This is a genomic window from Blautia sp. 2227st1_G12_2227SCRN_220401 (genome assembly GCF_039062885.1).
In the GTDB taxonomy this organism is placed as follows: Bacteria; Bacillota; Clostridia; order Lachnospirales; family Lachnospiraceae; genus Blautia_A; species Blautia_A fusiformis.
Map to the genome: position 1 here is coordinate 1 of NZ_JBCLNI010000025.1, position 50,762 is coordinate 50,762.

Consider the following 50,762-nt stretch of genomic DNA (forward strand, 5'->3'; position numbering starts at 1 on the left):
GGATATCAAGAGCAAGATCACACCAAGGACCAAGGCGATCGTTATCATCAATCCCAATAACCCTACAGGTGCAGTATATCCGAAGGAGATCCTGGAACAGATTGCAGACATTGCAAGAGAAAATGAGCTGATCATCTTTTCTGATGAGATCTATGACCGTCTTGTTATGGATGGATATAAACATACATCGATTGCATCCCTTGCACCCGATGTGTTCTGTGTAACATTTTCAGGATTGTCCAAGTCTCATATGATCGCAGGTTTCCGCATCGGATGGATGATTTTAAGTGGTGCAAAAAGTAAGGCGAAGGGTTATATAGAGGGAATCAATATGCTCTCTTCCATGCGTCTCTGTTCAAATGTTCCGGCACAGTCCATTGTACAGACTGCACTTGGCGGATATCAGAGTGTCAATGAATATACGCAGCCGGGCGGACGTGTTTATGAGCAGAGAGACTTTATTTACAAGGCACTGAATGATATTCCGGGAATTTCCGTTGTAAAACCACATGCGGCATTTTATATATTCCCGAAGATCGATACTGAGAAATTCAATATTTTCAATGATGAACAGTTTGCTTTGGATTTTCTTCATGAGAAACAGGTGCTTGTTGTTCCGGGCAAGGGATTCAACTGGAACCAGCCGGATCACTTCCGTATTGTTTATCTGCCGGATATCCGCCAGCTTGACAAGGCAATGAAGAAGATGAAAGAGTTCTTTGCTACATATAAGCAGGGCTGATCGCAGATAGACAAGAAGAGATTTGCGATCCGCATTCGCTGCCTGCTCATAACCGATAAACTGTAAAGCAGGTATTCGGTTATATTTTCGGCATAGACCGGAACCGAAAAAAATGTTATAATATATCTGAAATATCCCGGCCAGCTACGCCGGGATATACAAATAAGACCAGAATTGCTTGAGAGGGGAATGAGGAGGGACCGTTATCGAACAGCAATAAAACAGAAATCGAAAGGGGAAATAACTGATGAGCAAATTCAACATGAAAGTGACACCTGAGATTGAGAAACTTACCCAGATCTGTCGTGAGAATGACAAACTGGATCTGTCTTTATATGGTAAATACGATGTCAAGCGAGGCTTGCGTGACCTGAATGGAAAGGGTGTCCTTGCAGGACTGACCCAGATCTCCAATGTCCAGGCAACGAAGATCGTGGACGGAAAAGAGGTTCCCTGCGCAGGTAAGCTTTCTTATCGCGGGTATGACATTAAGGATCTGACAAATGGTTTTATCAATGACCGGCGCTTCGGCTTTGAGGAAGTAACCTATCTGCTTCTTTTCGGAAAGCTTCCGGATCAGGAAGAACTGAATGGATTTTCCGGGATTCTTGCGAACCAGCGTATGCTTCCGCGGAATTTTGTAAGGGATGTCATTATGAAGGCACCATCCAGAGATATTATGAACGCTCTGTCAAGAAGCGTGCTGACACTTTATTCCTACGACAAAGACCCGGATAATATTGAACTGGAGAATGTGCTCCGTCAGTGTATCAACCTGATCAGTGTTTTCCCGCTGTTATCTGTTTATGCATATCAGGTCTATAACCACTATGAGAGAGGCGAGAGTCTTTATATCCATCAGCCTAAAAAGGAGCTTTCCACAGCTGAGAATATCCTGCGTCTGTTAAGACCGGATAAGAAGTATACGGCACTGGAGGCAGAGATCCTTGATATTGCTCTGATCCTTCATATGGAGCATGGCGGTGGTAATAACTCTACTTTTACTACACATGTGGTTTCCTCTTCCGGGACAGATACGTATTCTGCGATCGCGGCAGCACTAGGTTCTCTGAAAGGCCCGAAACACGGCGGTGCCAACATCAAAGTCGTAAAAATGTTTAACGATATGCGTAAACATGTACATGACTACAGTGATGAAGAGGAGATCAGTGCATACCTTAAGAAGCTTCTTCATAAAGAGGCCTTTGATAAACGTGGACTGATCTATGGTATGGGACATGCGATCTATTCTGTTTCAGATCCACGTGCAGAAGTCTTTAAAGGCTATGTGGAACAGCTTGCAAGAGAAAAGGGCAGAATGAAGGATTATCAGCTGTATGCTGCAGTAGAGCGTCTTGCACCAAAGGTTATCGCAGAGGAGCGTAAGATCTATAAGGGTGTCAGTGCCAATGTGGATTTTTACAGCGGATTTGTTTACAGCATGCTGGATCTGCCGCTGGAGCTTTACACACCGATGTTTGCTATTGCACGTATCGTAGGCTGGAGCGCACATCGTATGGAAGAGCTTATCAATGTGGATAAGATCATCCGTCCCGCATATAAGAATGTCCTTCCGGAAGCAGAGTATATTCCTCTTTGCGAGCGATAGGAAAGGACTGAGGTGGAATAGATGTTCAGATGCTTTTTTCCGGATGAATATCTGGATTCTGCGTATGGGATCGATTATGAGAAGCTTTACAGAGAAGGATACAGAGGGCTGCTCTTTGATATCGATAATACCATTGTTCCCCACGGGGCACCGGCAGATGACCGGGCAAAGAAACTGTTTGAAAAGCTGAGGGCTCTCGGGTTTCGATACTGTTTTGTATCCAATAACCAGAAACCTCGTGTGGAGCCCTTTGCCAAAGCAGTAGAGGGGGATTTTATAGAAAATGCCCATAAACCGGCTGTGAAAAATTATAAAAAAGCCTGCCAGGTGATCGGAATCGATCTTGACAGGACGATCTTTATAGGAGATCAGTTGTTTACGGATATTTATGGAGCAAAGAGAGCAGGGATCCGGACGATCCTTGTGAAACCGATTCATCCAAAAGAGGAGATCCAGATCGTACTGAAGCGATATCTGGAAAAAATAGTATTACATTTTTACCAAAAAGAGGAGGGAAAGAATTCATGAACCATATTGTAATCATCGGCTTTATGGGTTCAGGAAAGACACGAGTTGGAAAGAGACTGGCGAAGGACCTGGGGCTTCCGTTTATTGACGTGGACAGACTGATCGTGAAAAAAATGAACATGTCAGTAAAGGAGGTATTTGAACGCTTTGGAGAAGCATTTTACCGTGCGCTGGAGACTATGGCAGTCAAGGAACTGTCCACAGACAGCGAACGGAAGGTAATCTCTGTAAGTGCGGGATTGCCTCTTCAGGAGCAGAACCAGAAATATCTCCAGAGTATGGGAACGATCATCTATCTGAAGGGATCTGCTGCAACGTTGATCAAACGTCTGGAAGGAAGTAACAATCCCACATTGGAAGGAACTGAGAATAAAGAAGAGAAGATCAAGAAACTTCTGAAACAGAGAGATCCGGTTTATGAGAAGTTTGCGGACATTAAAGTTGTCACAGGAGTGAAGCCTTTTGATGAGCTGATCGCAGAAATTGAAGAAAAATTGAAGGCTTAAACAAAAAAACAGTTGAAAAATGGCAAAAGGTATTATAGAATAATCCATAGCGAAAAAGAACCGCATATATTAAGGAGGAAATATTTATGATTTCAGCAGGTGATTTCAAAAATGGTATCACACTTGAAATTGATGGAAACGTATGTCAGATCGTTGAATTCCAGCATGTAAAACCAGGAAAAGGCGCAGCCTTTGTAAGAACAAAATACAAGAACATTATCACAGGCTCTGTAGTAGAGAAATCCTTCCGTCCTACAGAGAAATTCCCGGCAGCACGTATTGAGCGTGTAGATATGCAGTATCTGTATCAGGATGGTGGTTTATACTACTTCATGAATACAGAGACATATGATCAGGTTGGTCTTACAGAGGAGCAGGTTGGCGATTCTCTGAAATTTGTTAAGGATAATGAGATGGTTAAGGTTTGCTCTCATAACGGAGAGGTATTCGCAATCGAGCCACCTCTTTTTGTAGAGCTTGAGGTTATTGAGACAGAGCCAGGATTCGCAGGAAATACAGCACAGGGTGCTACCAAACCGGCAACTGTTGAGACAGGTGCACAGGTTCAGGTTCCTCTGTTCGTAAACCAGGGCGACAAACTGAAGATCGATACAAGAACAGGTGAGTATCTCTCACGTGTATAATGCAGCAAAAAACCCGCGTAAGCGGGTTTTTTTGTGCCATAAAATTAAAAGATCATTTTGACAGTATTTAAAATACCAAAGTTTGAATGCATATTCCAGACTGTACAGGTAAGAAAAAACGGTACAGTCTGGACTTTTTTTGAAATATCCTTGACACGAAAAATCATTCTGGTATAATTAAACCCAGTCAAAAAACTGACTAAGAAGTTCGTCTGTCCACCAGAGATGACCGGAAATGATCCTGTCACAGAAGTCTTTTAAGGGCTTGTACTGGTTTCGACGGGGGCTTTGAAGTTAGGGAAGCCATCCGCAGACTCCTGGACTGCGTACCAACCGGGAACTAAATATAAACGCAGACGAAAAGTTAGCGTTAGCAGCCTAAGCTGCTCGTCAGCCCCGTTGCACTCACACATCGGGAATCTGGCGTCGACCATGTGAGAAACCTTGCCGGGTAAGCTTTGCCCCGGTAGATGTATCATGAAGCTACTGAAGCAGTAAGCCTGTCGGTGGGCGTACTGCTGAGGGAATGTTAAATCAGCGACTGTGATGGGAGATGCCTTAAGGGATAGGCTTTCGGACAGGGGTTCGATTCCCCTCAGGTCCATTTATGGAACGTCCCGGAAAGACAGCATTTATGCGGCTTTCCGGGAATTTTTTTTACTTTCTTTATTACTCGTGGATATCAGGGAATTCTTCGCAGATACAGAAAGCGATGGTGATAGAATGAAAAAAACTCTGCTTAACAGAAAAAAGCAGAATAAGAAATCTGATTATTATGATTATAATCTGGTAGCTGTTATTGTACTGCTGGTGTGCTTTGGACTGGTCATGCTTTACAGTACCAGTTCATATATGGCAGAAGTGAATTATGGCAACGATATGTTTTATTTTAAGAAACAGGTACTGATCAGTGCAGCATGTCTGATCGGAGCGTTATTTATTTCAAAAATACTGGATTATCATATCCTTCTTCCTTTTACAACTGCGTTGTATGTGGCTTCGCTGATCCTTATGGGACTTGTGCGGACTCCGCTGGGACATTCCTCTCATGGTGCTACCAGATGGCTGTATATCGGACCGATCAACTTTCAGCCTGCCGAGCTGGCAAAGATCGCGGTTATTATCATGATGGCTTACATGATCGGAAAAATGGGACGAAAGGTGAAAACTTTAAAGAGCTGTATGATCCTGGGACTTCCGGGGGCAGGACTTGCGCTTGCGGCTTATATACTTACAGATAACCTGAGTACAGCCATGATCATTTTGGGAATAACAGTTGGAATGGTGTTTGTGGCACATCCGGATATGCGTCCGTTTATTGCTGTGGCAGCGGCAGGAGTGATCCTTATTGTGATCGGAGTACTTTTTCTGGTTGCGACGACCAAGAATAGTGACAGCTTCCGTGTTATGCGAGTACTTGTATGGCTTCAGCCTGAGAAATATTCCGATGAAGGCGGTTATCAGACGCTGCAGGCATTGTATGCCATTGGCTCCGGAGGGCTTTTTGGCCGCGGGCTTGGAAATAGTATCCAGAAGCTTGGAAGTGTTCCGGAAGCACAAAATGATATGATCTTTTCAATTATCTGTGAGGAGCTTGGAATTTTCGGAGGGATTTTTGTACTGATCCTGTTCGGATATCTTTTGTACAGGTTGTTTTTTATTGCGCAGAATGCACCGGATCTGTTTGGCTCACTGATCGTTACCGGGATTTTTATACATATTGCGCTGCAGGTGATCCTTAACATTGCCGTTGTACTGAATCTGATGCCCAATACAGGTGTCACCTTGCCCTTTATCAGTTACGGAGGAACGTCCATTGTGTTCCTGATGCTGGAGATGGCAATAGCTCTCAGCGTGGCCCGTCAGATAAAATTTCAAGAGTAAAATAGTTTTAAAATCAAAATATTTTTGCTCTGGAGCCATTTTTTGGGAAAATCCTCTTGACAACTGTTTTTGCAGACTATATACTTTGCTCAAAAAGAGGAAACAGATTCGATCTGTAACGATTAAAGGAGAGAATAAGACATGTTAGAAAAAATGAAAGAAATGCTTGCAGAGCAGTTAAATTGTGAGGCATCTACAATCACACCGGAGACATCTTTCAAGGATGATCTTGGTGCAGATTCTCTTGACCTGTTTGAACTGGTCATGGCTCTTGAGGATGAGTACAATGTTGAGATCCCGGCAGAGGAGCTTACAGATCTGAACACAGTTGGAGATGTGATCGATTATCTTAAGAACAAAGGCGTAGAAGCATAAGCAGAAATCTAGGATCCTCTGGGACGACAGTGTCTCAGAGGATTTTTTTTGTATATGCGAAGATACATGAGAGGGATGGCAGGGTATTCCGCCGGAAAACCTATGGACATTTTGAAGGATTTGGGTATATAATAGCACCTATAAAGAGAAACAACAAAAATGAGGAGAAAAGAAATGACAAAGATCAGAACAAGATTTGCACCGAGCCCTACAGGAAGAATGCATGTGGGTAATTTAAGAACAGCTCTTTATGCTTATTTGATCACAAAACATGAAGGCGGAGATTTTATCCTCCGTATTGAAGATACAGACCAGGAACGTTATGTGGAGGGAGCTGTAGATATCATCTACCGTACTCTTGAGAAAACAGGACTTCTCCATGATGAGGGACCGGACAAGGATGGCGGATTTGGCCCGTATGTACAGAGCGAGCGTCAGGCAACAGGCATGTATCTGAAATATGCCAAACAGCTTATTGAGCAGGGAGATGCATATTACTGCTTCTGCGGCAAGGAAGAACTGGAAAGCATGAAACGTACTGTTGCAGGTAAGGAGATCTCTATTTATGACAAGAGATGTCTCCATCTTTCCAAGGAAGAGGTTCAGCGCCGTCTGGATGCAGGTGAGCCGCATGTTATCCGCTTTAATATGCCAACAGAGGGAACCACTACATTCCATGATGTTATTTACGGAGATATCACCGTTAACAATGAGGAGATGGAGGATTTGATCCTGATCAAATCTGACGGTTATCCGACCTACAACTTCGCAAATGTAATTGATGATCACCTTATGGGAATCACACATGTTGTAAGAGGTAACGAATACCTTTCCTCTTCACCGAAGTATAATCGTATTTATGAGGCATTCGGATGGGAAATCCCGACCTATGTTCACTGTCCGCTGATCACAGACGAGACACATCAGAAGCTTTCCAAGAGATGTGGACATTCTTCCTATGAAGATCTGATCGATCAGGGATTTGTGACAGAGGCAGTGATTAACTATGTTGCACTCCTTGGATGGAGCCCGGCAGACAACCGTGAGATCTTTTCTCTTCCGGAGCTTGTGGAGGCATTTGATTATCATCATATCAACAAATCACCGGCAGTTTTTGACATTGCCAAGCTGAAATGGATGAATGGTGAGTATATCAAGAAGATGGATCCGGAGGCATTCTATGAGAGAGCACTTCCGTATCTGAAAGAAGTTCTGAAAAAAGACTTTGATCTTAAGAAGATCGCAGGAATGGTTCAGACCAGAATTGAAGTATTCCCGGATATTCCGGAGCTTGTAGATTTCTTTGAGGCAGTTCCGGAGTATGACAGTGCGATGTACCGTCACAAAAAGATGAAAACAACAGAGGAGACTTCTCTTGCAGTTCTCAAGGAAGTGCTTCCGGTACTGGAAGCGCAGGAGGATTATACCAATGATCCGCTGTATGCATCTTTAAGCGCTTTTGTAAAGGAGCACGGATATAAGAATGGTTATGTTATGTGGCCGCTTCGTACAGCAGTATCCGGCAAGCAGATGACACCGGCCGGTGCAACAGAGATCATGGAGATCATTGGCAAGGAAGAGACACTGAAACGTGTACATGCAGCAATCGAAAAGCTTGAAAATAAATAAGAGTGTGATCGATAATCCAGTTATGAAACGAAATCCATCTCAGAAAAGGGCGATCGCCCACCTGTCAGGACCTATGATGGTTCTGGCAGGCCCCGGTTCGGGGAAAACTTCCGTCATAGTAGAAAGAACAGCACATATGATCCAGGAAGGGAAGATACCGGCTTCCTCTGTTCTTGTTGTGACTTTTTCCAGGGCAGCAGCAGTGGAAATGAAAGAACGGTTTCTGAAATTTACCGGTGTTCAGCGAACCGGCGTTACTTTCGGGACTTTTCACGGAGTGTTTTACGGGATCCTCAAACAGGCTTATGGTCTGAATGGAGGAAATATCCTGTCAGAAGAAGAAAAATATGCGATCTTAAGAGAACTGGTGGTAAACTGTGCTGCAGAACAGTCCCAGGAAGGGGATTTTGTGGAAGATATTGCCAAGGAGATCAGTGTTGTAAAAGGTGGAAGGATCTCTCTGGAACATTATTATTCTTCCTGCTGCCCGGATGAAGTATTCCGACAGATTTTTCAGGGATATCGAAAAGTCCTGAATGAAAGAAGAAAACTTGACTTTGATGATATGCTGTTAAGCTGTTATGAACTTCTGAAAAAGCGAAAAGATATCCTGTCTGCATGGCAGAAGAAGTTTCACTATATTCTGGTGGATGAGTTTCAGGATATCAATCATCTTCAGTATGATATCGTGAAGATGCTGGCAGCACCGGAGAACAATCTGTTTGTGGTGGGAGACGATGATCAGTCTATCTATCATTTCCGTGGCGCTCACCCGGAGATCATGCTGAATTTCCCGGAAGATTTTAAAAATGCGGAGACGGTGATCCTGAATATCAATTACCGGTGCAGTGGAAATATCTTGGATACAGCCATGAAGGTGATCGATCATAATGAAAACCGTTATGTGAAAAAACTTTCCACACCAAATGAACCGGGAGAGCCGGTGCAGATAAAAGAATTTCGAAATCCCAGAGACGAATATATGGCAGTTGCAGGCCTGCTGCGGAATCGGATGGAAGAAGGGGATAATATTGAAGATACAGCGCTGCTTTTCAGGACTAATCAGGAAGCCGAAGGACTGGTCGCTGCGTTGATGGAGTATGGGGTTCCTTTCACTATGAAGGAAAAACTGCCCAACCTGTTCCGACACTGGATCTGCCGGAATATGATCGCTTATTTGAAAATGGCAGAAGGAGACCGGAGCCGCAGTACATTTCTGGAGATCATGAACCGGCCAAACCGATACATAGCCAGAGACGCTCTGACAGAAAAAAACATTGATTTTAAAGCATTGGGAGAGTTTTACAAAGACAAGGACTGGATGTGTGACAGGATCACAACGATGGAGACACATCTTCGGATCTTAAAGACTATGGCCCCTTATGCAGCCATTAATTTTATCCGGAATGGCATGGGATACGAAGAATACTTGCAGGAATATGCAAGGTATCGTAAAATAAAACCGGAAGAGCTTATGGAAACCCTGAACCGGATCCATGAAAGTGCCAGAGGAATGAAAACATTGGAAGAATGGATGGCCTATATGGACGAGTATACCAGAAAGCTGGAAGAACAGGCGAAGAAACAGGATGTGAAACGGGAAGGAGTGGTGATATCCACTCTTCATGCGGTCAAAGGTCTGGAATATGACAATGTATATATCATGAATGTAAATGAAGGCAGCATGCCTTATCGGAAGGCAGTCCTGGAGGCACATCTGGAGGAAGAACGGAGGCTTTTCTACGTTGGTATGACACGGGCAAAGAAGAAACTCTGCCTGTATTATGTAAGACAGCAGTATGAGAAGGAACGGGAACCGTCCCGTTTTCTTGAGGAGGCCGGATTATGAATGGGATTATTTATTATACGAAGATCAGAGATGAATATAACAGCAAGAACATGGAGCATATGATCGGGGAAAAGCTTCTGGAAATCGGACTTGAGCGGGAATTTGGACGGAAGCTTGCTTTTGAGCCTCGGTCAAAGGGGGAACATGGGAAACCGTTTTTTACCCTGCTTCCAAGAATTCATTATAATATCACACATTCCGGAAAATATGTGATGTGTCTGTTTGCCGGAGAAGAGGTGGGCATTGATGTGCAGATCCACAAGAAGGTAAATTACGAACGGCTCCTTGAAAGAATGGTGCCGGCAGATATGATACGGGAAATCCTGGATGCAGATGATATGGAGAAAGCCTTTTTTGCCCAGTGGGTTTTGAGAGAGGCATATATCAAATGGACCGGAGAGGGACTGTCCAGGGATCTGCGTACGATTTCCATGGATAAGGGAAATTACATAATGCTGGAGCTGGAACCGGGATACAGTGGTGCGATCTGGTCCAGAGACAGCCTGGAATTACGATTTGAATACGAAGACATCATTTTGAGATAGCAAATAGAGACGATGAAATGAACAAAGAGATGAAACACAGCTTCAGGATTTTCATTCTGAAGATCCTGGCAGTTGTTTTTGTGCTGTGCATATGTTATTTTTTATATGCATTTGTTTACCGTGCAAAAACTGAGCTGCCCACAAAAGCTGTGGTGACAAACCGAGGTGCTGCAGTGTATACACTGCGGGGACAGAAACAGATGCTTTCCCAGAAAGAGGATTTTTCTTATTTTGCCTTTGATGGGAGAGAAAAAGAGAAGGAATATGGAACATATGTCATTCCCGGGCTGAAGAATACCAGGACGCTGCTCACAAAAAAAGGTGCCACTCCTGCCATGTGTACATCCATGACGCCTCAGGGACTGGCGGTTACAGAGGATTATGTGCTGGTCAGCGCTTACTGCAGCACACAGAAACATAATTCGGTCATTTATGTGATCGATAAGGAAAAGCATAATTTTATTAAAGAAGTGATACTGCCTGGACAGCCTCATGTGGGAGGACTTGCCTATGACCCGGAGCATAAGTTATTATGGTATTCCTCCAATATCAACGGGATCGCACAGGCAGTGAGTATAAAGATGGATACAATAGAAGCCTACGATTATGATGACAGCCATCTGCCGGTGGATACTTTCCAGATAGTCAGTCTTTATGGGATCGTGAGAGATTCTTTTATGACCTTTTATGAGGGGTGTCTGTATGTAGGCTGCTTTGAAAAATATAACGAAAGTGTAATTGCACGATACGGAGTTGACGAAGAGGGAAAACTGATCAATACCATGGACGAGAAACTGGGCATGGATTTTGAAATGGCAGTTCCGTTGGATTATTCCACCATATCGGAGCAGGTTCAGGGAATTGCTTTTTATAATGATAAGCTTTTGATCTCTCATTCTTTTGGAATCCTGCCATCCAGGCTGGTATTTTATGAACAATCCGATAAGCGTTTGTATGTAAACGAGAATTCTGCCAGAACTTATCGTTTTCCGGAACGACTGGAACAGATCGTGGTGGAGGGTGACAGTCTTTATGTGATGTTTGAATCCTGTGCCTATGCATACCGTGCGTCCTCCGTAAATATTGTGGATCGGGTCCTGAAGCTGAATCTTTCGAAGATGGAGACCTATGACGAAGAAGAAAGTCTTTTTTTTCTGTCGGAATAAAGAAAAAACGAGAGAGCATCAAAAAAGACAACAGGTACTAAATCCGGCATGTCCGCAATATATTTAAGTGTAAGAGGTGAAAACATGGACGCAAACCAGATCCAGAACCTGTTTGCCAGTAATGTCCGCCAGCTTCTGGTGGATGCAGACCTTGATTATGATAAATTATATGAGATACGTCTCCGCGTAGGAAGACCTCTGTTCCTCACTTATGATGGGGGAGAATGTTTCCTCCGGCAAAAAGATACAGAACCTTATCTGGTTACGCGGGAAGATCTTAAGGAAACACTGGAGTATGTCAGCGGTTATTCCCTGTATGCTTATGAAGATGAGATTCGCCAGGGGTTTTTGAGTGTACAGGGTGGGCACCGTGTAGGAGTTACCGGAAAGGTGATCCTGGACGGAAACCGTATCCGTGGGATGAAATATATTTCCTGCATCAATGTCCGTCTGGCACATGAGATCCAGGGATGTGCAGAAGAAGTGCTGCCATATATCCAGACAAGAGAGCAGATCATGCATACCTTGATCGTCTCTCCGCCCAGATGTGGGAAGACCACGCTTCTTCGGGATATCATCCGGCAGATGAGTAATGGATGGGGAAATATTTCCGGTGTTACGGTAGGAGTAGTCGATGAGCGCAGTGAGCTGGCCGGATGCTATCAGGGGATCCCTCAGAATGACCTTGGAATGCGTACGGATATCCTGGACGGCTGTCCGAAAGCAGAAGGGATGCAGATGCTGATCCGGTCAATGTCGCCGGTTGTGGTTGCTGTGGATGAACTTGGAAAAGAAGAAGATTTCAAGGCTGTGGAATCAGTTATCCACTGTGGATGTCGTCTGATCGCAACTGCACATGGAGCTTCCATGGAAGAAACATTATCCCAGCCGTTTTTCCGGAAATTGTGGGAAGCGCGGGTTTTCCAGAGATATATTTTTCTGGGAAAGCATGAACGTGCAGGAATCGTGGAAGGAATCTATGATGAAAACGGGAAATGCCTATGTACCGGATTGTAGGATGTATTCTGGTAGTGGTTGCAGGAGCCGGAATGGGATTTTCCGGAAGTATGAGACTTTCGGAGCAGATTCGTATACTGGAAAAACTGCTTCAGATGGTGATCTGCCTGAAAGGCGAGATCCGCTGCGGGAATGCATCACTGCCGGATGCTTTTTATGGAGCAGCAGGAAGAATGAATGGAAAATACAGAGAGTTTCTCATCAGTGCCGCGGACAGGATGAAAGCGGGAACAGGAGAAAAACTTTCACAGATATGCAGGGAATGTGCGGAAAGCGCCCTGAAAAAAAGCTGCCTTACCCATGGGGAAAAGGACGCTTTTTTTTCTTTCGGAGAATATCTGGGCTATATGGATCTGGAAATGCAGATGCGACAGCTTTCCCTGTATGAAAATAATCTGGAAGCAGAGATTTTGAAGCGGAAAGCGGAGGTTTCCGGAAAGAAAAAACTGTACCAGGGAATTGGGATTCTTGGAGGCCTGCTGCTTGCGGTTCTCCTGGTATAGTATTGTTTATCAGACAGTAGTAAGAAGGACAGGCTTTCAGAAGAAAAGGAGGGATCATTTGGAGGTCAGTATCATATTTAAGATCGGTGCAGTAGGGATCCTGGTCTCTGTTCTTTCTCAGATCCTGAAACATAGCGGAAGGGAGGAACAGGCTTTTCTGGTGAGTTTTTCAGGACTTCTTTTAGTACTGTTCTGGATCGTGCCGTATATTTATGAACTTTTTAAAAATATCCAGCAGCTTTTTGTACTGTAGGGGAGGGAAAGAACCGTGGATATTCTGAAGATTTCTGTTCTGGGAACAGCGGGGGTTCTTCTGGGAATTCTTCTGAAAGACCGTGCACCGGAGTATGTAAGCCTTGTTACGATGGGAATAGGTCTTGTGATACTGGGATTAGCGGTAGGGAAGATCAGCTATCTGTTCCAGTCCCTGGAGAGACTGAAACAGAGTCTCCCGATTGATGGAAGCTATATCACTACTTTGCTGAAGATGATCGGGATCACCTATATCGGACAATTTTCATCCGGTATATGCAGAGATGCAGGATATTCCTCCACTGGTGCACAGATCGAACTGTTCTGCCGGTTATCTGTAATGGTTTTAAGTATGCCGGTTCTTCTGGCACTGCTGGATACTATACAGGGATTTCTTGCATGAAAAGATATTGGTCAGAGATTTGTGCAGCCCTGTTTCTTGCTGTAGTTATAAACTGTTTTGGCGGTGTGATCGTTTATGCTTCTTCGGCGGAACAACAGATCACAGATCAGATGGAGCTTACCAACCTGCAGTCCATGGTAGATGAGATGCTTGGAGAAAAAACATTTTCTGTTACAGAAGCGTTTCACAGACTGTTGTCAGGGGAAGAGGTGCTTTCGGAGGAGAGTGTGCGGGAATTTTTGCACAGTCTCCTTTTTTATGGCATTGAAAGAGAAAAAGAGCTGATCGTGAAGTTACTGCTTCTGCTGTTGTTCGCTGCCGTTTTTTCCGGGTTTGCCGGTGCCTTTGATAACGGGCAGGTGGGAGAGATCAGTTTTTATGTGGTGTATCTTCTTGTTTTTACTCTTCTGATGAACAGTTTTTCCGGTTTGAGTGCATCACTGCTTTCAATACTTGCGTGGATCACGGAGTTTATGAAGGAACTCTCACCGGTGTATTTTATGGCAGTGGCAGCAGCGTCAGGTGCATCCAGTGCAGCTGCTTTTTATCAGGGAGTACTGCTTCTGGTGTGGCTTTTTCAATGGATCCTGGAACAAGTACTGCTTCCCGGAGTGAGTTTATATATTCTTCTGAGATTTGTAAATCATCTTTCCAGGGAAGAAATGCTGGGAAAAATGGCTGAGCTGATCGAGACGGTGATCTCCTGGGGGCTTCGGACATTACTTGGAGTGGCAGCAGGACTGCAGGTGGTGCGTGGGCTTGTAGCTCCGGTAATGGATTCTCTGAAGCGGAGTGCTGTGGGAAAAACTGCCGGTGCTCTTCCTGGGATCGGGAGCGCGGTAAATGCAGTTACGGAACTGGTCCTTACCACAGCTGTTCTTGTAAGAAACAGTCTGGGCATTGCGCTTTTACTGGTGATCCTGGCGGTGGGGGCGGGGCCATTGGTCCGATATGGACTTTTGTCACTGACTTATCGCTTTCTGGCGGCTGCGGCGCAGCCTGTATCAGACAAACGGCTGGTAGAAGCCTTTGGTACCATGGCAGAGGGATGTGCACTTCTGATGAGAATCCTGTTTACTGCGGAAATTTTATGTATGCTTACATTTCTGATCCTGATGGCAGGAGGAGGCTTGGGATGAGAACAGAACTTTATCAGTGGATGAAAAGCCTGGCTTTTTTTCATGTACTTACTACAGCACTTCTGCATATTCTGCCTGATAAGCGTTATGAGCAGTATATACGGCTGTTTATGGGGCTTCTGTTGGTGCTTTTGATCTGTACGCCTATATTTGCCGTAGTGGGAAAAAGTGAAAAACTTCTGTCCGGATTCAGCAATAATTATGGGAGAGAAGAACAGGTACGTATGAAGACAGAAGCAGAAGGAATAAGGGAAACATTTCTTAAAGGAGCATATGAACAGGAGTTGAAGGATCAGGTTCAGGGTATCCTCAGGAAAGAAGGGGTTTTTTCGGCAAAAACAGAAGTAGATATGGAGAAAGAACTTCAGCTGACCATAACACTTTATGGAACAGTCACAGAAAAACAGAGGGAGGCGGTGAAAAATGAGCTCGAAAGAATCTGCGGACTCAGGAAAGGACAGTATCAGATCCTGGCTTCTGAGGATGGGATGGAAGGAGTGGGGAGTTTTCCTTCTTCTGGGAATCCTTCTTCTGGTGGCAGGACTTCCGGTAACCCGAAAGAACAGTAAAACAGCAGAGAATCAGAATGCGGAGAAAACCCGCCTGGAGAGCCGCCTTGAGGAACTGCTTTCCAATGTGGAAGGAGTCGGAGAAGTGGAAGTGATCATTATGACCGGGGATGAGGGAAATACGGAAAACTTTTCCATAAGCAGCAAAAATGAAGTTACCGGTGTGCTGGTGGCGGCCCAGGGAGCAGGCAGCGCAGTGACAGTCCAGAATATTCAGCAGGCAATTATGGCATTATTTCAGATCGACGCTAATAAAATTAGAATAATGAAAATGAAATGAGGAGAGTAGAAGTGAAAAAGATCATGAAGAAAAATCAGGTAATCATCACCTCGCTGGCCATTCTCATTGCTGTGGCCGGATATCTGAATTTCGCAGATGTGGATCTGGGATTTAAGGATAAGGAGACGAGTACAGACAGCAGCAGTATCCTGGATGACGTGGATTATGACCTGACCGATGAAACAGCCCTTCTGGATGAGAACGGGGCAGATGGCACAACCCAGTCGGAGGTGATGGATACCGCATCCCCGGGCGAGGCCGTACTTACCGGTGCTTCGGATTTTGCAGCACAGGCAAAAGTCAGCAGGGAGCAGGTGCGTTCCCAGAACAAAGCGGACCTGCAGGCGATCATCAGTAATAAAGATATCAGCGAAGAGGAAAAACAGAATGCTATTAACACAATGGTTTCCATGACAGATCTTACAGAAAAAGAGGCGGCTGCAGAGCTTCTTCTGGAGGCGAAGGGCTTTGAAAATGTGATCGTAAATCTAACGGGTGAAACTGCGGATGTTGTGGTGCCGGATGCAGATCTGGAGGATGCAAAACGTGCACAGATCGAGGATATTGTAAAGAGGAAAACCGGTGTGGCAGCAGAGAGCATTGTGATCACGCCTCTGAGTCAAAGTAAAAATGCATCGGATGTCATAAATACTGCAGATGAAGCTGAAAAAAATACGGGAGGTGCAGAGGATAATGCGGAAAGTACAGGTGAGGAGGTGCAGGATACCGCTGCATCTGTGGAAAGCGATCCGGCGGATCAAACATCTGAGGACGCAGAGACGGCTGCAGATATCCAGAACGATCAGACTATTGATACAGAGGGAATTTACGACTGAATTGCCTTGACAGCAAAGCCTTGTCTATACTAGAATAGGAAAGGTTATAGTAAAATAGAGATATCAGAGAATATACAGGAGGCTCACGTGTCGAAGTATACGAAAGAAATAGAAAAAAGAAGAACATTTGCCATCATCTCTCATCCGGATGCTGGTAAAACAACATTAACAGAAAAATTTCTGCTGTATGGAGGGGCCATCAATCTGGCCGGAAGTGTAAAGGGTAAGGCTACGGCCCGCCATGCAGTATCAGACTGGATGGAGATCGAGAAGGAAAGAGGTATTTCCGTTACTTCATCCGTTCTTCAGTTCCATTATGACGGATATTGTATAAACATTCTGGATACACCTGGACATCAGGATTTCTCCGAGGATACCTACCGTACATTGATGGCTGCGGATTCAGCAGTTATGGTCATCGATGGATCCAAGGGTGTTGAGGCACAGACCCGTAAGCTTTTCAAGGTCTGTGTTATGAGACACATTCCGATCTTTACTTTTATCAATAAGATGGACAGAGATGCCAACGATACTTTTGATCTTCTGGATGAGATCGAAAAAGAGCTTGGTATTGCAACCTGTCCGATCAACTGGCCAATCGGCTCCGGTAAGAAATTCCGGGGTGTGTTTGATCGTAATACAAAGAAGATCCTTACCTTTTCCGATACACAGAAGGGCACCAAGGAAGGTGTGATAGAAGAGATTGATATTAATGATCCCCGTGCAGATGAGGTCATGGATCCTGAGCAGAAAGAGCAGCTGATGGAAGAAATCGAGCTTCTGGATGGCGCAAGCGCGGAGTTTTCTCAGGAAGAGGTCAGCAAAGGACAGCTGACACCGGTATTTTTCGGTTCTGCTCTTACCAACTTTGGTGTGGAAACATTTCTGGAACATTTCCTGAAGATGACCACTTCTCCGCTTCCGAGAACTGCAGACTGCGGACCGGTAGATCCTATGAGTGATGATTTTTCAGCCTTTGTATTTAAGATTCAGGCTAATATGAACAAGGCTCACAGAGACCGTATCGCATTTATGAGGATCTGTTCAGGCAAGTTTGATGCGACCAAAGAGGTTTATCATGTGCAGGGAGACAAGAAGATGCGACTTCTTCAGCCGCAGCAGATGATGGCAGAATCCCGTCATGTTGTGGAGGAGGCTTATGCAGGTGATATCATCGGTGTCTTTGACCCGGGTATTTTTTCTATTGGAGATACCATCTGCGCACCTGGAAAGAAATTTGCCTTTGAGGGGATCCCGACCTTCGCGCCGGAGCATTTCGCACGTGTGCGTCAGATCGATACCATGAAGAGAAAACAGTTTGTAAAAGGTATCAACCAGATCGCTCAGGAAGGTGCAATCCAGATATTCCAGGAGTTTAATACCGGTATGGAAGAGATCATTGTGGGTGTTGTTGGTATCCTGCAGTTTGATGTCCTGAAATACCGTCTGGAGAATGAGTATAATGTAGATATCCGCCTGGAAACACTTCCATATGAGCATATCCGCTGGATCGCCAACAAGGAGACTGTAAAAGTAGACAAGATCGTGGGAACTTCTGATATGAAGAAAGTCACAGACCTTAAGGGAAATCCGTTGCTGCTCTTTGTCAATGCATGGAGTGTTGGCATGGTTGAGGACAGAAACCCTGATCTGGTACTGACAGAATTCAGTAAATAAGCCCTTTTATTTCATAACTTTTTTTGATATAATAGTATAAAATTACGAACAAAAATATTATATCCGTAGGAGGGTTTCCCATGGCAGAAAAAAGAACAACATATAAGATACAGGATTTGGGCGGAATCGGTGAAGTTCACATTGCAGATGAGGTTGTTGCGATCGTTGCAGGACTTGCAGCAACAGATGTGGATGGAGTTGCTTCCATGGCAGGAAATATCACCAATGAGCTGGTAAGTAAACTTGGAAAGAAGAATCTGTCCAAGGGCGTGAGAGTAACCATTCTGGAAGGAGTCGTTACCGTGGATCTGTCACTGAATATCGAGTATGGCAGAAACATTCTTGAGACAAGCAAGAAGGTTCAGGAGAAGGTTAAATCCGCTATTGAGAATATGACAGGACTTGAGGTTGCAGATGTAAATATTCATATTGCCAGCGTGGATATGGAGAACGAAAAAGGAAAGTAAACCTTTCCTTTTTTCCGTCTTAGGAGGAAATTATGAGAAGAAGAGAACAGAGAGAACATGTATTTAAACTTATGTTTATGACAGAGTTTAATTCAGAAGAAGAGATGACAGAACAGCTCTCTCTTTATTTTGAAGGTCTTGGAGAACTTTCAGAACAGGACCAGGAATATATGAAGAAGAAGTACGCACATGTGAAAGAACATCTGGAAGAGATCGATGCACAGCTGAACAGTGCAAGCCGTGGATGGAAGACAAAGCGTATGAGCCGTGTGGATCTTGCGGCACTTCGTCTGGCAGTATATGAGATGGAATATGATGCAGACGTACCGACAGGAGTAGCTATCAACGAAGCGGTAGAACTTGCCAAAAGATTTGGCGGAGATGCTTCCGGCTCCTTTGTAAATGGAGTACTGGGTAAGATCGCATCTGAGAAGGATGAGAAGAAAAACGAGGAGGAGACTGCTGATACAGAAGAGAAGGCAGCAGAAGCCCCGGAAGAGAACGCATGAGAAATGTCTATTCTGTCGGTCAGGTAAACCATTATGTCAAAAATATGTTTACCCAGGATTACTTTCTCCGAAAAGTCTATGTAAAGGGAGAGGTATCCAACTGTAAATACCATACCAGCGGACATATTTATTTTTCCCTGAAGGATGAAACAGGCACATTAAGCTGTGTGATGTTTGCGGGACACCGTAGGGGTCTTGCTTTTCGCATGAAGGACGGGGATAAGGTAGTTGCAGGCGGAATTGTAGACGTATATGAGAGAGACGGGCGTTATCAGCTTTATGCAAAAGAGATCACACTGGAAGGTGCTGGTGCCCTCTATGAACGGTATCTGGCACTGAAACAGGAACTTGAGGATATGGGGATGTTTGCACAGGAATATAAGCAGCCCATTCCTCATTTTATTCATACCCTTGGCGTGGTGACAGCACCTACTGGTGCAGCAGTACAGGATATCCGCAATATTGCAGGCAGAAGGAATCCATATCTGCAGGTGATCCTTTATCCGGCACTTGTGCAGGGAGAGGGAGCGGCGCAGAGTATCGTAAAGGGAATCCGGATGCTGGATAAAGCAGGGGTGGACGTGATCATCGTCGGCCGTGGAGGTGGCTCTATTGAAGATCTCTGGGCCTTTAACGAGGAGAGCGTTGCCCGTGCTATTTTTGAGTGCAGGACACCGGTGATCTCGGCAGTGGGACATGAGACGGATTTTACCATTGCGGATTTTGTAGCAGACCTGCGGGCACCTACACCATCTGCTGCAGCAGAGCTGGCAGTGGATGATTTTCGCAGTGTTCTGGAGAGCTTTCATATGTACGGAGACCGTCTGCAGCGTGCCATGAACAGTAAGACAGAACTTTTTGCTGCAAAACTTAAGGCCTATGAGAACAGATTCCAGTATCTGAGCCCGGAGTCCATGTTACGTGAAAAACGTCAGTATGCATCGGAGCTGGAGGAATGCCTGCGTTCTTCCATGGAACAAAAGCTTACAGAGAAAAGACATGAACTGGCAATATGGATCCAGCGGTTTGAGGGACTTTCTCCATTAAGAAAGCTAAATGGAGGATATGCATTTGTGTCCGACTCAGACGGACATGTGGTGACAGAGATCAGTCAGATAAAAAAAGGTGACAGGATCTCCATTGCAGTAACCGATGGAGTCATAGAAGCAGTTGCGGATCGCATCAGGAAGGAAGAGCGATAATGGCAGAAGCAAAGAAAGAAGAGAAATCCATAGAAGATACTTTTGGGGAGCTTGATCTGCTTGCCCGGAAGCTGGAGGATAAAGAAACACCTCTTGAGGAGTCTTTCCGCCTCTACAGACAGGGAATGGAGCTCCTAAAGGATCTGAACGGAAGACTGGATACTGTAGAAAAAAAGATGCTTCAGATGAATGAGGATGGGACATTTCGTGAATTTTAAAGAAGAACTGAAAAGAAGAACAGAAGAAGCAGAACATGTGATCCGGGAATATCTTCCGGAAGAATCCGGTTTTGCAAAAACCATGGCAGAGGCCATGAATTACAGTATGACGGCAGGTGGAAAGAGACTCCGCCCGATCCTGATCAGGGAAACCTACGAGCTGTTTGGAGGAAAGGATAAGCTTTGTGAGCCTTTTATGGCGGCTATGGAGATGATCCATACACATTCGTTGATCCATGATGATCTCCCTGCACTGGATAACGATGATTACCGAAGGGGAAGGCTGACCACACATAAAGTATACGGAGAGGCCATGGGCGTTTTAAGCGGTGTGGCACTCCTTAACAGAGCTTATGAAGTGATGCTTTCCGCCTTTGATCTGACCGAGGATAAAGACCGTGTGATAGCCGCTATGCGGATTATTGCAGATAAGACCGGCATCAACGGTATGCTTGGTGGACAGAGTGTTGATGTGGAGAATGATGGGAAACCTCTGGAACACAAGATGCTGGATTATATTTACAAAAACAAGACCTCCGCATTGATCGAGGCTTCCATGATGACCGGTGCTGTGCTGGCAGGGGCATCTGAGAAAGAACTTAAGGTTGTGGAGCAGGCTGCAGAAAACATCGGGCTGGCTTTTCAGATCCAGGATGATATCCTTGATGTGACCAGTACCCAGGAGGAACTGGGAAAACCGATCCACAGTGATGAAAAAAACAACAAGGTTACCTATGTAAGCCTTGTTGGAGCCCCGGCAGCAGCCAGCAGGGTTAAAGAACTTTCTGACCATGCGGTAGAACTTTTAGACGACCTTGACAGGAAGAACGGATTTCTGGATCTTCTTGTGGAAAGTCTTGTCAGCCGCAGGAAATAGAAAGAACAAAGGAAGGGTACAAATGATTCTGGAAAAAATTAAAAAGCCAAATGATATTCATAAAGTTTCATTGGAGGATTTTCCGCGCCTTGCTGAGGAAATCAGGAGCTTTTTGATCCAGAGTGTAAGTGAGACAGGTGGCCATCTGGCATCCAATCTGGGTGTGGTGGAGCTGACTCTTGCTCTGCATAATGTGCTTGATCTTCCACAGGATAAGCTGATCTGGGATGTGGGACATCAGGCTTATACACATAAAATCCTTACAGGAAGAAAAGACGGCTTTAAGGATCTTCGTAAAGAAGGAGGTTTAAGCGGTTTTCCAAAAAGGAATGAAAGTAACTGTGATTCGTTTGATACCGGACACAGTTCCAATTCCATTTCCGCAGGACTTGGCTATGTCCGTGCCAGAGACCTGATGGGAGAGAAATACCATGTGGTTTCCGTGATCGGAGATGGTGCGCTTACCGGTGGGATGGCTTATGAAGCATTGAACAATGCGGCTGAGCTGAAGACTAATTTTATTATTATCATCAATGATAATAACATGTCTATTTCCAAGAACGTAGGAGGAATGTCCACCTATTTAAGCGCTCTGCGTACAGCTGAGACTTATACAGGAATGAAGATCGGCGTGACAAAAACACTCAAAAAGATTCCCCATGTTGGAACCGCCGTGGTAGATACGGTCCGAAAGACCAAGAGCAGCATCAAGCAGCTGATCATTCCCGGAATGCTTTTTGAAAATATGGGGCTGACTTATCTGGGACCGGTAGATGGCCATAATATGCGCCAGATGATGAAGCTTTTTAATGAGGCAAAGAGAGTGGAGGGACCGGTTGTTGTCCATGTCCTTACAGAAAAAGGCAGAGGCTATGGACCGGCATCTTCCCATCCGGAGCGTTTTCACGGAACAGGTCCTTTTGACATCCAGAGTGGCAGACCTCTTGCAGCAAAAACAGCGCCGACATATACGGATCATTTTTCCGGTGCAATATGTTCTTTGGCAGAGAAGAACAAAAAAGTAGTTGCTATTACAGCTGCTATGCCAGATGGAACCGGACTGAACCGATTCCGGAAGAAATTCCCGGAGCGTTTTTTTGATGTGGGTATTGCGGAAGAACATGCAGTAACCTTTGCGGCAGGCATGGCACTTGGGGGAATGATCCCGGTTTTTGCGGTATATTCTTCGTTCCTGCAGAGAGGGATCGATCAGATCCTTCACGATGTATGTATGCAGGATCTTCATGTGATCTTTGCCATTGACAGGGCAGGATTTGTCGGAGCAGATGGTGAAACACATCATGGATGCTTTGATTTTTCCTATCTGTCCATGATTCCCAATATGACAGTTATGGCTCCCAAGAATGGAAAAGAGCTTGAGGAGATGTTGAAATTTGCAGTAGAAGAGCTGGATGGTCCCTGTGCGATCCGATATCCGAAAGGATCGGCATGTACCGATATGGAAGAATGTCATGAGCCACTTAAGAAGGGAAGAAGTGAAGTGATCACTCCAGGCAGTGAGATTGCAGTTCTCGGGGTTGGCAGCATGGTTTCTGTCTGTCAGAAGGTCTGTGAAGAGATAAGAGATCACAAAATAGCAGGAGCTACGTTTGTCAATGTCCGTTTTGTAAAGCCTCTGGATACAGAGCTTCTTGATCGGCTTTCGCAGAACCACAGTCTTTTGGTCACTGTGGAGGAGAATGTAAAAAGCGGTGGGTTCGGAGAACATGTATCTGCTTATATGGAAGCCTGTCATCCGGAAGTAAGAGTTCTTCCACTGGCAATACCGGATCATTTTATTGAGCATGGAACGGTGGACCGTCAGCGAATGAAAATAGGTTTAAATGTACAGGGAATCCTGGATGCGGTAGAACAGAGTTGGGAAAATCTTGTGAATAACAGAAAATAAAGGACATAGCCTTTGCAGAAGAATACGAAGCTGTGAGGCATTTTACAGCCCGGCACATAAAGAGCCGGGCTGTTGGAGGATAATATGAAAAAAAGACTGGATATCATGATGGTGGAACAGGGACTTGCACCGTCACGCGAAAAAGCAAAAGCGTATATCATGGCCGGGGAAGTATATGTCAACGGTCAGAAGGAAGACAAGGCTGGCTCCATGTTTGCTGAGACTGCCAAGCTGGAGGTAAGAGGAAAGACTCTTCCTTATGTCAGCAGAGGCGGACTGAAGCTGGAAAAAGCCATGAAAAATTTTGGCGTGACGCTGAAGGATAAGGTGTGCATGGATGTAGGCGCATCCACCGGCGGTTTCACAGATTGTATGCTTCAGAACGGAGCGGTCAAAGTCTATTCCATTGATGTGGGATATGGACAGCTGGACTGGAAACTCAGGAATGATCCAAGAGTTGTATGCATGGAAAAAACAAATATCCGCTATGTGGTACCGGAAGATCTGGAAGGTCCGGCAGCATTTTCTTCGATCGATGTTTCTTTTATCTCCCTTACAAAAGTGCTTCTTCCTGTAAGAAACCTTCTCACAGAGGACGGAGAGATCGTATGTCTCATCAAACCTCAGTTTGAGGCCGGCAGAGAAAAAGTCGGAAAAAAAGGTGTTGTCCGTGATCCGAAGGTCCATGAAGAAGTCATTGAGAAAGTCAGAGATTATGCCATGAGTATTTCTATGGAGCCCTGTCATCTTTCCTTTTCTCCCATCAAGGGACCTGAGGGAAATATTGAATATCTCCTTCATCTGAAAAAACATCCGGAAGGAACAGAAGTACCTGTGAGTCTTGACGTATCCGTAGAGGATGTGGTAAAGGAAGCCCACGGACAGCTGGACTGATGTTTGGAAAGGACTGAAGCAATATGGACAGATTTTATATAATTCCAAACAGTGCCAAGGATCCGGAACTGACATTTTCTAATAGGATCATTGCCTATCTGGAGAAGCATGGTGCCAGGTGTCATGTGCAGAAGATCACCGAAAAAATGGAAGGACCGTATCATTATACGGACCCGGATGGGATTCCGCAGGATACACAGTGCATTATTGTACTGGGGGGAGATGGAACACTTCTGCAGGCTGCAAGGGATGTGGTGCATCTGGATATCCCTCTTCTTGGAATCAATCTGGGAACTCTGGGATTTCTTGCCGAGGTGGATAAAAATTCCGTGTATCCGGCTCTGGATCGGCTTCTGTCAGATGACTATGAGCTGGAAGATCGTATGATGCTGGAAGGAAAGATCTATCGTGGAGAGGAACTTATTGGAAAAGATATCGCATTAAATGATATTGTGATCGGAAGAGAAGGACATCTCCGTGTGATCCGTTTCAAGAATTATGTTAATGATGCATATATGAATTCATACAATGCAGATGGTATCATCATTTCCACTCCGACCGGTTCTACCGGATATAGTCTGTCAGCGGGAGGTCCCGTGGTTTCTCCCAGTGCCAGTATGATGATCATGACCCCCATCGCTCCCCATACCATGAACACCCGAAGTATCATTCTTTCCGGGGAAGAGGCAGTTACAGTAGAGATCGGTGAGGGAAGACATAATACTATTGAGAAAGCGGTGGCCTCTTTCGACGGGGATACCCAGATATCCATGGTCACCGGTGATCGGATCGTGATCCGGAAAGCCACAGTCAGGACAAAAATCCTCAAGCTGAACCATCTGAGCTTTGTGGAGGTTCTGAGACAGAAAATGAGTAACAGCTGATGCAGGAGGTTCAATTTTGAAAGTAGCAAGACATGAAAAAATTATCGAACTGATCCGTCAGTACGAGATCGATACACAGGAAGAACTTGCGGCAAGACTGAATGAGGCCGGTTTTAAGGTTACGCAGGCTACCGTATCCAGAGATATCCGTGCTCTGAAAATGACAAAGGTTGCAGGCAGCAACGGAAAGTCCAGATATGCGATCCTGGAAGAACATACACCGGATGTGTTAAGTGATAAATATTCCAGAGTTCTGAAAGATGCAGTGATCGCTATGAACATCGGACAGAATATCGTAGTGGTAAAAACAATTCCGGGAATGGCCATGGCGGCAGCAGCAGCTCTTGATGCCATGAAATGGCCGGAAATCCTGGGATGTATTGCCGGAGATGATACCATTATGTGTGTGGTGAAAACCTCTGAACAGGCACCGGGTGTAGTTCAGAAGCTTGGCGGGATCTTATCCAGAGGAAAATAAAATGACAGAATATGTAAATGCTTTATGCCAGAAAGGAAATCAATGTTAGTACATCTGCATGTAAAAAATCTTGCACTGATAGAGGAATCAGAGGTGGAATTCGGACCAGGCTTAAATATCTTAACTGGTGAGACCGGAGCCGGAAAATCCATTCTGTTAGGATCTATACAGCTCATCCTGGGTGGAAAAACTTCCAGAAGCATGATTCGTGAAAATGCTTCCTATGCCCTGGTAGAGTTGCTGTTTCAGGTTGAAAACACGAAAGCCAGAGAGTCCCTTGCGGCGCTTGACATCTATCCGGAAGACGGACAGGTGCTGATGTCCCGCAAGATCATGGACGGCAGAAGTATCAACAAGATCAACGGAGAGACAAGTACTGTCAGCCAGATGAAAGCAGCAGCAGCCTGTCTTCTGGACATTCACGGACAGCATGAGCATCAGTCACTTCTTTATGGAGACCGCCAGCTGGCTATTTTGGATGTATACGGAAAAGAACAGATCCTTCCTGCCAGGGAGAAGGTCCGGAAAGCTTATCAGGAGTATCGGGACTGTGCGGATCAGCTGAAAGCACTGGATATGGATGAGGAACAGCGCAACCGCGAAAAAGCCTTTCTGGAATTTGAGATCAATGAGATCGAGGAGGCAGCTCTTATTCCAGGAGAGGACGAAACACTGGAGGACCGCTACCGGAAGCTGAGCAATGCCAGAAGAATCATGGAAACAGCACAAATGGTCCGTGGGATGACCGGATATGAACAGGGCGCCGCAGATATGACCGGAAATGCCCTGAAAGAGTTTTCAAGAATTGCAGATTACGATAAGGATCTTGCACCTTTACAGGAAGCTCTTGTGGAAATCGATTCACTTCTCAGTGACTTCTGCCGTGATCTGTCTTCTTATATGGATAGTTTGACTTTTGACGAAGAGACTTTTTTCGAAACAGAAAAAAGACTGGATCTGATCAATAGTCTGAAGGCAAAGTATGGACAGACGATCCATGAAATTTTGTCTTATCAGAAGGAACAGCAGGAAAAATTAGAAAAACTTCAAAGATTCGAAGAAAATTTCCGGTTACTGAAAGAAAAACTTATGCAGGCAGAAAAGATTCTTGAGGAAGCTTCGCATGAACTTTCAGAGATCCGGAAAAAATACAGTAAGCAGCTGGATGAAAAGATTATCGAAGGATTGAAGGAACTGAATTTTGAGGATGTGGATTTTTCTATCCGTTTTGACCGCAGAAAAAATTATACAGATAATGGTTATGATGCGGTGGAATATGAGATTTCCACAAATCCAGGTGAGAGTAGAAAACCGCTGGGACAGATTGTATCCGGTGGTGAGCTTTCCAGGATCATGCTTGCCATCAAAGCGATCCTTGCAGATAAAGATCAGATCGATACACTGATCTTTGATGAGATCGATACAGGGATCAGTGGGCGTACTGCACAGAAGGTCTCTGAAAAAATGGCAGTGATCGGACAGCACAGGCAGGTGCTTTGTATCACACATCTTCCACAGATCGCAGCAATGGCAGATACCCATTTTGAGATTGAGAAACATGTAGAAGGAACAGAAACCATCACCCAGATCCATCCTCTGGAAGGAGAGGAATCTGTTCGTGAGCTTGCCAGACTTCTGGGCGGTGCCCAGATCACGCCGGCTGTTCTTGGAAATGCAAGAGAGATGAAGGAATTGGCACAGCAACAAAAAAATACAAGACTGAAATAATTTATACGTTACATACTAAGAGAGGACGGCCGAAAGGTCGGTCCTCTTTTTTAACCGAATCAAGTCAGTCCCCTGCTTCAGTTGCGAAAAGCAATAAGCAGTGGGTGGGGATTTGCTTGTATCAGAAAATTACAAAGGATGTGACGTAAGATGAACAGAAAAAGAAAATACCGATGTTGGCTCCTTGTATTTCTTGCGCTGGATCTGATTCTGATGGGATGGCTGGGCTACCGGCTTCTGGACAGAAAAATCCCGGATCAGATTCTGGTGGATCATGAGGACAGCCGGGAAGTAGCCAATCTTCTTAAACGCCCTTTTATCAGCTTTGATGATGCGATCACCGTTTCAGGAAAAGACAGCTATAAGTTGCACTGCAGACTCTTGGGAGTGATCCCTTTTAAGGATGTGAAGGTAAAAAATATAACTGCAAAAGAAGTATATGCAAGCGGAGATGCAGTAGGTATTTATATGCAGACGAAAGGAGTTCTGATCATTGATACAGGCGAGATCCTTTCGGAAAGTGGTGAGATGGAAGAACCGGCCCGGGACATTGTAAAGCCGGGAGATTATATTGTGGCTTTTGATCAGAACCGGATCCAGTGCAAGCAGGATCTTCTGGAGGATCTTGCAGATCTTTGCGGAGAATCTGTAACATTGAAGGTCCGCCGGGGAAAAGAGACGATTCCCCTGTCCCTGACGCCGGTGAAAGATGAGAAAGGAAACTATAAGCTTGGCATCTGGGTGAGGGACGATACACAGGGAATCGGAACCCTGACTTATGTGGACGAAAATGGAGGGTTCGGTGCTCTTGGTCACGGGATCAGCGATGTGGATACCGGCGAACTTTTAAGTATCGCAGATGGAAATCTTTACAACGCCCAGATTCTGGGGATCCAGAAAGGAGAAAAAGGAAATCCTGGAGAACTATCTGGTCTGATCCGATACGAAGCTGACAATATCCTGGGTGAGATTTCCGAAAACAGTAAAAACGGCATTTTTGGAACTGTGGATGCTGATCAGGTGAAAAATCTGGATCTGAAGAAGATTCCTGTGGGTTACAAACAGGATCTGAAAATTGGACCCGCATCTGTTCTCTGCTGCACAGACGGCGAAGTAAAAGAATATGCCGCGGAGATCACCAGGATCGATATGAACCATGAGGATTCTAATAAGAGCTTCGTGATCCAGATCACAGATAAAGAACTCCTGGAAAAAACAGGTGGGATCGTTCAGGGAATGTCTGGAAGTCCTGTGCTTCAGAACGGAAAACTCTTTGGTGCCGTGACTCATGTATTTGTGCAGGATTCTACCGGCGGATATGGGATTTTTATTGAAAATATGACAGGCAATGCATAATCTGCAGTTGAGGAAAGAGGCACAAAAACATGGAAAAAGTCCGGGAAAAGTGCCTCTTTTTTATATGGGGAAAAATGCCGGATACAGATTGAAATACCTACATTTTGGTGAATTTTGTGATATATAAGAGAAAAAATGTCGAAAAATATCGTACGAAAGTGTGATAAAATAACTACTTTTATCTTGATTTTACTACAGGATTTCCACTATAATAATTTTGTCGCCAGCAAGGGGAAAGCGCAGGCAGCTAACAGTGTCGGTTACTGCCGTGGTGACAGGGGGTATGTCTGGAAACCCAAGGAGATAGAAGTTAGGAGGGTCCTCATGGACAAATTAAATGTTGCAATTGCTGATGATAACGCGAAAATGACAGACATGCTCGGTCAGATGATCGAAGAAGATAAAGACCTTGAACTGGTCGGAAAAGCACACAACGGAGAAGAAATCTGTAACATAATCAAAGATAAGGAGCCGGATGTGGTGATTCTCGACATCATTATGCCGAAGATGGACGGCCTTTCCGTTATGGAGAAATTTTCCCATAACGCAAATGTCAAAAAAGTTCCAGTGTTTATCGTATTATCTGCAATTGGACAGGAGAGGATTACAGAGGATGCATTCAGTCTTGGAGCAGACTATTATGTTTTGAAGCCTTTTGACAACACCACACTTTTAAACCGGATCAAACATATTCGGAAGATTGGGGACAGAAGAGTGCGGGAGATTGCAAGGCCAGGTATCACAGAAACCAAAAAGCCTCAGCCGGAGAGGAATCTGGAAACCGATGTGACGAATATCATTCATGAGATCGGAGTTCCGGCACACATCAAGGGGTATCAGTATTTAAGGGATGCGATCATTTTGTCTGTCAATGACATGGAAATGCTCAATTCCATTACTAAGGTATTATATCCAACCATTGCGAAACGCCATCAGACAACACCGAGCAGAGTGGAGCGGGCGATCCGACATGCGATCGAGGTGGCATGGAGCCGGGGAAAGATGGATACCATTGATGAATTGTTTGGATATACTGTAAGCACCGGAAAAGGGAAACCCACGAATTCTGAATTTATAGCACTGATCGCAGATAAAATCAGACTAGAATATAAAAATCGGTCTTTAAATTAGATGAATTTTGGAGTATAATCATAAATAAAAACGGGTGTACCCAGGGAGGGGAATACAGATGAAAAAAATTCTGTTTGCTACATCAGAAGCAGTACCTTTTATCAAAACAGGAGGACTCGCTGATGTTGCCGGCTCACTGCCTAAGTGCTTTGACAAAAAATATTTTGATATACGCGTGATCTTGCCGAAATATGCCTGCATGAAACAGGAATGGAAAGACAAAATGGAGTATGTGACCCATTTTTATATGGATCTGGGATTTAAGAACTGCTATGTAGGCATTATGCAGATGCAGTATGACGGGATCCAGTTTTACTTCATTGACAATGAATATTATTTCAGCGGTCCGAAACCATATGACAGTGCACCATGGGATCTTGAGAAATTTGCTTTCTTTTCCAAAGCTGTGTTATCGGTTCTTCCGGTGATCGGATTCAGACCGGATATCATCCATTGTCATGACTGGCAGACAGGACTTGTTCCGGTTTACCTTCACGATTCTTTCCAGGAGAATGAATTCTTCCGTGGAATCAAGACTGTTATGACAATACATAACCTGAAATTTCAGGGTGTATGGGATGTTAAGACTGTTAAGGATATCACAGGCCTTTCCGATTACTACTTTGCGCCGGATAAACTGGAAGCATACAAGGACGCAAACTTCCTGAAGGGCGGTATGGTATTTGCAGATGCCATTACCACAGTAAGTAATACCTATGCAGAAGAGATCAAGACACCGTTTTATGGTGAGAAGCTGGACGGACTTCTCAATGCGAGAGCCAACAGCCTGCGTGGTATTGTAAATGGTATTGATTACAATGAATTCAATCCGGAGACAGATCCGAATATCACCAAGAATTACAATGCAAAGAACTTCCGCAAGGAGAAGATCAAGAACAAGATCCAGCTTCAGAAAGATCTTGGACTTGAGCAGGATCCGAAAGCTATGATGATCGGTATTGTATCCCGCCTGACAGATCAGAAGGGATTTGATCTGATCGCTTATATTATGGACGAACTGTGTCAGGATGCGGTTCAGATCGTTGCTCTTGGTACCGGTGAGGAACGTTATGAGAATATGTTCCGTCATTTTGACTGGAAGTATCATGGCAAGGTATCTGCACAGATCTACTATGATGAGGCAATGTCTCACAGAATTTATGCAGCATCTGACGCATTTCTGATGCCGTCACTGTTTGAGCCATGTGGCTTAAGCCAGCTGATGAGCCTTCGTTATGGAACTCTTCCGATCGTCAGAGAGACCGGTGGTCTGAAGGATACAGTTGTCCCGTACAATGAATTCGAGGGAACCGGAACAGGATTCTCCTTCGTAAATTACAATGCACATGAAATGCTTGCTACGATCCGTTATGCAGAGAGTGTATATTATGACAAGAAACGTGAATGGAATAAAATGGTAGATCGCGCGATGGCTGCAGATTTTTCCTGGAACAATTCCGCACGTCAGTATGAGGAAATGTACAATTGGTTAATTGGTGAGTAAGGATTCACCGAAGCGGTTCTCGCAATAAAAAGGCGCAGACGACAGATAATATGTCGTTTGCGCTTTTTTATTGCGGGAATATACATGGATGTTATTGTATGTCTGCAAAAAATATGAAGGTGTTTGTTTATCAAACAGGAATTGTGCTAAAGTGAGAAAAAATATAAATGTTAATGATAAATAACTTTTGAATTGGTATTATTTGTACGAAACTTATCAGATTAATCAGTTATTGTCAAATAACTTAAATTGTGTTACATTTATATTAGTGCATCGTTTTTGAAATAACTATACCATTCACTTGTCTGTGAATCCGATTGATATAGTTATTTACGAAACGATGTACCAGTGGATAATACAGATATATGTATTGACCATGTAAATTGTACTTATGATGAGGTGACAATATGACACTGGACAAATTAAAGACTGGAGAATGTGGCAGAATCATCAGTGTTCGTGGCGAGGGGGAGCTGAGACATCATCTTCTGGATATGGGGCTTACACCGGGGACAGAAGTGTCTCTTCGTAAAACAGCTCCTATGGGAGATCCGGTACAGCTTGTGCTGCGCGGATATGAGCTGACATTGCGGCTGGCGGAAGCTGCAAAGATTGAGATCGTATCGATCGAATCCATGACGGAAACGAAGAAAGAAAATGAACGGCATCAGCCGATTGCTCATCCTGGTGTGGGAGAACTTGGAAAGGCTCGAGATTATCGTAAGAACCGGATCGGTGATACGATTCCCAAAGGGGAACCGATCACGTTTGCACTGGCAGGTAATCAGAACTGTGGAAAGACAACTCTTTTTAATCAGCTGACAGGTTCCAATCAGCATGTTGGTAACTTTCCAGGTGTAACTGTTGACAAGAAAGAAGGAAGCATCCGGAGGCATCCGGAGGCAACGGTAACGGATCTTCCTGGAATCTATTCACTTTCCCCGTATTCCAGCGAGGAGATCGTAACAAGAGATTTTCTGCTGAATGAGAAGCCGACAGGAATCATTAATATTGTAGATGCTTCCAATATTGAGAGAAATCTTTATCTTACCATGCAGCTGATGGAGCTTGGAATCCCAATGGTGCTGGCCTTAAATATGATGGATGAGGTAAGGGCAAATGGAGGCTCTGTTCGGATCAATGAACTGGAGGAGATTTTAGGAATTCCGGTTGTACCTATTTCAGCAGCGAAGAATGAAGGAATTGATGAGCTGATCGATCATGCAGTCCATGTTGCAAGATACAGAGAAGCACCGGGAAGAATTGATTTCTGTACTGACAATCAGTCACCGAAGGATCCGGTAGGCGCACTTCACAGATGTATCCATGCAGCCGTTCATTTGATCGAACCTTATGCAAAAAAAGCAGGACTTCCTGTACGTTTTGCAGCTACGAAGATCGTAGAGAAAGATTCTCTGATCGAAAAACGTCTGGCTTTGCCTGAAGGTGAAAAAAAGGTTCTTGATGGGCTGGTACATGTTATGGAGAAGGATGGCGGTCTGGACCGTGAGGCAGCTCTTGCGAACATGCGCTTCAATTTTATTGAAAAGCTTTGTGAGAAAACTGTGGTAAAACCGGCAGAAAGCCGTGAACATAAACGAAGTGTCGCCATAGATCGTATCCTTACCGGAAAATATACAGCAATTCCCTGTTTTGTGGGAATTATGGCAATTGTATTTGTGATGACGTTTAATTATCTGGGAGCCTGGCTTTCAGACGGAATGACTATGGTCGTGAACTGGGTAATTGCACTTATTGGCAGGGGACTGGAGGTGGCAGGTGTCAGCTCAGTACTGCAGTCACTGGTTGTGGATGGAATTTTAAGCGGTATCGGAAGCGTGATTGGATTTCTTCCTACGATCGTTACTTTGTTTTTCTTCCTGTCAATCCTGGAAGATACCGGATATATGGCTCGTGTAGCCTTTGTTATGGACAAGCTCCTTCGAAAGATCGGACTTTCCGGAAGAAGCTTTGTGCCGATGTTGATCGGATTCGGCTGTTCGGTGCCGGCCATTATGGCAACCAGAACATTATCCAGTGAACGTGACCGGAAAATGACGATCCTGATTACTCCGTTTATGAGCTGCAGTGCCAAGCTTCCAATCTACGGACTTCTCACCAGTGCATTTTTCCCGAAGCAGTGGAGAGGAGTTGTGATGATCAGCCTTTATTTTGCAGGAATTCTCTGCGGGATCCTGTATGCGCTGATCCTGAAAAAGACGAAATATAAGGGAGAGCCGGTTCCGTTTGTCATGGAGCTTCCCAATTACCGGCTTCCTTCTGCAAAAAGTGTAGGACAGCTGATCTGGGAAAAGGCGAAGGACTTTATACAGAAAGCGTTTACAATTATTTTTGCGGCAACGCTGATCGTGTGGTTCCTGCAGAACTTTGATGCAGGTCTTAACCTTGTTACCAGCACAGATCAGAGCCTTCTGGCAAAGATCGGAAGCATCGTGGCACCACTTTTTGCTCCGCTGGGCTTTGGTGACTGGAGAGTATCCACCGCATTGATCACGGGCTTTATGGCAAAAGAGAGCGTTGTGTCTACGCTGACAGTCCTTCTGGGCGGAAATACGGCATTGCTTCAGACTTTATTTACACCGTTTACTGCTTACGTATTTTTGATCTTTACCTTGCTCTATACACCCTGTGTTGCAGCTATTGCAACTGTGCGTCGGGAGATGGGAACTGTAAGAGCTGCCGCCGGTATTGTAGCAGTACAGTGTGCCACTGCATGGATCGTTGCGTTTGCGGTACATGGTGTGGGAATGATGCTTGGATTATAGAAAAAATACCTTACATATGGCTTTTCACAAACTGCAGAAAACATTCTGCAGAGGTTGTGAGAGCCATATTTTTTTTATGGGCAATTCCAACAGATAGCTTTTTCAGTCCATTAACCGGGACAGCAACAAGCGAAGGCTGACGAAAGAACTGAAAGCTGCTTTCTGTAAGAAGGCTGATCCCTTCGCCAATTTCCACTGCGCTGACAATAGATTCTGCGCGGGCAGTACGCAGAAGCTGAGGGTGGATCCCTGCATTATGAAAACTTTGCATACAGAAACGGTAAATGGAGGTGTGCGGAGGCATCAGGATAAAAGATTCTTTTTTCAGTTCGGAAAGAGAGACCGATTTTTTGGACGCAGAGGGATGAGCTTCAGGAAAAACAGCAACCAGACGGTCTGCTGTGAGAGCATGAAAAGTATAGAGCTCCGGGTCTATCATGTGTTTTCGTACAAAGATCAGATTAAAAAAGTCTTTTTCAAGACCGGAAAGAAGTTCTTCGTCTTCTACCTCCTTCAGAGAAAAAGAAAGCTCCGGGTGTGTATCACAAAAACTGTGTATCACAGAAGTAAGATGGTACTGAGAAAGAAAAGGAAGTGTTCCAATATGAAGTGCCTGGAGCTTACTGTCCTTAAAATGGTACACTGCTTCCAGAGAACGATGATACTGTCTGGAAATCTTAAGTGCTTCTTTGTAAAAAAACTCTCCTTCAGGAGTAAGCACAGCAGTACGCTTGCTGCGGTCCCATAAGGTAAGCTCCAGTTCTTTTTCCAGTTTCATGATCTGCTTGGAAAGGGAGGACTGGGAGATATGCATAGCTTCTGCAGCATCAAAAAAAGTCCGGGATTGAGCTGCACAGATAAAATAGTCGATCTGTTCAAGAGTCATGGTAACACCTGCCTTTTAGAAAATAGTGACGAATCATTCCATATTGGAAACAATTATATCATAGAAAGAATTGATTCACCATGTAAAAAAGAGATAAAATAACATAAGAAAATAAAGATGTTACTGAGAACGGAGTGAACAGTAATATAAAGATAACGCAGGAGGTTTTTTATGGCAGAAAAAGTAAGAGATCTGAGAAGTGCTCTGGCACTTCTGGAGCAGATGCCAGATCAGCTGATCGAAACAGAGGTGGAAGTTGATCCGATGGCAGAGCTTGCAGGGGTATATCGTTATGTAGGAGCCGGTGGAACGGTGAAGCGTCCCACAAAGGAAGGACCTGCCATGATCTTTAATCGTATAAAAGGACACCCGGATGCAAGGGTAGCTATCGGTCTTCTGGCAAGCAGAAAAAGAGTTGCTGCTTTACTTGACACTCAGCCGGAAAATCTTGGAAAGATGTTCTGCAAAAGCGTGGAGAATCCAATTCCACCGGTCGATCTTGAAGGTGATGCACCGTGTCAGCAGGTGGTGCATAAGGCAGCAGATCCGGATTTTGACCTCTATAAGCTGGTTCCTGCGCCAACGAACACACCGGATGATGCGGGCCCGTATATCACACTTGGCATGTGCTACGCCACACACCCGGATACTGGAGTTCACGATGTGACCATTCATCGTCTTTGCATTCAGGGAAAAGATGAGCTTTCCATTTTCTTTACACCTGGTGCCAGACATATCGGAGCAATGGCAGAGCGTGCTGAGGAGCTGGGACAAAGGCTGCCGATTTCTATCAGTATCGGAGTTGATCCTGCTATTGAGATCGGTTCCTGTTTTGAGCCGCCTACAACACCACTGGGGTATGATGAGCTGTCTGTAGCCGGTGCACTGCGCAAAGAGCCGGTGGAACTCTGTAAATGTTTAACCGTTAACGAGCGTGCCATCGCCAATGCGGAATACGTGATCGAGGGAGAAGTGATCCCGGGTGTGCGTGTAAAGGAAGATCAGAATAGCAATACCGGATACGCCATGCCGGAGTTTCCGGGATATACAGGGCCTGCAAGTGATCAGTGTTGGCTGATCAAGGTTACAGCAGTGACACATCGTGAAAATCCGATCATGCAGACCTGTATCGGGCCAAGTGAGGAGCACGTATCCATGGCGGGAATCCCTACAGAAGCCAGCATCTATGGCATGGTGGAAAAAGCAATGCCAGGAAGACTTCAGAACGTATACTGCAACAGTGCCGGAGGTGGAAAGTATATGGCTGTCCTTCAGTTTAAAAAGCTTTCTCAAAGTGATGAGGGAAGACAGCGTCAGGCTGCACTTCTTGCATTTTCCGCCTTCAGTGAGCTGAAAAATGTATTTCTGGTAGATGAAGATGTGGACTGCTTTGATATGAATGACGTACTTTGGGCGATGAATACGAGATTCCAGGGGGATGTGGATGTGATCACCATTCCGGGTGTCCGTTGTCATCCTCTTGATCCGTCCAATGATCCTGCATTTTCTCCAAGTATCCGTGATCATGGAATTGCATGCAAGACTATTTTTGACTGTACGGTGCCTTATGATCTGAAGGAAGATTTTCACAGAGCCCATTTTATGGAACTGGATCCGGAGAAATGGCTGAAAAAATGAAAAAGAGAATTATAGTTGGTGCGACAGGTGCAAGCGGCCTGCCGCTCCTTGTAAAATGTCTGGAGATCATCCGGGAGAATCCGGATTTTGAGTCTTATCTGATCATGAGCTCCAGTGCAGAGCTGACTCTTCGCCAGGAGACGGAGCTGGAACCGGAGGATGTGAAACGATTGGCAGATCATGTATGTGCACCGGGAGAGATCGGGGCAAAACCGGCCAGTGGTTCTTTCAAAACAGAGGGGATGCTGATCGTGCCCTGCAGCATGAAGACGATCGCGGGGATCCACAGTGGCTATGCGGATAATCTTATTCTGCGTGCGGCAGATGTGACGGTCAAGGAACAGAGAACACTGGTGCTGGCAGCCAGAGAAACACCGTTAAGCGGGATTCATCTCCGAAATCTTTATGAGCTATCCATGCTTCCGGGAGTACGGATCATTCCGCCGATGCTGACGTTTTATCATAAACCGGAGAGCATTGATGATATGGTGTATCATATTGCGGCAAAGCTTTTGGAACCGTTTGGGATCGAAGCAAAGGAGTATCGCAGATGGAATGGATTGTAAAAGAGTGTGTGGAGACTGCAGGCTGTAAGCTGGAGGTCAGTGCTGCATTTGTCGGAGAGGATGTGCTTATCTGTCTGAAAGGCGGAGAGAGACCTCATCTGGGATGTGTGGTGCAGACGGAACCGAGAGTGTCTCTGACAGGGGATGGTTCTGTGAGTGCGACTTCTTCAGTTTTGAATTTTCCGGGACATAAGGACGAGGTGATCTGCCGGTGGATGGCGGAGAAGGTTTCGAAAGAGCTGGGAAAGAGAGTGGTTTGCACCGGGGGATTTCATAAGGATGGTATTTCGGAGAAAGAGATCCGGGAGGTACAGGGAAGTGTTGTGCGTCTGACGGAGATGGTGATAGAAGGACTGCAGCGGTAGTTGAGTAACGAACGGCTGGAACCTGCTAAAGTTATTTTCCAAAAGTCCGAGACTTTCTTCGCTCAAACAGCGAATTTTTGAAAAATAACGCAGATTCCAGCCGTCTAAAATGTTTCTGTATTCTATTTATTTTCAAATATATTCTCGCGGGTAATATTCTTAGCCCACTTCCCACTAAGATACCTTTTGATCACCCATGGCCACTTCACAAATTCATCCGTACAGAGCAGAAAATACACCCACATAACCGGCAGCTTCAGTACAAAAGCAGCGAAGAATCCAAGGGGTACTGCATATACCCACATATCAATGGTATCACAGATCAGACCAAACTTTGTATCACCACCTGCCCGGAACACACCGGCGATCAGGGTTGTATTTACGGCAGACCCCATAATATAATAGCTGTTGATCAGAAGCATATATTTCAGATAATGCATGGCAGTGGGTGTCAGGGACGCAAATCTCATTACGAACGGTGTGATGGCAAGAACGATAAGTCCGCCCAAAAAACCTGCAATAACAGTAAGCTTCAGTGTTTTGGAAGCATAACGCCTGGAACGTTCCAGATCGCCCTGCCCCATAACATTGCCTAGAAGGATACCTCCTGCACTGGCAATACCGAAACAGAAAACAGAGCCGATATTACGGACTACTACAACCAGAGAATTGGCAGCAACCGCATCCGTACCAAGATGCCCCAGGATCACAGAGTACATGGAAAAACCAATACTCCAGGAAATATCATTGCCAAGAGCCGGCAGGGAAAGCCGCACGAAATCACTGAACAGCAGTTTGTTTTTTGTGAACATACATCGGAGATCCAGTCGGACATTTTTGCTGAAAGCAGAAATAATAAAACAGGCAATCAGCTCGATCATTCTGGAAAGTGCAGTAGCAATAGCCACACCGGTAGCACCAAGCTTGGGTGCTCCGAACAATCCGAAGATAAAAGTCGCATTCAAAAGGATATTCAGTCCAAATGCCAGCATATTCATCGCCATGCTGGTAGTTACCCGGCCAATGCTTCGAAGGACAGCCAGATAAACCTCCGTCATACCCCAGCAGATATAGGTGATACCCATAATGCGGATATAGGAAGAACCAATGGCCAGAAGCTCCGGATCGTTGGTGAACAGTCTCATCATCATCTGTGGCATGGTAAATGCAACGAGTGCCACGAGAACAGAGATGATCATGGAAAAACGAAGAGCGATTCCCTCGATGATCTGAATGGCTTTGTAATCTCCCTTTCCATAATACTGGGCACAAAGCAGGGTGGCTCCCGTACCAAGACCGTAATAAACCATAAACAGGACATTGGAATAATTCGCTGCCAGGGATACTGCGGAGATGGATGACTGACCTACAAAGTTCAGCATGATAACATCGGCGGAATTGACCGCTGCACTTAGCAGATTCTGAATGATGATGGGGATGACAAGCTTAACGATCTGTGGATAAAAATCATCCTGCTGTGAAAGTTGATTTCTCATTTCCTCCTCCAAAAAAATACAATTACAATGACGTGAAAAACAGTAAATCACATACATGGTAACTGTGTCAGCTTTCGTAAAAGTGAAAGCAGACATGATTGCACGATAACATAGTTTACAGGCAGTGTCAATCGGCAAACTGCAAAATTGTTTAAACAACTTACGGAAAAATGACGAATACAAAAAATGCATAAAAAATTATATCAGCAGTTGTTGAGATTTCCAATCCATGATAAACTGAATGAAGATATTTTTCAGAGAAAGAGGAGTAAAAAATATGCCAGTTTTTGATTTCAGCGCAGCGCCGGCAGATAAAAAAGAGACAAAAAGCCAGTGCACATATACAACATTTCGTTCTAATGAAACAAAAGCCACACCGGAGAAACCGATGCTGATCCTGGATAACAGCAAAAGAGAGTGGAAACATCATTCCTGCGGATATTTTTCCAATCCTGCGAAGCAGACTGCATTTGAGTTTAAGGAAGAGGACGGTGTTTTTCCGGCAGACATCCTGAAGATCGATTCCCGTTTTACAAGCCTGATCAAATGGCTCGGAGAAAATCATATCAACATCCGTCTTTCAGGACAGAATACAGAGGAAGGATATGCTGTTTACAAAATCCGTGAGATCGCTTTTGGCGGAGGCACCAAGCTTTCTGCTGAGGACGGATTTCTTCAGTTTATGATCGAGCGTCTGTTTGCAAGCAGTGCGCCGGCAGAAGAAAATGAGAACGATGAGGAGGAAGAAGACGGTGACGATATGAAGCTTACCAGTATTCAGAGTATCACCGACTTTATGAACTGTGCCGGAAAGACTATGCCGGATAATATCCGTCTCTGGGCAAGAAGAAATCTGGCAGTTGCCCGTTCTCATGAGGTTTCTCAGGAGGAAAGACGCCATGCCCAGAGAGCACTTTCCATCATGATGAATATTCAGTGGAAGCATAATTATTTTGAGTCTATTGATCCGAAGGAAGCACGTCGTATCCTGGATGAGGAGCTTTATGGAATGGAGCGTGTAAAACAGAGGATCATTGAGACGATCATTCAGATTAATCGTACTCATACACTTCCTGCCTACGGACTGCTTCTTGTAGGACCTGCAGGTACCGGTAAATCTCAGATCGCTTATGCAGTTGCAAGAATCCTGAAAATGCCGTGGACAACCTTGGATATGAGTTCGATCAATGATCCGGAACAGCTTACAGGAAGCTCTCGTGTTTATGCAAATGCCAAGCCTGGAATCATCATGGAGGCTTTTTCCATGGCAGGAGAATCCAATCTGGTATTTATCATCAATGAGCTTGACAAGGCTGCATCAGGTAAAGGAAACGGAAATCCGGCAGATGTGCTTCTGACACTGCTGGATAACCTTGGTTTTACAGATAACTATATGGAATGTATGGTTCCGACAGTTGGTGTCTATCCTATTGCCACAGCCAATGATAAGGCACAGATCAGCGCACCTCTGATGTCACGTTTTGCAGTGATCGATATTCCGGATTACACACCGGAGGAAAAGAAGATCATCTTTTCCAGATTTGCGCTTCCCAAGGTTCTGAAACGTATGAGTCTGAAACAGGAAGAATGTATCGTAACGGATGAGGCGCTGGACGCAGTAATTAAGAAATTTGAAGATACCACAGGAATCCGTGATCTGGAGCAGGCTGCGGAGCATATTGCGGCCAATGCCCTGTATCAGATCGAGGTGGATCATGTGAAGGCTGTAACCTTTACCCCCGAGATGGTACAGGAGCTTCTGGACTGACAAAGGGATCTGTTTTGCAATGATAAAAATGCTTCCGGAGATTTTTTCGGAAGCATTTTTGGCTGAGGGAATGCACCTGTTTATGCCGGGCCTGTCTGATCGTAAAGGAAAATTATAAAAATAATGAAATCAGGGATTGCCTGAGAAAGTGTAAATGTGTATAATGGGATAAAAGAGCGTGCGCGTGAACACAAAGCACACAGGAGAGGTTTTGGAGGGTAAAATATGGCAGTAACATTACAACAGATTGCGGAAGCAGCAGGAGTTTCAAGAGGCACTGTGGACAGGGCACTGAACAACAGAGGCCGTATCCGCCCGGAAGTAGAGGAAAGGATCAAAAGGATCGCCCGGGAGATGGGATATCAGCCCAGCCGTGCCGGTCGTGCCCTTGCCATGGCAAAGAGGAAAATCCGTATCGGTGTGATCCTTCAGTATATGGAGACTCCTTTTATGCAGCAGGTTTTAAATGGGGTCCTGGAAGCAAAAGAAGAAGTGGAGAGCTTTGGCGGAACAGTAAAGATCTATGAGATCGAGGGCGTGGAACCAGAAAAAGTAATGGCTGCAATGGAAGAACTCCGGGAAGAGGGCTTTAATGGAATCGCGCTGACTCCATCAGAAGATCAGCTTTTGAGAGCGAGGATCAATCAGTATCAGGAAGAGTATGGAATTCCGGTAGTTACCTTTAATGCGGATCTGGAAGATACAAAAAGGTTATGCTTTGTGGGACAGGATACCTTTCAGGCCGGTCGTACGGCAGCAGGCCTGATGGGGGAGATGACAGGCGGAAACGGGCAGGTTGCCATAATTTCCGGACAGGTTGCCAATCCTGGTCTGATCAGCAGGCAGAAAGGATTTACGACAGAGATTAAAGAAAGCTTTCCGGGAATCGAGATCGTGGATATAAGGTATTCTTATGATGACGAATGGGTGGCATCCAAGATCGTGGAAGAATTTCTGGAGCTATATCCGGAGCTGACCGGGATCTATATTACGGGTCATGGCGTAAAGGGTGTCTGCCAGACCTTGCAGAAGCTTGGAAAGGATAAAACCATGCATGTGATCGCCAATGATTTCCTGGAAGAAAATCTGAAATGGCTGAAAGAGGGGACGATCAATTTCCTTATCGGTCAGGATGCGGCTGTACAGGGACATTCTCCGGTGATTATTTTGTTCCAGCTTCTCTTTGACAGCAAGGCACCGGAAAAGGAATACCAGTATACAGATATTGTGATCCGGACGAAATATAATATGGGTTAAAAAGGAATTGCTGTTGCGTATAGAACCCATGATCAGAAATATCATATGGCAGAATCCTGTACAGGGAAAGCAGATTCAGGAGGAAAAATGAATTATAAAAATGTAAAGATCGCAGAAGGTGCCAGGATCGCAAAGCAGTCTGTGATCCTTGGAAATGTAACGATCGGCCGTGACAGCTGTGTATTATATTATGCGGTGATCCGCGGGGATGATGCGCCGGTAGTGATCGGAGAAGAAACAAATATCCAGGAAAACTGTACCATTCATGTGAGCCACAACATGCCGGTCCATATCGGAAACAACGTTACTGTGGGACATAATGCGGTGATCCATGGATGTACCATCGGAGACCGGACATTGATCGGAATGGGAGCCGTGATCCTGGATGGTGCAAAGATCGGAAACGACTGTATCATAGGAGCCGGCAGTCTTGTGACTAAAAATGCGGTGATCCCGGATGGTTCTCTGGTAATGGGAAGTCCGGCCAGGATCAAACGAAATCTTACCTGGGAAGAGAAGCTTGGTATCGTGGAAAACAGCAAAGAATATCTTGCTGTGTCCGAAGAGATGAAAGCACAGGATGTATTATAAAAAAGTGAAGAAGACATTTGTAAACGGACAGCTCCGACTGCTTTGTAATATGAGAAGCAGTCGGAGCTGTAACTTTGTTATATAAAATGCTTATATTTATCGTTTTTTTATTTATCGATCACTTCCACCGGTGTGTCATCCCGTGCATCCAGATCGTTGATATATTTTTTGGTCTCTTTTACGATCACATTGGAAAGCAGTAGTACTGCGATCAGGTTTGGAATAGCCATCAGTGCATTCAGGATATCCGCTACGGTCCATACCAGGTTCAGAGAAATAACAGGGGAGATGGCAGCTACCGCAATATACAGCACACGATAGGGAATGAGTCCCTTTTTGCCGGAGAAATACTCCACGCACCGCTCGCCATAATATGCCCATCCAAGGACTGTAGAATATGCGAAGGAAATGATACCCACTACAAGGATCACAGGACCAAGAACCGGGATCTGCTGAAAAGCCAGTGTAGTAAGAACACCGCCATCAGTGATATTTCCCATGTCGATCGAAGGATTTTTCATAATACTGGTTACCAGAACAAGACCGGTCATCAGACATACCACAACGGTATCCCAGAATGTACCGGTGCTGGAAACGAGAGCCTGACGAACCGGATTTCTTGTCTGTGCGGCAGCAGCGGCGATGGGGGCAGAACCCATACCGGATTCATTGGAAAAAAGTCCTCTTGCGATTCCATACTGCATGGCCATCATGATACCACGTCCTACAAGACCTCCTGCAGCAGCACCAGGGGTAAATGCAAATTTGCAGATGGTTTTTACTGCGGGAATGATAAAATCGAAATTGATCCCCAGGATGATGATACATCCGATCACATAGAAAAATGCCATAAACGGAACAAGACGTTCACATACATTGGCGATGGATTTGATCCCGCCGAAAATAACAAGGGCAGTAAGAACTGCCACAGCAATGCCGATCGCTGCCGGCGAAATATGAAGGTTCTCATTACATACCGTTGCAATGGCATTGACCTGGGTAGCACATCCGATTCCAAAGGAAGCAAAGCCACCGAAAAAGGCAAAGATCAGACCAAGCCAGCGCATATTTAATCCGCGCTCCAGGGCATACATAGCACCACCCTGCATACGGCCGTCTTTGGTCTTGACGCGGTATTTTACAGCGATGAGAGACTCACTGTATTTGGTGGCGATTCCGAAGACACCGGTAAGCCAGCACCAGAGGACTGCACCGGGACCACCAAGAGCAATGGCAGTACCGACACCGATGATATTTCCGGTTCCAATAGTGGAAGCAAGGGCTGTTGTCAGGGCGCCAAACTGGCTGACTTCACCTTCCTCATTGGTATCTTTGGTGACAGACAGGCGAATGGCGGTACCAATCTTACGCTGGATCACACCGGTACGGATGGTCATGAAAATATGGGTGCCCAGAAGTAAAATGATCATCCACCAGCCCCACACCAGACTGTCGATCTGGTTTATCACACTTCCGATTGCATTCATCATAGAAATCTCCTCCCTTTCTCAAAGCGAAATATCCGCAGGACTGCAGAAATAACACAAAGGCGTACAGACACAGGAAATATGTGCTGTACGCCCTTGTACGTTACGCTCTTAAGTTTTGATTATTGTGTCAATTATACAGGAATATTCAGAATAATGCAATAAAAATATTCCCTCTGAACAGAAGATTTTTTGCTTCAATATATGTTGATCAAAACACTACAGGACCTTCTTCGCAGTACATATAAAATCCCGGGCGTACTGTGGGAGATAGGTACCTCTTCGGTATGCAATTGTCAGTGTGCTGAAGACGCCATCTTCACCAATGGAAAAACAGGCTGGTTTTACAGGGAGGTCCATATTTTGGACATAGGTTTCCGGGGTGAAACACATACCAAGTCCTTGCATGCAGAGTTTGACACAGGTTTCTGTGTTGCGGCTCTGAATTGGCACATAAGGCTTGATATGGGCAGCTTTCAATGCTTCCAGCGAAAGCTGTCCGGTAGTCTGTTCTGGAAAATGCAGGATAAAAGGCTCTTCTGCCAGAAGTGAGAGATCAAGCTTCGGGTATATGCCGTGAGTGGATACACTGCCGGCAGCAGCCAATGGGTGCTCCGGAGGCATGATCAGAAGGATTTCTTCTTTTTTCAGCAGTTCGTATTCCAGCTTGGGGTGTTTATGTACTTCATTGAAAATGCCAAAATCAAGCTGATCATTGAGCAGAAGTTTTTCCTGGATAGAATATGCCTCTTCCAGGATATTGACCTTTACTTTAGGATATTTTTGAAAAAAAGAGGTCATGATCTGAGGAACCATACAGGTACTCCTCATCAGTGGGAAAGCAACGTTCAGTTCTCCTTCATTATTTTCTGTAAGATCTTTCAGCTCTTTTTCCCAGTCCTGTTGTATCTGCAGGATCTTTCGGGTATACTCCATATATTTGCGGCCCGCAAAGGTAGGTGTATAGCTGTTTCCGCTGCGGCTGAACAGCTTGGTCCCCATTTCTCGTTCCAGTTTCTGGAGATGCTTGGTCAGGGTTGGCTGGGAAATATAAAGCTCCTGTGCGGCTTTTGTAAGATTCTGATATTTGGCAATGCAGAGAATGTACTTCAGTTCATGATAGTTCATGTTTTCCTCCAACTATTCCATTTTGGCATAATTTTTATGTATAATATGAATTTGACTTCCTGATATGCATATTTTACAATACATCCTATCATCATATCAAGGGGGAAAAAATAAATGAAAAACTGGCTGGAAAAACAGTTCAGACTGTCTGAGTTCAATACAAATATAAAAACAGAACTTCTGGCAGGACTGACAACTTTTGTAACTATGGCGTATGTGCTTGCTACGATCCCAAATATTCTGGCAGGCGCCGGTTATGATAAACACACGACTCTGACAGCTATGATCATTCTGATCATTGTGACCAGCTGTGCAATGGCATTGGTTACCAATCGACCGTTTGCTCTGGCTCCGGGACTTGGAAGCGTTGGAATTATTGCGTCTATGATTACCAATGAAGGCGTAAGTATGCCGATCGCAGCAGGTGTGATATTCTGGAGTGGTGTTCTTTTTATCATAATTTCATTCTTTGGTCTGCGAGAAGCCGTGGTACGTGTGATCCCGGTAAGCCTGAAACAAGCGGTTAGTGCCGGTATTGGTCTGTTTATCGCACTTCTTGGTGCAAAAAACTGTGGACTGATCGTGGCAAATGATGCAAAAAACTGTCTTTCCTTTGGAGATCTTGCATCTCCATCTGTGATCGTAGCAGTGATCGGATTTCTGATCCTTCTGGTGATCAAGGTACGAAATATACCGGGTGGTATGATTCTTGCGATCCTGCTGACCACTCTGGCAGGAATTCCTTTCGGTGTTACACATGCTCCGGAATCCATTTTTGCATTTCCGGCAGGTATCGGCCATCAGTTCCTGAAAGTTGATTTTATGGGAGCGCTGAATTTTGCTTATATTCCATTTCTGATCGCTCTGTTTGTACCGGATTTCTTTTCTACATTCGGAACAGTTCTGGGAGTGGGAGCAAAGGCAGGCTATCTGGATAAGGATGGAAATCTTCCGGGTATTGATAAATGCTTTAAGGTAGATGCGATTGCAACAAGCTTTGGAGCATTGTTTGGAATGCCGAGTCTTACTACTTATCTGGAGTCATCTGCAGGCGTAGAAGCAGGAGGAAAAACGGGACTTACGGTTATTTTTACAAGCATTTTCTTCGGACTTTCGCTGTTTCTGGCACCACTGGCTCTTGTGATCCCATCTGCGGCAACCGGTCCGGTGCTGATCTATATCGGCATCAATATGCTTGGTGCTATGAGAAATATTGATTATTCGGATATTACAGAGTATATTCCGGCATTTTTATGTGTAACCTTTACGATTTTTGCAAATAATATCGCAAATGGTATCTGCGTGGCGCTTCCGGCTTATCTCGTTATGAAGATCGCAGCAGGAAAGATCAAAAAGGTTGAACCGGTCATGTATGTACTGGTAGCAGTCTGTCTGTTGTATTTTTATTCAATTATCTAAGGATGGTGAAATGGTATGGAGCAGGTTCATCTGCTGATCAAAAACGCAAAGGTATTTAATTCCTATCTTAAGAAATTCATATCTGCCAATGTTGCGGTGAAAGATGGAAAATTTTATTACATAGACAGAAAACAGGATACGGATCTTCAGACTGACAATGTGATCGATGCAAAGGGATCATACATGATTCCAGGACTGACAGATATACACATGCATATTGAGAGTTCTATGGCCACACCGGCTTTTTTTGGAAAATGTGCAGGAGAAAATGGTGTGACGACGGTGGTTTCAGAGCCTCACGAAATGGCCAATGTCAAAGGGATCCGAGGGATTCTGGAGATGATCTCTGCGGCAAAGAATGCACCTATCGATATTTTTTACGGGATTCCAAGCAGCGTTCCGTCAACCAGTGAAAAGCTGGAAACAACAGGCGGGATCATTGACTGCAGTGCAATGAAGCATCTGCTGGAAGAAAAAGATGTGGTATGTGTAGGCGAAATCATGAATTACCGGCAGATCATCCGGGAAAATGATCTGGAGATCAGTCGGTTTCTGGAATATCTGAAAAAAGACCATCCGGGATATGTGATCGAGGGACACTGTCCGTCATTACTGGATCTGGATCTTGCAAAGTTTCTTTATCTGGGTATTAATGGTGATCATACAGAACATACTCTTGAGGAAGTAAAGCAGCGGATCGAAAACGGAATGTTTTTTGAGATCCAGGATAAAATGCTGAAACCGGAAATCCTGGAATATATCTGTCAGAACCAGCTCTACGAGTATTGTTCCTTTGTAACAGATGATACTATGGCAGATGTTTTGTATGAGCAGGGACCGCTGAATGCAGTGGTACAGAAAGCGATCGATATGGGATTTCCGATGGAACAGGCAATCTACTGTGCCACATATACACCATGTCAGCGGATGCATTTTTATGACAGAGGAGCTATCGCACCGGGAAAACTTGCGGACTTTATGTTGCTTAAAGATCCGTCCGTTCTTAAACCGGAAGCTGTATTCAAAAATGGTGTTCCGATTTATGCAAAGGATGAACCGCAGTTGCCGCTGTCTGCTTCCACATATGAATTTCCGGCAGATTTTTACCGGAGTGTACAGCTTCCGGAGATTTTTCTGAAGGATTTTCAGGTGAATGCTCCTTTTCAGGAAGGATATGCAACGGTTCGTGTGATAGAGATCAATCCGGATCGTACCCATACTACTGAAAAACTGGTGGAAATGCCGGTGAAAGCCGGAAAGATCTGCTGGGAAAACAGCGGATGTCTTCTGGCTATGGTGGTGGAACGTCATGGGAAGAACGGAAATATCGGCTATGGATTTCTTACAGGCTCCTGCTTGAAAAAGGGAACTGTGGCAACAACATATTTTCATGATCATCATAATCTCTTTGTGGCAGGAAGCTCTCCGGATGATATGTTATTTGCTGTAAACAGGATCCGGGAACTGCAGGGGGGATTTCTGACAGTAAAAGATGGAAGGATCCTTTCTGAACTTGCACTTCCGGTATGTGGGCTTTTATCCGAAAAATCAATCAGGGAGAATGGCCTTGCATTGAAGGCGGTAAGAAAAAGCCTTACAGATCTGGGATATGTGCATAATAATCCGATCATGTCAGTGGCAACACTTGGATTACCGGTAAGCCCGGCACTGAAGCTGACTGATAAGGGACTGGTGGATGTAAAAAAAGGAGAAATTGTTCCGCTGATCGTAAACACAAAGAAAAATAAATAACGTTGTTCTTATTGCAGCAATATAAGCCGGACGTGAGTCGCGGAAGGCGGCATAATAAGGCATAATAATCAGATATCGTTGTAAAAAATCTGCATTTTTCAATCTTATGATTGGAATCTGCAGATTTTTTGTTATAGAGAAAAAACAAAAATCATGGTAAAATAAAAATGCAGGACAAAAAAGGTTAGATCAGGAGAAAACGTATGAAAAAGAATCACTTTGAATTAAAAAATTATGTTATGGCAACCGGCGTTTTTATCTTGGCGGTTATAGCAGGGATTCTTATTTTTTTCGAGTGTGTGCAGAGGGCTGTACAGGTGAATTCTCAGAATACATTGAAGATAAATGTGCAGAGACAAAGTGAACATTTGCGGACGATACTGGATATTAATTATCAATATCTGAATGAGATTGCCTCTGCAATGGGAAGATCAGAAGAACTTTTTTCAGAAGAAAATAAAGAATGACTGATATCCATTTATGAAAAGACAGACCTAGAGAGGGCTGCTCTTATTGATAAGAATGGAGATGCATACTACGACAATGGAGTAACCAAGAATGTTTCTCATCGCAGATATTTTCAGGAGGCTATCAGTGGAGAGCAGACCATCAGCGATCCCCTGGAAAGCAGTGTGGACCATAAGGTGCGGGTGGTTTTAGGTGTGCCGGTATACAAAGACCATAAAGTGATCGGTGTGTTGGGCGGATCCTGTAATGTTACAGCGCTGAGCCATATGCTTTTTAATGATCTTTTTGATGGAGCGGGAAACAGTCTTCTGGCTACAAGTGATGGAGAGATCATTGCCTTTGACAGTGGTTCGGCGTCCGGTACGGAGATCACATATGGAATCAATCTTTTTAAATATTACGGAGAAAAAAATCTCAAAGGAAAGAATACTCTTCAGGATATTCAGGAAGATTTTAAATTTGGCGAAAGAGGTCTGGTGAAGCTTAGCCTCAAAGAGCGAAAAGAAGAGGACCGGTATCTGGCATATATGCCTCTTGGATACAACGACTGGATGATCTGTTATGCAATTCCTGTAAAAAGTGCACAGCAGGCTTATGAATTCATTTCCGGTTATGAAATCCTATTTATGGGAAGCTTCTGTATTCTGGTGCTTCTCCTGCTCCTGTATATTGTTGTAAGAAATAATCAGGAGAAAGCGGAATTGGTGCGTTCTGCCCAGAAGGATGCGCTTACAGGCGTTTATAACAGAGAGAATACGCAGAAGGTGATCGATGCTATTCTGAGAGAAAAAGCTCCGGAAGACTTTCATGGCTTCCTGATCCTGGATATGGATCATTTTAAAGAAGTGAATGATGTTTACGGACATGTCATGGGAGATAATGTATTAAAAATGCTGGGAGGTTTTCTTAAAGAGCAGTTCCGGGAACAGGATGTGATTGGGCGTATCGGCGGGGATGAGTTTGTAATCCTGCTCTGTAATATCGGTTCACGGGAAAATATGGAGAGCAGAATAAAAAAACTTCATGAAAAGCTCAGGGAGATCCGTATGGAAGGCATGGGAGAGCATACATTTACTTTTAGTGCAGGAATTGCTTTTGCACCACAGGATGGAGATACCTTTATGGAACTGTATCAAAAAGCAGATTTTGCCCTTTATCAGGTAAAACGCTCCGGAAGGGATGGCTACCGGATCTATAAATAACAATAAAAAAGACAGAAGATATCCTGAAGAGAAAAAAGGAAATCTTCTGTCTTCTTTTTGTATAAATTGGAATGGGAAGCTTTGATGTCCTTAGGCTTCCGGAATTTTTTGAATGATCGTTCTGTTTATGACAACCAGGAAAGCTACGGACACGATCAGAGAAATGATCTCCGCAATGGGGAAAGACCACCATACTGCGTGAAGTCCGCCGATGGAAGCAAGGATATAAGCAGCAGGTACCAGGACAAACAGCTGACGCATGATAGATACGATCATACTGAATACAGCTTTTCCGAGTGCCTGGAATACAGTTCCCGCAATGATACAGAACCATGCGATCAGATAGTGGATTCCTATGATACGAAGTGCAGGGATTCCGATGGTAAGCATATCTTCGGAAGCACTGAACAGCCCCAGCAGTGTTTTCGGAATAAATTCAAAGGCAAGAAAACCAATGAATGTAAAACAGAATGCGATGAACATGCTGACTTTGACAGTTTTAAGCATACGCTTTCTGTGGCGTGCACCATAATTATAGGCAATGATCGGTGTAATGCCGTTGTTAAGTCCAAATACAGGCATGAAGAAAAAACTCTGCAATTTGAAGTAAACACCAAATACTGCAGTTGCAGTGACTGTAAAC

49 protein-coding genes and 1 other RNA gene are annotated in these 50,762 nt (G+C 44.7%); 45 read left to right on the forward strand and 5 right to left on the reverse strand.

Features of this window, described 5'->3' with window-relative positions:
* From ABCM67_RS12285 to feoB, 35 genes are all read left to right on the forward strand, one after another.
* Window positions 1-742, forward strand: a 742-nt coding sequence (locus tag ABCM67_RS12285; RefSeq protein ID WP_342992894.1) for an aminotransferase class I/II-fold pyridoxal phosphate-dependent enzyme, incomplete at its 5' end; no start/stop codon positions are given.
* A gap of 247 nt (window positions 743-989) precedes the next feature.
* Entirely contained in the window at window positions 990-2,351 is a 1,362-nt protein-coding gene (locus ABCM67_RS12290; RefSeq protein WP_342992895.1) for a citrate/2-methylcitrate synthase, read from the forward strand.
* 21 nt (window positions 2,352-2,372) lie between these two features.
* Window positions 2,373-2,879: a YqeG family HAD IIIA-type phosphatase gene (locus ABCM67_RS12295; RefSeq protein WP_110103007.1), complete on the forward strand. Its 507-nt coding sequence runs from the start codon at window positions 2,373-2,375 to the stop codon at window positions 2,877-2,879.
* A complete protein-coding gene (locus ABCM67_RS12300; RefSeq protein ID WP_015524429.1) occupies window positions 2,876-3,385 on the forward strand; it encodes a shikimate kinase in 510 nt (169 codons plus the stop codon). Before ABCM67_RS12295 ends, ABCM67_RS12300 begins: the two co-directional genes overlap by 4 nt.
* 86 nt (window positions 3,386-3,471) lie before the next feature.
* Entirely contained in the window at window positions 3,472-4,029 is a 558-nt protein-coding gene (gene efp / locus ABCM67_RS12305; RefSeq protein ID WP_015524430.1) for an elongation factor P, read from the forward strand.
* Between the two features lie 261 nt (window positions 4,030-4,290).
* Window positions 4,291-4,636: a transfer-messenger RNA gene (gene ssrA, locus ABCM67_RS12310) on the forward strand.
* Between the two features lie 116 nt (window positions 4,637-4,752).
* Window positions 4,753-5,913, forward strand: coding sequence for an FtsW/RodA/SpoVE family cell cycle protein (locus tag ABCM67_RS12315; RefSeq protein WP_110103029.1), 1,161 nt, complete (start codon window positions 4,753-4,755; stop codon window positions 5,911-5,913).
* Window positions 5,914-6,054: 141 nt separating this feature from the next.
* Window positions 6,055-6,288, forward strand: coding sequence for an acyl carrier protein (acpP, locus tag ABCM67_RS12320; protein WP_015524431.1), 234 nt, complete (start codon window positions 6,055-6,057; stop codon window positions 6,286-6,288).
* A gap of 174 nt (window positions 6,289-6,462) precedes the next feature.
* Window positions 6,463-7,917, forward strand: coding sequence for a glutamate--tRNA ligase (gene gltX / locus ABCM67_RS12325; RefSeq protein ID WP_015524432.1), 1,455 nt, complete (start codon window positions 6,463-6,465; stop codon window positions 7,915-7,917).
* Between the two features lie 22 nt (window positions 7,918-7,939).
* Window positions 7,940-9,766, forward strand: coding sequence for an ATP-dependent helicase (locus ABCM67_RS12330; RefSeq protein ID WP_110103028.1), 1,827 nt, complete (start codon window positions 7,940-7,942; stop codon window positions 9,764-9,766).
* Window positions 9,763-10,311, forward strand: coding sequence for a 4'-phosphopantetheinyl transferase superfamily protein (locus ABCM67_RS12335; RefSeq protein ID WP_110103006.1), 549 nt, complete (start codon window positions 9,763-9,765; stop codon window positions 10,309-10,311). Before ABCM67_RS12330 ends, ABCM67_RS12335 begins: the two co-directional genes overlap by 4 nt.
* A gap of 17 nt (window positions 10,312-10,328) precedes the next feature.
* Window positions 10,329-11,477 (forward strand): hypothetical protein, encoded by a 1,149-nt coding sequence (locus ABCM67_RS12340; protein ID WP_022426373.1) that lies wholly within the window; start codon window positions 10,329-10,331, stop codon window positions 11,475-11,477.
* 84 nt (window positions 11,478-11,561) lie between these two features.
* Entirely contained in the window at window positions 11,562-12,494 is a 933-nt protein-coding gene (gene spoIIIAA / locus ABCM67_RS12345; RefSeq protein ID WP_015524435.1) for a stage III sporulation protein AA, read from the forward strand.
* Window positions 12,479-12,997: a stage III sporulation protein AB gene (locus ABCM67_RS12350; protein ID WP_158526436.1), complete on the forward strand. Its 519-nt coding sequence runs from the start codon at window positions 12,479-12,481 to the stop codon at window positions 12,995-12,997. The genes spoIIIAA and ABCM67_RS12350 overlap by 16 nt, the downstream gene beginning before the upstream one ends.
* Before the next feature lie 58 nt (window positions 12,998-13,055).
* Window positions 13,056-13,250 carry a stage III sporulation protein AC gene (gene spoIIIAC / locus ABCM67_RS12355; RefSeq protein WP_021650700.1) on the forward strand — a complete coding sequence of 65 codons (195 nt, stop codon included), beginning with the start codon at window positions 13,056-13,058 and terminating at the stop codon, window positions 13,248-13,250.
* Between the two features lie 15 nt (window positions 13,251-13,265).
* The gene (locus ABCM67_RS12360; protein WP_022426372.1) at window positions 13,266-13,652 is read left to right on the forward strand and encodes a SpoIIIAC/SpoIIIAD family protein; all 387 of its coding nucleotides are present in this window, start codon (window positions 13,266-13,268) and stop codon (window positions 13,650-13,652) included.
* Entirely contained in the window at window positions 13,649-14,791 is a 1,143-nt protein-coding gene (locus ABCM67_RS12365) for a stage III sporulation protein AE (protein ID WP_118608912.1), read from the forward strand. The genes ABCM67_RS12360 and ABCM67_RS12365 overlap by 4 nt, the downstream gene beginning before the upstream one ends.
* Window positions 14,788-15,360, forward strand: a complete 573-nt coding sequence (locus ABCM67_RS12370; protein ID WP_173733882.1) for a stage III sporulation protein AF — start codon at window positions 14,788-14,790, stop codon at window positions 15,358-15,360. The genes ABCM67_RS12365 and ABCM67_RS12370 overlap by 4 nt, the downstream gene beginning before the upstream one ends.
* Complete coding sequence (locus ABCM67_RS12375; protein ID WP_286188022.1) at window positions 15,326-15,640, forward strand: hypothetical protein; 315 nt, start codon at window positions 15,326-15,328, stop codon at window positions 15,638-15,640. The genes ABCM67_RS12370 and ABCM67_RS12375 overlap by 35 nt, the downstream gene beginning before the upstream one ends.
* Window positions 15,641-15,651: 11 nt before the next feature.
* The gene (locus ABCM67_RS12380) at window positions 15,652-16,476 is read left to right on the forward strand and encodes a SpoIIIAH-like family protein (protein ID WP_044960974.1); all 825 of its coding nucleotides are present in this window, start codon (window positions 15,652-15,654) and stop codon (window positions 16,474-16,476) included.
* A gap of 87 nt (window positions 16,477-16,563) precedes the next feature.
* A complete protein-coding gene (locus ABCM67_RS12385) occupies window positions 16,564-18,153 on the forward strand; it encodes a peptide chain release factor 3 (protein WP_022426368.1) in 1,590 nt (529 codons plus the stop codon).
* An 80-nt stretch (window positions 18,154-18,233) separates the two neighbouring features.
* Window positions 18,234-18,620 (forward strand): Asp23/Gls24 family envelope stress response protein, encoded by a 387-nt coding sequence (locus tag ABCM67_RS12390; RefSeq protein WP_015524453.1) that lies wholly within the window; start codon window positions 18,234-18,236, stop codon window positions 18,618-18,620.
* Window positions 18,621-18,652: 32 nt separating this feature from the next.
* Window positions 18,653-19,129, forward strand: coding sequence for a transcription antitermination factor NusB (nusB, locus tag ABCM67_RS12395; protein WP_015524454.1), 477 nt, complete (start codon window positions 18,653-18,655; stop codon window positions 19,127-19,129).
* Complete coding sequence (xseA, locus tag ABCM67_RS12400) at window positions 19,126-20,331, forward strand: exodeoxyribonuclease VII large subunit (protein ID WP_114001762.1); 1,206 nt, start codon at window positions 19,126-19,128, stop codon at window positions 20,329-20,331. Before nusB ends, xseA begins: the two co-directional genes overlap by 4 nt.
* Window positions 20,331-20,549: an exodeoxyribonuclease VII small subunit gene (gene xseB / locus ABCM67_RS12405; RefSeq protein WP_021650691.1), complete on the forward strand. Its 219-nt coding sequence runs from the start codon at window positions 20,331-20,333 to the stop codon at window positions 20,547-20,549. Before xseA ends, xseB begins: the two co-directional genes overlap by 1 nt.
* A complete protein-coding gene (locus ABCM67_RS12410; RefSeq protein WP_044960972.1) occupies window positions 20,539-21,426 on the forward strand; it encodes a polyprenyl synthetase family protein in 888 nt (295 codons plus the stop codon). Before xseB ends, ABCM67_RS12410 begins: the two co-directional genes overlap by 11 nt.
* Window positions 21,427-21,448: 22 nt before the next feature.
* Window positions 21,449-23,335 (forward strand): 1-deoxy-D-xylulose-5-phosphate synthase, encoded by a 1,887-nt coding sequence (gene dxs, locus ABCM67_RS12415; RefSeq protein WP_173746072.1) that lies wholly within the window; start codon window positions 21,449-21,451, stop codon window positions 23,333-23,335.
* 84 nt (window positions 23,336-23,419) lie between these two features.
* On the forward strand, window positions 23,420-24,229 hold the full coding sequence (locus ABCM67_RS12420; protein WP_114001763.1) for a TlyA family RNA methyltransferase: 810 nt from the start codon (window positions 23,420-23,422) through the stop codon (window positions 24,227-24,229).
* 23 nt (window positions 24,230-24,252) lie between these two features.
* Entirely contained in the window at window positions 24,253-25,113 is an 861-nt protein-coding gene (locus ABCM67_RS12425) for an NAD(+)/NADH kinase (RefSeq protein ID WP_015524460.1), read from the forward strand.
* Between the two features lie 16 nt (window positions 25,114-25,129).
* Window positions 25,130-25,591 carry an arginine repressor gene (argR, locus tag ABCM67_RS12430; RefSeq protein WP_021650687.1) on the forward strand — a complete coding sequence of 154 codons (462 nt, stop codon included), beginning with the start codon at window positions 25,130-25,132 and terminating at the stop codon, window positions 25,589-25,591.
* A gap of 42 nt (window positions 25,592-25,633) precedes the next feature.
* Entirely contained in the window at window positions 25,634-27,319 is a 1,686-nt protein-coding gene (gene recN, locus ABCM67_RS12435) for a DNA repair protein RecN (RefSeq protein WP_129974437.1), read from the forward strand.
* Window positions 27,320-27,469: 150 nt separating this feature from the next.
* Window positions 27,470-28,675, forward strand: coding sequence for a SpoIVB peptidase (gene spoIVB / locus ABCM67_RS12440; RefSeq protein ID WP_118752528.1), 1,206 nt, complete (start codon window positions 27,470-27,472; stop codon window positions 28,673-28,675).
* Between the two features lie 324 nt (window positions 28,676-28,999).
* Window positions 29,000-29,806, forward strand: coding sequence for a sporulation transcription factor Spo0A (spo0A, locus tag ABCM67_RS12445; protein ID WP_015524464.1), 807 nt, complete (start codon window positions 29,000-29,002; stop codon window positions 29,804-29,806).
* A gap of 58 nt (window positions 29,807-29,864) precedes the next feature.
* On the forward strand, window positions 29,865-31,310 hold the full coding sequence (gene glgA / locus ABCM67_RS12450) for a glycogen synthase GlgA (RefSeq protein ID WP_015524465.1): 1,446 nt from the start codon (window positions 29,865-29,867) through the stop codon (window positions 31,308-31,310).
* Window positions 31,311-31,717: 407 nt separating this feature from the next.
* The gene (feoB, locus tag ABCM67_RS12455; RefSeq protein ID WP_173739524.1) at window positions 31,718-34,096 is read left to right on the forward strand and encodes a ferrous iron transport protein B; all 2,379 of its coding nucleotides are present in this window, start codon (window positions 31,718-31,720) and stop codon (window positions 34,094-34,096) included.
* Window positions 34,097-34,106: 10 nt separating this feature from the next.
* Here the strand turns inward: feoB and ABCM67_RS12460 are convergent, their stop codons facing one another.
* Window positions 34,107-34,982: a LysR family transcriptional regulator gene (locus tag ABCM67_RS12460; RefSeq protein ID WP_118608921.1), complete on the reverse strand. Its 876-nt coding sequence runs from the start codon at window positions 34,980-34,982 to the stop codon at window positions 34,107-34,109.
* Between the two features lie 171 nt (window positions 34,983-35,153).
* Here ABCM67_RS12460 and ABCM67_RS12465 point away from each other — a divergent pair, with 171 nt between their 5' ends.
* From ABCM67_RS12465 to ABCM67_RS12475, 3 genes are read left to right on the forward strand one after another with little or no spacing between them, the layout of a single operon-like run.
* Window positions 35,154-36,620: a UbiD family decarboxylase gene (locus ABCM67_RS12465; RefSeq protein ID WP_173746073.1), complete on the forward strand. Its 1,467-nt coding sequence runs from the start codon at window positions 35,154-35,156 to the stop codon at window positions 36,618-36,620.
* Complete coding sequence (locus ABCM67_RS12470; protein WP_044960990.1) at window positions 36,617-37,186, forward strand: UbiX family flavin prenyltransferase; 570 nt, start codon at window positions 36,617-36,619, stop codon at window positions 37,184-37,186. The genes ABCM67_RS12465 and ABCM67_RS12470 overlap by 4 nt, the downstream gene beginning before the upstream one ends.
* Window positions 37,171-37,551, forward strand: coding sequence for a hypothetical protein (locus ABCM67_RS12475; RefSeq protein ID WP_110102993.1), 381 nt, complete (start codon window positions 37,171-37,173; stop codon window positions 37,549-37,551). Before ABCM67_RS12470 ends, ABCM67_RS12475 begins: the two co-directional genes overlap by 16 nt.
* A 122-nt stretch (window positions 37,552-37,673) precedes the next feature.
* Here the strand turns inward: ABCM67_RS12475 and ABCM67_RS12480 are convergent, their stop codons facing one another.
* Complete coding sequence (locus ABCM67_RS12480; protein WP_092070399.1) at window positions 37,674-39,047, reverse strand: MATE family efflux transporter; 1,374 nt, start codon at window positions 39,045-39,047, stop codon at window positions 37,674-37,676.
* Between the two features lie 277 nt (window positions 39,048-39,324).
* Here ABCM67_RS12480 and ABCM67_RS12485 point away from each other — a divergent pair, with 277 nt between their 5' ends.
* The 3 genes from ABCM67_RS12485 (at window position 39,325) to ABCM67_RS12495 (ending at window position 42,663) form a co-directional block, all read left to right on the forward strand.
* Complete coding sequence (locus ABCM67_RS12485; RefSeq protein ID WP_110102992.1) at window positions 39,325-40,815, forward strand: AAA family ATPase; 1,491 nt, start codon at window positions 39,325-39,327, stop codon at window positions 40,813-40,815.
* 225 nt (window positions 40,816-41,040) lie between these two features.
* Window positions 41,041-42,072, forward strand: a complete 1,032-nt coding sequence (locus ABCM67_RS12490; RefSeq protein WP_110102991.1) for a LacI family DNA-binding transcriptional regulator — start codon at window positions 41,041-41,043, stop codon at window positions 42,070-42,072.
* 87 nt (window positions 42,073-42,159) lie between these two features.
* Window positions 42,160-42,663 (forward strand): gamma carbonic anhydrase family protein, encoded by a 504-nt coding sequence (locus ABCM67_RS12495; protein WP_059086860.1) that lies wholly within the window; start codon window positions 42,160-42,162, stop codon window positions 42,661-42,663.
* Window positions 42,664-42,770: 107 nt separating this feature from the next.
* Here ABCM67_RS12495 and ABCM67_RS12500 read toward each other — a convergent pair whose 3' ends face one another.
* Together ABCM67_RS12500 and ABCM67_RS12505 are read right to left on the reverse strand one after the other, a co-directional pair.
* The gene (locus tag ABCM67_RS12500) at window positions 42,771-44,153 is read right to left on the reverse strand and encodes a sodium:alanine symporter family protein (RefSeq protein WP_118608926.1); all 1,383 of its coding nucleotides are present in this window, start codon (window positions 44,151-44,153) and stop codon (window positions 42,771-42,773) included.
* A gap of 216 nt (window positions 44,154-44,369) precedes the next feature.
* Window positions 44,370-45,278 (reverse strand): LysR family transcriptional regulator, encoded by a 909-nt coding sequence (locus ABCM67_RS12505; RefSeq protein ID WP_059085489.1) that lies wholly within the window; start codon window positions 45,276-45,278, stop codon window positions 44,370-44,372.
* A gap of 114 nt (window positions 45,279-45,392) precedes the next feature.
* Here ABCM67_RS12505 and ABCM67_RS12510 point away from each other — a divergent pair, with 114 nt between their 5' ends.
* From ABCM67_RS12510 to ABCM67_RS12525, 4 genes are all read left to right on the forward strand, one after another.
* Window positions 45,393-46,697 carry an NCS2 family permease gene (locus ABCM67_RS12510; protein WP_021650670.1) on the forward strand — a complete coding sequence of 435 codons (1,305 nt, stop codon included), beginning with the start codon at window positions 45,393-45,395 and terminating at the stop codon, window positions 46,695-46,697.
* Window positions 46,698-46,712: 15 nt separating this feature from the next.
* Window positions 46,713-48,449 (forward strand): adenine deaminase C-terminal domain-containing protein, encoded by a 1,737-nt coding sequence (locus ABCM67_RS12515; protein ID WP_092070388.1) that lies wholly within the window; start codon window positions 46,713-46,715, stop codon window positions 48,447-48,449.
* 203 nt (window positions 48,450-48,652) lie between these two features.
* Window positions 48,653-48,916, forward strand: a complete 264-nt coding sequence (locus tag ABCM67_RS12520) for a hypothetical protein (RefSeq protein ID WP_342992896.1) — start codon at window positions 48,653-48,655, stop codon at window positions 48,914-48,916.
* 9 nt (window positions 48,917-48,925) lie between these two features.
* Entirely contained in the window at window positions 48,926-50,119 is a 1,194-nt protein-coding gene (locus tag ABCM67_RS12525) for a sensor domain-containing diguanylate cyclase (RefSeq protein WP_342992898.1), read from the forward strand.
* A 90-nt stretch (window positions 50,120-50,209) separates the two neighbouring features.
* On the opposite strand, the gene ABCM67_RS12530 is transcribed toward ABCM67_RS12525, so the two are convergent.
* On the reverse strand, window positions 50,210-50,762 hold a 553-nt coding region (locus ABCM67_RS12530; protein WP_342992897.1), incomplete at its 5' end, for an MATE family efflux transporter.

Bases quoted from the DNA above. Each gene is read 5' to 3' on its own strand.
- ABCM67_RS12290 (WP_342992895.1), top strand. From the start codon at position 990: ATGAGCAAATTCAACATGAAAGTGACACCTGAGATTGAGAAACTTACC.
- ABCM67_RS12295 (WP_110103007.1), top strand. From the start codon at position 2,373: ATGTTCAGATGCTTTTTTCCGGATGAATATCTGGATTCTGCGTATGGG.
- ABCM67_RS12300 (WP_015524429.1), top strand. From the start codon at position 2,876: ATGAACCATATTGTAATCATCGGCTTTATGGGTTCAGGAAAGACACGA.
- efp (WP_015524430.1), top strand. From the start codon at position 3,472: ATGATTTCAGCAGGTGATTTCAAAAATGGTATCACACTTGAAATTGAT.
- ABCM67_RS12315 (WP_110103029.1), top strand. From the start codon at position 4,753: ATGAAAAAAACTCTGCTTAACAGAAAAAAGCAGAATAAGAAATCTGAT.
- acpP (WP_015524431.1), top strand. From the start codon at position 6,055: ATGTTAGAAAAAATGAAAGAAATGCTTGCAGAGCAGTTAAATTGTGAG.
- gltX (WP_015524432.1), top strand. From the start codon at position 6,463: ATGACAAAGATCAGAACAAGATTTGCACCGAGCCCTACAGGAAGAATG.
- ABCM67_RS12330 (WP_110103028.1), top strand. From the start codon at position 7,940: ATGAAACGAAATCCATCTCAGAAAAGGGCGATCGCCCACCTGTCAGGA.
- ABCM67_RS12335 (WP_110103006.1), top strand. From the start codon at position 9,763: ATGAATGGGATTATTTATTATACGAAGATCAGAGATGAATATAACAGC.
- ABCM67_RS12340 (WP_022426373.1), top strand. From the start codon at position 10,329: ATGAACAAAGAGATGAAACACAGCTTCAGGATTTTCATTCTGAAGATC.
- spoIIIAA (WP_015524435.1), top strand. From the start codon at position 11,562: ATGGACGCAAACCAGATCCAGAACCTGTTTGCCAGTAATGTCCGCCAG.
- ABCM67_RS12350 (WP_158526436.1), top strand. From the start codon at position 12,479: ATGTACCGGATTGTAGGATGTATTCTGGTAGTGGTTGCAGGAGCCGGA.
- ABCM67_RS12365 (WP_118608912.1), top strand. From the start codon at position 13,649: ATGAAAAGATATTGGTCAGAGATTTGTGCAGCCCTGTTTCTTGCTGTA.
- ABCM67_RS12370 (WP_173733882.1), top strand. From the start codon at position 14,788: ATGAGAACAGAACTTTATCAGTGGATGAAAAGCCTGGCTTTTTTTCAT.
- ABCM67_RS12390 (WP_015524453.1), top strand. From the start codon at position 18,234: ATGGCAGAAAAAAGAACAACATATAAGATACAGGATTTGGGCGGAATC.
- nusB (WP_015524454.1), top strand. From the start codon at position 18,653: ATGAGAAGAAGAGAACAGAGAGAACATGTATTTAAACTTATGTTTATG.
- xseA (WP_114001762.1), top strand. From the start codon at position 19,126: ATGAGAAATGTCTATTCTGTCGGTCAGGTAAACCATTATGTCAAAAAT.
- xseB (WP_021650691.1), top strand. From the start codon at position 20,331: ATGGCAGAAGCAAAGAAAGAAGAGAAATCCATAGAAGATACTTTTGGG.
- dxs (WP_173746072.1), top strand. From the start codon at position 21,449: ATGATTCTGGAAAAAATTAAAAAGCCAAATGATATTCATAAAGTTTCA.
- ABCM67_RS12420 (WP_114001763.1), top strand. From the start codon at position 23,420: ATGAAAAAAAGACTGGATATCATGATGGTGGAACAGGGACTTGCACCG.
- ABCM67_RS12425 (WP_015524460.1), top strand. From the start codon at position 24,253: ATGGACAGATTTTATATAATTCCAAACAGTGCCAAGGATCCGGAACTG.
- recN (WP_129974437.1), top strand. From the start codon at position 25,634: ATGTTAGTACATCTGCATGTAAAAAATCTTGCACTGATAGAGGAATCA.
- spoIVB (WP_118752528.1), top strand. From the start codon at position 27,470: ATGAACAGAAAAAGAAAATACCGATGTTGGCTCCTTGTATTTCTTGCG.
- spo0A (WP_015524464.1), top strand. From the start codon at position 29,000: ATGGACAAATTAAATGTTGCAATTGCTGATGATAACGCGAAAATGACA.
- glgA (WP_015524465.1), top strand. From the start codon at position 29,865: ATGAAAAAAATTCTGTTTGCTACATCAGAAGCAGTACCTTTTATCAAA.
- feoB (WP_173739524.1), top strand. From the start codon at position 31,718: ATGACACTGGACAAATTAAAGACTGGAGAATGTGGCAGAATCATCAGT.
- ABCM67_RS12460 (WP_118608921.1), bottom strand. From the start codon at position 34,982: ATGACTCTTGAACAGATCGACTATTTTATCTGTGCAGCTCAATCCCGG.
- ABCM67_RS12465 (WP_173746073.1), top strand. From the start codon at position 35,154: ATGGCAGAAAAAGTAAGAGATCTGAGAAGTGCTCTGGCACTTCTGGAG.
- ABCM67_RS12470 (WP_044960990.1), top strand. From the start codon at position 36,617: ATGAAAAAGAGAATTATAGTTGGTGCGACAGGTGCAAGCGGCCTGCCG.
- ABCM67_RS12475 (WP_110102993.1), top strand. From the start codon at position 37,171: ATGGAATGGATTGTAAAAGAGTGTGTGGAGACTGCAGGCTGTAAGCTG.
- ABCM67_RS12480 (WP_092070399.1), bottom strand. From the start codon at position 39,047: ATGAGAAATCAACTTTCACAGCAGGATGATTTTTATCCACAGATCGTT.
- ABCM67_RS12485 (WP_110102992.1), top strand. From the start codon at position 39,325: ATGCCAGTTTTTGATTTCAGCGCAGCGCCGGCAGATAAAAAAGAGACA.
- ABCM67_RS12490 (WP_110102991.1), top strand. From the start codon at position 41,041: ATGGCAGTAACATTACAACAGATTGCGGAAGCAGCAGGAGTTTCAAGA.
- ABCM67_RS12495 (WP_059086860.1), top strand. From the start codon at position 42,160: ATGAATTATAAAAATGTAAAGATCGCAGAAGGTGCCAGGATCGCAAAG.
- ABCM67_RS12500 (WP_118608926.1), bottom strand. From the start codon at position 44,153: ATGATGAATGCAATCGGAAGTGTGATAAACCAGATCGACAGTCTGGTG.
- ABCM67_RS12505 (WP_059085489.1), bottom strand. From the start codon at position 45,278: ATGAACTATCATGAACTGAAGTACATTCTCTGCATTGCCAAATATCAG.
- ABCM67_RS12510 (WP_021650670.1), top strand. From the start codon at position 45,393: ATGAAAAACTGGCTGGAAAAACAGTTCAGACTGTCTGAGTTCAATACA.
- ABCM67_RS12515 (WP_092070388.1), top strand. From the start codon at position 46,713: ATGGAGCAGGTTCATCTGCTGATCAAAAACGCAAAGGTATTTAATTCC.
- ABCM67_RS12520 (WP_342992896.1), top strand. From the start codon at position 48,653: ATGAAAAAGAATCACTTTGAATTAAAAAATTATGTTATGGCAACCGGC.